Origin of the sequence: Cronobacter sp. EKM101R, assembly GCF_963888145.1 — a bacterium.
In the GTDB taxonomy this organism is placed as follows: domain Bacteria; phylum Pseudomonadota; class Gammaproteobacteria; order Enterobacterales; family Enterobacteriaceae; genus Cronobacter; species Cronobacter turicensis.
In genome coordinates this window covers 57,137-113,441 of the sequence record NZ_CAWPHW010000033.1, presented here as the reverse complement: position 1 = coordinate 113,441, position 56,305 = coordinate 57,137, and the positions used below count along the sequence as shown (strand labels likewise).

The following is a 56,305-nucleotide window of genomic DNA, read 5'->3' as shown; positions in this document are numbered from 1 at the left end:
TATTTGCGGCTGGTGGGCATGGCGGCGACGCTCGCCGACGCCGAGCGGCAGATCCGCGACAAACGCCCGCATCTGGTGTTGCTGGATAATTATCTGCCGGACGGCAAAGGCATTACGCTGACGGAGAGCCTGACGCTTAAAAACAGCGCCTGTTCGGTGATTTTCATTACCGCCGCGAGCGACATGGACACCTGTAGCCAGGCGATCCGCAACGGCGCGTTCGATTATCTGTTAAAGCCGGTGTCGTGGAAGCGCCTGAACCACTCCCTGGAGCGCTTTGTGCAGTTTCGCGAGCAGCAGCGGGTGTGGAAGATTGTGGATCAGCAGAATGTGGATTCGCTGTATCAGTTGCAGGCGCGCAGCTTCCGGCCAGACTCCGGCGCAAAGGGGATTGAGGAGAGTACGCTGACGCTGGTGCAGCGGCTGTTTGTAGACAGCCGCGAGCAGATTTTTTCAGTTGATGACGTGGTGAGCGCGACGGGCCTAAGCAAAACCACCACGCGACGGTATCTTGAGCATTGCGTGGAGAGCGGATTTCTGACGGTGGAGATGTTGTACGGGAAGATTGGGCACCCGCGGCGGCTGTACCGCCGGGCCGATGGAGAAGCGTGATTTTTGGTTTTTTATGACGGGGCGGGTTTTATGGCGGGGCGGTTTTATGGCGGGTGCGCTGCGCTTACCCGCCCTACGCAAAACGATGCCCTGATTGTAGGGCGGGTAAGCAACGCGCACCCGCCATCTCTTAACGCGCCCCGTCCGATAACGTCTTACGCCCGCAACATATACCCGTACAACCGCTTAATGCCGTCCGGGTCGGTCTGGCTGTAAACGCCCTGCAACTCCGGCGAAAAACCTGGTAACAGATTCACGCCCTCTTCCAGCGCCAGGAAATAACGCAACGCCGCCCCGCCCCACACCTCACCAGGCACCACGCACAACACGCCCGGCGGATACGGCAGCGCGCCTTCCGCCGCCACGCGCCCTTCGGCCTCGTTCAGACGCACCAGCTCCACGTTGCCGCGAATGTATTCGATATTCGCCTGTTGCGGGTTCATCACCACCTGCGGCAGCTCCGCTTTACGGAACATCGCGCGCTGCAACGCCTTGACGTCAAAACTCACGTACAGGTTATGCATCTCCTGACAGAGCTGGCGCAGCGTGTAGCCTTTATAGCGCACCGGGTATTTCTGGCAAATCGTCGGCAACACGTCGGCAAGCGGCGTGTCGTCTTCAATATGCTGCTCGAAGCGCGCCAGCATCGCGACCAGATGCGCCATCTTCTGCGCGCTCTCGGCGGGTGTGAGCAAAAACAGGATCGAGTTAAGATCCGCTTTCTCCGGCACGATGCCGTTTTCTCGCAGGTAATTGGCGAGGATCGCCGCCGGGACGCCGAAATCGCTGTACTCGCCAGTTTCGGCATCAATACCGGGCGTGGTGAGTAGCAGCTTGCACGGGTCCACGAAATATTGCTCGCGTGCGTAACCGGCGAAACCGTGCCACGCCGCGCCCGGCTCAAAGCTGAAAAAGCGTCGTTCGCGGGCAATCGCGTCTGTCGGATGATCCTGCCATGGCCGCCCTGCCACCGTATCCGGGATAAACGGTTTGATCATCCGGCAGTTGGCGATAATCGCCTTACGCGCCTCGATCCCAAGCGCCACGCACTCGGCCCACAGCCGCTTGCCGCTCTCCCCTTCGTGGATTTTGGCGTTCACATCCAGCGCCGCGAACAGCGGATAAAACGGGCTTGTCGAGGCGTGCAGCATAAAGGCGTTATTGAGCCGCTTGTGCGGGCAAAAACGCGCCTGACCGCGGATATGGTTATCTTTTTTGTGGATCTGCGACGTCTGCGAGAACCCGGCCTGCTGTTTATGTACGGACTGCGTGACGAAAATCCCCGGATCGTTTTCATTGAGATCCAGCAGCAGCGGCGAGCAGTCGGCCATCATCGGGATAAACTGCTCGTAGCCGACCCACGCGGAATCAAACAGGATGTAATCGCAGAGGTGGCCGATTTTATCCACCACCTGGCGGGCGTTATAGACGGTGCCGTCGTAAGTGCCGAGCTGGATCACCGCCAGACGGAACGGACGCGCCTCCTGCGCGCGCGACGGCGCCACTTCGGCAATCAGCTCGCGCAAATACGCCTCGTCGAAACAGCGCTCGTCGATCCCGCCGATAAACCCGAACGGGTTACGCGCCGCTTCGAGATAGACCGGCGTGGCGCCGGCCTGGATCAGCGCCCCGTGATGGTTCGATTTATGGTTGTTACGATCGAACAGCACCAGATCGCCCTGCGTCAGCAGCGCGTTGGTCACGACTTTATTGGCCGCCGACGTGCCGTTCAGCACGAAATAGGTTTTATCGGCGTGAAACACTTTCGCGGCAAATTTTTGCGCGTGTTTGGCAGAGCCTTCGTGGATCAGCAAATCGCCCAGTTTAACGTCGGCGTTGCACATATCGGCGCGAAACACGTTTTCACCGAAGAAATCATAAAACTGCCTGCCCGCCGGGTGCTTTTTAAAGAACTCGCCGTGCTGGTGGCCAGGGCACGCGAAGGTGCTGTTCTGCATCTCCACATACTGCGTCAGCGTGTCGAAAAACGGCGGCAGCAGATTTTCTTCATACGCGAGCGCGGCGGTTTCAAGCGCCAGAAACTCCTGCGACGTTCCTGTGAGCGTGCCGCTGACCGGCGCGTCGCAGCTTTCGCCGTTCTGAAGATAAACAAAAACCGGCAGATTAAACCCGGTGCGCTTAAGCAGCGCGAGAATGCCGCTGCGTGTATCGGCCACGGAGAGCACCACGGCGGCCACGTCGGTAAAGTCGGTGCCATCGAGCCCCACCACATCGCGGGAAGTCGAAAGCAGAGGAGCCACGGCGTGGCTGGCGGCAATTTTTAACGATTTCATAAGCACAAAAACCCTGAGTGTCGGTGTAAGCGCCTTCGGGCACGGCAACGGGACGGTATCCCGGCGAAACGATGATGGTCTGACTGGTTACCAGCTCCGACCGCGAGACATCAGTAAAAGCAGAGCGCGCCTGGTTTTACTGTTGTCCGGCAGTGAGCGTACGGTGGCCTCACCGCATGGTGGGCATGGGAAAGTATGGCGGACAGACATGACGGGCGCGCGGCATTGTGCAATGTCGCGAAGAAATGACGGCTGAAAGCAAACGCGCGATCATAGCGGCATACCCTGTCTGATGGAGAAAAGTCGCGCAATCATGTCACCTTACGCCGCACGGGGCAAGGCAGCGCAGAGAGAATATCGCTTTTTTAAGCATGATTTTGATTCGCTCTTTTTTTATCATTTTGATTATTATGAGATTAAATAAACCGTTAAAATAAGTAAGCATAAGACACGCATAAAAATGCCTTTATCAGGCGCGCTTTTCTCCACCTGATATCGGGCTTATGCTGAACCCCATCGCGACACAGACTTAAGCAGGAGCACAATGTGGTAACCGGACCTTTTATCAATGCGGCGGCAGTGCTGCTGGGCGGATTGCTCGGCGCGGCGTTAAGCCAGCGGCTTCCCGAGCGGCTGCGCAGTTCTATGCCCTCGATTTTCGGGCTGGCGTCGCTCGGTATTGGCATTCTGCTGGTGGTGAAGTGTGTGAACCTGCCGGTGATGGTGCTCTCGATGCTGCTTGGCGCGCTGATTGGCGAGCTTTGCTACATCGAAAAAGGGATAGTGAATCTGGTGCATGGCCTGAACGGCGTAGCGCGCCGGTTACGGCCCGGTAAAAACGCGCGGCCCGCGCAGGATAATTTCGTACAGAGTTTTGTGGCGATCATCGTGCTGTTTTGCGCGAGCGGAACCGGCATTTTTGGGGCGATGCGTGAAGGCATGACCGGCGATAACAGCCTGCTTATCGCCAAAGCGTTTCTCGATTTTTTCACCGCCACGATTTTCGCCACGACGCTTGGCGCCGCCGTCGCGGCGATCTCCCTTCCGATGCTGCTCATCCAGCTAACGCTCGCCGCTGGCGCGGTATTTATCCTGCCGCTGACGACGCCCGCGATGATGGGCGATTTCACCGCGACGGGCGGCCTGTTGCTGCTGGCGACGGGCCTGCGCATCTGCGGCATCAAGATGTTTGCGGTGGTCAATCTGTTACCCGCGCTGTTGATTTCTATGCCCCTTTCCGCGCTCTGGACGCGTTTCTTCGCGTAACGCTGTGAAATGGCTATTTCGCAAACAAAGTGGCGCAGGAATGGGCGGATGGCGCAGAATTCGTGGAATTTCGTTGACGTCGAAAGGTGAATCGGGTTTAATGCGCCCCGTTGCCCGGATAGCTCAGTCGGTAGAGCAGGGGATTGAAAATCCCCGTGTCCTTGGTTCGATTCCGAGTCCGGGCACCACTCATTTAAAGAAACCAGCCTACGGGCTGGTTTTTTGCTTTTGTGCTCATACTTCTGGCCGTCATGCTGAAGCACTTCTGTAAACCGGAATACCTCCCCCCCACCCGCGTTATCTCTCTTACTCACCGGCAAACCGGCGCGCTCAACAATAAACCTGGCCATAACGCGGCCCAGTCGGAGCCATGATCCATTCCCGGCACCACCTTAACCTGTGCGCAGCGCTCGCCCACGGCGTTTTGAAAACGCCTGGCGACGGCGGGCGGCACCGTGCTGTCATCCGCGCCGCTGAAGTGTATTTGCGGCAGGTTTGCAAGCTTCACAGCCACGTCTGCCGCGCTTTGCGCATCCGGCATCGCGGAAACGCGGTGCAGCGCATTGACGTAAGCGACATCAAGGTTGCCGGCCACCGTGCGCAGCGAAACCACGTCCGTGCGCCGCGCCGCAAGCAGCGCGGCAATGTTTCCGCCCCCGGAATAGCCCACCAGCTCAATGCGGGCCTGCGGGTAGCGCTGAACAACCTGACTTACTGCTTTATTCATGGCCTCAACGACGTTTGATGAGAAGCGTTTATCCGTCCAGAGATGAACGTTACAGGCGGACGGTAGCGGCGGCCCGATAAACTGGCACGGTCGCGCCAGGTACAAAATGTTACCGGACGGGTCGGCTGCCGCCAGCTTCAGGCCAAGGGGATTATGCGGCGTCGGGTCGTCGGAGGGGCGCGTGCGGCTCACCCAGGCGAAGCCATCCCCCTCGATGTAGACCCGCAGGCGCGTGACGGGCGGCGTAATACGCTGCCAGGTAAGAAGAGGTATTCCGTTCGCGGATATCTCCTCACGAATGAAACCACGTTTTTTTGCGAACTCGCTCGCACTTTCACGATAATCCCGGCTGGCGCATCCCGCGAACAATAAAGTCATACCAATCAATAATACACGCGTAAAAGACAGGTTTTTTTTCGCCATTTTTCTTATCCGCCAGAATTATATTTAACCGAAACTCTAAAGTTCCTTATTGGGCGCGCCGAAAATAGTTAAGCCTCGCTTATCGTTTTCTTTGCCAGCAAATGTGTATAGCGCAACGGAATGTAAGCAGACAAATCGGAACGTAACACATAACGGCTCTTGACCTTAACCTTAAGCGCGACATCGCACGGTACATCATGAAGAAATCACGGTTTAGCCAGCAAGGAACCTTGCTGGTAGCGTTAACCTCTGCCCAGGGACTGCTGGCGCCTTATGCTTTTGCGGTGTCGAGCGACTATATCATTTCCGACCAGCAATCTGATGTTCAGCTCTCCGCCTCCTACGACCTGGTTCAGGTAACAAATACCGGCTCTGCGTTGAGTAATACAGGCGCGGCGCTCAGCATCGGTCAAGGCGTTGCGGTCGGTTTACTCGATAACGACGGCTCTATTTCCGCTGAAGGCAACAGCCTGAATGCCAGCACCTATTCTTACGGCCTGAAAAACGAAGGCACGATCGATACTATCGATAACTCGGGCAGCATTAAAATGACCGCCGCCAGCAATAATTATTACTCCGGCAGCGCCATTAACCTGACTGAAACAAGCCAGGTCGGCACGCTGATTAACAGCGGTACGATTGAAGGCCCTGACTCCTACTATAATTATGGCGGCAACTATAGTCAGGGCGGCATTACTAACAGCGGTACGCTCGGCATCCTGAAAAATGTCACATCAGGCGTCATTACGGGCAGAACGGGCGTGAATAACAGTGGCAAAATCGATCTGCTGGAAAACGCAGGCATTATTAACTCCACTACCACCACCAATACCAACGGGTATAATTATAGCAGCGGCACAGTTTATAACGCGGGCACTATTAATACGCTGCATAACACCGGCACTATCGGTAACGCTAACACTAACAACAGTTATTATAATTCAGGTATTTTCAATACCAACACAGGTGTTATTAAATCGTTAATCAACGACGGGCATATCACCAGTAGCTATATTGGCGTGTATAACATGGGCCATATTGATACGCTGACTAATAACGCCGATATCACTGGCAATATCGTAGGTCTTTATAGCGTCAACAATACCAACAACTCGACGACCCCCAGCACCATTATTAATAATGGCACTATCAGCGGCAGTTATGGCTTTTATACCACGAATTATAATACTCAAACAGCAGCGACTACGTTGATTAACAACGGCACGATTACCGGCAGCAGTCAGGGTATTTATATCGCAGGCAATAACGGCGCCAGCACGGTCATTACCAATAACGGGACGATTACCGGCAAAGGCAATGCTATTTATAGCCAGGGAAATACAACCTCCGCGCTGAGTATCACCAACAGCGGCGTTATTGAAGGCAATATCATCGCCAACGGCGGCGCAGCGCTGGAATTTATCGGCGGCACGGATAAGCAGGGCGTTCTCACGGGCACACGTACCGTCAGCGATGACGAGACAGTTTCCAGCACTGACAGCATCGGCGTGATTACCAGCAACGGCGACGTTATCTTCCGCTCCGGCTCAATGCTGCTGAATGACAACATTAATATTGCCAGTCTCTCGATGCAAAGCCTCTCAAGCGATGACAGCAATACCGGCACCGTCGGCACCGTCCTTAACGATGCCGCTCAGCTCCAGGTTAACGCCCCGATCGCTATTACCGGCAATTACCACCAGAACGCTGGCGCGGCGCTTATCCTCGGCGTGAGCGACACGGCGTCAGCCGGCGGCGATATCGCGCAGGATACCGGTTATGGCCGCCTGAATGTCACGGGTTCCGCCACCGTCGATCAAGGCTCCACCGTATCGCTTGCCCGCTCCGGCAACACCTATAAGTTTGCGCCCGGCCAGCGCTATGTGGTGATTAACGCCAACACCAACGGTACGAACTATAACGCTGACAAACTGGCATATAAGGCAGTGGGTTATGACGGTCTGGTCACAGGCTCAACCTATGTTGACGAGTCGAACAGCGCGCTGGTCGTTCAGCTTGAAAAAGCGCCGACGCCGCCTGTTGTCACGCCGCCGGTCGTTGAGAAACCGCCGGTTGATGGCACCCCGCCTGTCGTCGGAAAACCGCCAGTGGTCACGCCGCCGGTTGGCAAGCCGCCGGTCGTGGTCACTCCGCCTGCGCCGCCAGCGGCCAAACCAGGCCCGACGACCCCGAACGCGACGTCGTCGCTGAGCGGTCTGGCCCATTACTCCGGCATCGCGCCGCAACTGCTTGAGCTTTACAACGCCTCGCTGGCGATTGAAGGCACGAAAGAAGCCAACCGCGTGGGCGAGCGTCTGTCCACCAGCCAGAATATCAGCGTCAGCACGGCGAGCGGCGTGGCGACGTCCACCGCGATGGGTGTCGTCGGCAACCATCTGGACACTATCCGCACGCCGCAGACGGCGGGCCTGAGCGGCGTCTCCACCGGTGACGGCTACAGCGACTGGATCGTCTGGGCTCAACCGTACGGCGGTTATGCCCGTCAGGACAGCACCAGCGAAGTGAGCGGGTACAGCGCGAAATTCGGCGGCCTGCTGTTTGGCGCGGATCGTACCGTCGCCGAAGACTGGCGCGTAGGTGCGGCGCTGAACTACAGCAATACTTCCGTACACGGTAAAGACAACCTGAGCGGCAACAACTCGACGGCGAATAACTATGGCGTGATTGGCTATGCCGGCTACTCAGGCGACCCGTGGTTTATGAACCTCTCTGCCGCGCTGACTCGTCAGAACTACGACACGGTTCGTCGCGCCGACTTCACCGGCTTCTCCGGCACGGCAAACGGCAAGTTCAACGGTCAGTCCGTGACGCTGCAAAGCGAATTCGGCTACCCGTTCACGCTGCCGGCTGAGGTTGTCCTCACCCCGATGGCGGGCCTGACTTACGGTTATCAGCACGTGGATGGCTATAAAGAGAGCGGCGGCAACGGCATGGCGCTGGACGTAGGTTCGTCGCACACGCAGTCGGTCACCAGCGACCTTGGCGCGCGCATCGAGAAAGGCATCGACACCGGCTTTGGCCGCCTGACGCCGTTCGCGCAAGTCTCCTGGATCCACGAGTATGACCACCGCCGCACGAGCAACACCGCGACCTACGCCGCAGACACCATTGGCGAGACGCAGTTCACCACCAAAGGCGCTGCGCCGGTGAAGGATATGGCGGGTCTGTCGGTCGGCAGCACGTTGTTTAACGCTAACGACCTGAGCGTTGACGCCCGCTACGATCTCCAGGCAGGCGAGCGTTACCAGGCGCACACCTTCAGCCTGCGCCTGAACAAATCGTTCTGAGTGCTAACGCTGTAAAACCCACGGGGCCGGTAAGCGGCCCCGTTTTTTATTGCAGGCTTGCCCCGGCGTTTCTGTCGCCTTTGCCCTGCTCTCCCCTTTCTTGCCGAACGCGGCGGGTCGGTTTAATCATGAACCCGCGCGGGAGTGCGTCTACCCTTAATAAAAACGTTCACCGTTGCACGAGGCCAGAGACGCGCTTCCAGCGTTGTTTTTACGCCGTTCAACGAAACCGTATATTGACTTAAGTGAAGGATCGCTGATGCCTCTCTCCCGCCCGCTGTATCTCTCTGTCGGCACATTGCTGTTGGCGCTGCTGCTTATTCTCACGGCGCTCACCACCGAACGCAGGCTGACCTGGCTCATGGAAGTGATGCCGGTGTTTATCGTGGTGCCGGTGCTGTGGGCGACCGCAAAACGCTATCCGCTGACGCCGCTGCTCTATGCGTTGATTTTCACCGGCTGCGTGTCGCTTATCGTCGGCGGCATGTATTCCTACGCGCGCGTGCCCGTGGGGTTCATGGTGCAGGAGTGGTTCGGGATGGCGCGCAACCCGTATGACAGGTTCGGCCATGTGTTGCAGGGGCTGGTGATATCGCTCTCGGCGCGGGAAGTGCTGGCGCGCGGCGGCTACCGGCTCGGCGCGAAAATGCTCGCGTTTCTGGTCTGTTGCGTGACGCTTGCCATTAGCGCCTTTTACGAGCTGATTGAGTGGTGGGTGGCGCTGGCGCTCGGCAAAGACGCCGATGATTTTCTGGGTACGCAGGGCGACGAATGGGACACCCAGGCGGATATGCTCTGCGCGCTCCTCGGCGCATTTATCTCAGTCTTTGCGCTGGCACGCGGCCATACACGCCAGCTTAAACGGGTAGCGCGCAGACCATAAAGCCGCCCGCAGGCGGCCTGAGGCGTTTAGCGCTTGCGCGTTTCCGGCAGGAAGAGATCGCCGCGCAGTACGCCGCTGCCCAGCACATCCTGCGTCTTCTCGTTCAGCCAGCCCACAATGCGCGCGGCCATGACATCCATCGAATATTCGATAGCCGGAATGGTCGGCACGCCGGGCATTTGCAGCGTGCCCGCGAGGCTAAAGACCATAATGTCGTCCGGTACGGATTTATTGAAGGCCTGGAGCTGCGGGATCACCCGCTGCGCCTCCTGGTCATCCGCCACCAGCAGCGCGTTGAAATTGAGCGTGGTGGCGTTATTCAGCAGTTCCTGTAACGCCACGGAGGAAGACGTCGCATCCATAAACACCAGGTTGCGGTTAAACGGCAGGAAGTTACGCTCCAGCGCCAGTTTATAGCCGAGCAGCACCTGGTCGGCGAAGCCATTGCCCTGCGGATAAATCAGGGCTATCTGGCGACGATTTTGCCGGATCAAATAGTTACAGGCGGTTTCCACGGCGAAGGCGTGATCGTAATGCAGACTGGGGGCGTTTTCGCTCTCCATGCAGTCCACAAGGATCACATTTTCCTGCGTGATATTTAACGGAAACCGCGCGCCGATAATCAGCACATCGTCGCACAGGCCGCTGGTGAGTTCGTCCAGCGCGTTCATGACTTCATGCTTGCTATTGGCGAAGCGCAGCAACAGGTGTTTCTGATGCTGGCTGAGCTGTTTTTCCAGCGCGTACAGGTAGCCCGTCGTCTGGTTGATATTCTCCTGCGCGCAGATAACGCCGATGCAGCCGGTGCTCTGGCTTAACAGCGACTGCGCGATAACGTTTGGCCGGTAATTGAGCTCATCCACTGCTTTCAGCACGGCCTGACGGCTGGCTTCCTTGACGCCGCGCGATCCGCTCAACACCCGTGACACCGTGGCTTTCGACACCCCGGCCAGACGCGATACATCGTTGATTGTTGACATCTTTTTCCCCTGACAGAAACCTGGCTTTCTGCGTCAAACTTTCATCAAAAATTGTTCAGATGATAACCGGTTGAAGTATATCCGTTTCCCGAAATCATGGAAACCGATTTTCCGTTTCGTGTCCGTGCTACGCATTTCGCCTGAAAAGCTGTGATGCAAATCCAATTAATTCGCCCGACAGGACGGAGATCATGACGGGTTTCACACTTCTCTTTTTTATAAATGGAAATCGGTTTCCATATCCTATCCAATCATCTCCGCAATAAGTTTTTACATTTAAGGATGAGGCCATGTACAAGATTATGCTGTGTTGCTCTGCGGGGATGTCCACCAGTCTGCTGGTGAGAAAGATGGTTGACGCGGCAGGAGAGCGGGACCTTCCCGTACAGATTGAAGCCTGGGGCGTTGCCGAATTTGATACGCAGTTTCCAAAGTATCAGGTGGTGCTGCTCGGGCCGCAGGTGAAGTATATGTTACCGACGCTGTCGCAAAAGGCTGCCGCTCACGGCATTCCTGTTCAGGCCATCGACATGATGGATTACGGAATGCAGCGTGGCGACAAAGTGCTGGATTACGCGCTCTCGCTTATTGAAGCCGCGCATTAGAAACAGGATCTCGCCCATGAGTTCTTTATATCAGTCGATGGTTGCCGTCATTGAACAGACGATTACGCCGCTCGCCGGGAAACTCGGCCAGCAGAAATATGTTATCGCCATTCGCGACGGCTTCACCGCGGCGCTGCCGTTTATGATTATCGGCTCGTTTATGCTGGTGTTTATCTTCCCGCCGTTCTCTGCCGATACCACGGTCGGCTTTGCCCGCGCCTGGCTCGATTTTTCGCAGACGTATCGGGAACAGCTAATGCTGCCGTTTAATCTCAGCATGGGCGTAATGACCTTTTTTATCTCTGTCGGCGTCGGCGCGAGCCTGGGGCGTCAGTTCCAGCTCGATCCGGTGATGGCGGGCCTGCTGGCCTTTATGGCGTTTCTGCTGGTGGCGGCGCCTTATGCCGACGGCAAAATCTCCACGCAGTATCTCTCCGGCCAGGGCATTTTCACCGCGCTGATTACGGCGATTTATTCCACCCGCGTCTATGCGTGGCTCAAGCAGCATAAGGTGACCATTCGTCTGCCGAAAGAGGTGCCGACCGGCGTGGCGCGCTCGTTTGAAATTCTCATTCCGGTGATGGCGGTGATGGGAACGCTGCATCCGCTGAATCTGTTTATCGAAGCGCAAACCGGCATGATCATGCCGCAGGCGATCATGCATCTGCTCGAGCCGCTGGTCTCCGCATCCGACTCCCTGCCCGCGGTGCTGCTCTCTGTGCTGCTGTGCCAGATCTTCTGGTTTGCGGGCATTCACGGCTCGCTTATCGTCACCGGCATTATGAACCCGTTCTGGATGGCGAACCTGTCGGCCAACCAGGCGGCGCTGGCCGCAGGTGCTGCGCTGCCGCACACCTATCTGCAAGGGTTCTGGGATCACTACCTGCTGATCGGCGGCGTCGGCTGTACCCTGCCGCTGGCGTTTTTACTGCTGAAAAGCCGTGCGACGCACCTGCGCACCATCGGCAAAATGGGTATCGTGCCGAGCTTCTTTAATATCAACGAACCGATTCTCTTCGGCGCGCCCATTATTATGAACCCGATCCTGTTTATCCCGTTCGTCTGCGTGCCGCTGGTGAACGCCGTTCTCGCCTGGACCGCCACCCGTCTGGGGCTGATTGAGCAGGTCGTGTCGCTCACTCCCTGGACGACCCCGGCACCCATCGGCGCGTCCTGGGCCGCTAACTGGGCGCTGGCGCCGGTGGTGATGTGCCTTATCTGTATGGTGATGTCGGCGCTGATTTACCTGCCGTTCCTGCGCGCTTATGAACGCTCGCTGATGAAAACCGAAGAACTGAAAGCGCGTAACGCCGCCCCTCAGGCGCAAACCGTGACCGGATAATCACGACCGCGCCAGGGAAGGCGCACAAGAAATAACGGTGCCGGAAGCCGGAAAAAATAAGCACTCAACGCGTGGCGGTATTTCGCCCTGCGGGGACGGTGACGTCCTGTCATTCCCTTTCATTAATGAATGAGTAATACAACATGATTGCACTGGAAGAAGCGGTAATGGAAATCATCGTCAATGCGGGACAGTCGCGCAGCCTCTGCTTTGAGGCGCTGCACGCCGCGCGGGCGGGTAATTTCAGCGAGGCGCAACATCTGCTGCGCGAAGCCGACGGCTACGCCCGGCAGGCGCACAAGATGCAGACGAAGCTTATTGAGCAGGACGCGGGCGAAGGCCGCCAGCCGATGAGCTTAATTATGGTGCACGCGCAGGATCATTTAATGAATTCCCTGCTGGCGCGCGAATTCTCTGAAGAGCTGATGCATTTATATCAGCGTCAGTAAATAAAACATTTTATTCGCGGCAGAAGCCATTCTGCGGGCGATAAATAAACCGCTGTACCCGAAACGACGTAAATACGCTTTCCCGATGATAGCGCATTAATTCTGGCTCGCCAGAAGGGAAAGCTGTTGTCTTAATAATAGTGACGATAAAGAGATAATTATGACTACGTTAAAAAAACTTCCATTAGCCATGGCGGTTATCGCCGCGCTTTGCCCGGTATCTGTGCTCGCTCAGGAATATACTCAGGAACAGATTGACGCCATGGTGGCGAAGGCCGTGGATAAGGCGCTGGCCGAGCGCCAGGCGAAAATCGACGCCGCCATGAATAAGAAGGCCGATGTGGTCACCGAGCCGCAAAGCCCCGCCCAGACGCCGGATCTGGCTATCCCGTTCGGCGTGAAGTTTACCGGTTACGCCCGCTATGGCGCGCATTACCAGAGCGGCGACCAGAAATATGTGGCGGTCGACGGCTCCTATAACGGCGCCTCCGCGATTGGCCGTCTCGGCAACGAAGGCAACGGCGGCGAATTCCAGCTCTCGAAAGCCTTTAAAGGCGGCAACGGCGCCATCTGGGATGTCAACGTGATGTTTGACCACTGGGGCGACGAGGTGAACCTGAAAAAAGCCTACGCAGGCGTCACTAACCTGCTGGAATCCAACCCGAACGCCTATTTCTGGGCTGGTCGCGATTTCCACCAGCGTCCGCAACAGGGCATTAACGACTACTTCTGGATGAACCATGACGGCCAGGGCGCCGGGGTGAAAAACTTCGATCTGGGCGGCGTGCAGTTTGATGTCGCGGTCGTGGCCGCCGTGGAATCCTGTAGCCCGGAAGTGATGGAAGACGAGGCGAACCCGTCGCGCATCTCCTGTACCGGCGGCTCCGGCACCGGCGACAAAGGCAACTACGCGGCGACGTCTAAAATTCACGGTATGAAAGTCGGCCCGCTCGATCTGGAGCTGTACGCCAACTACGGCTTCGACTCAAAAGCCGTGGATCGCGACGAGCGCCTGAAAGCCTGGCAGGGCGGCGTGGTGCTGAGCCACACCAACGACAGCGGCGTGAATAAGCTTATCGCCCGCTACTCCGATAATTCAGACAACAGCGTTTATAACAAAACCGACGATCTGACCACGGTGTATGCGAGCTTTGAAGGGCTGCATAAATTCACGCAACAGGCGCAGGTGGAATATCTGCTGGCGTTCCACGATTACGATAATGACCGCGATGACCGCGATAACCGCCGCAACTACAACGCCATCGTGCGCCCGATGTATTTCTGGAACGACGTTCACTCCACCTGGCTGGAAGCGGGCTGGCAGCGCGTCGATTATCAGGAAGGCGGCGATAACGACGGCTGGAAAGTGACGCTCTCGCAGAATATGTCTATCGCCATGGGCCCGGAATTCCGCCCGATGCTGCGCTTCTACGTGACCGGCGGCGAGGTGGATAACAAACGCACCGCGCGCGTCAACAATACCGACGACACCACGCTGGATTCGCTGAATATCGGCGCGATGTGGGAAGCCTGGTGGTAATCAGCGCTCCCCTGCGCCGTTTGCCAGAACAGCTTGCATAAAAAACCCGCCGCCGGACGCACCGGGGCGGGTGTTATCTCTTACCGGCGCGTTACGCCGGGCTTGCCGTCTGCGGCGTGCCCTCCTCCGGCTTTTCCTCTTCCGGCGCGTCGGGCTGGATAATCACACGGCTTGGCAGCGCCAGCCGCACGCCCAGCTCCTGAAGCCCTTCCATGATGCGCAGGTTGATCTCCTGCTGCAGATCCATGTACTGGTTGTAATCCGCCGTATTAATGATGTGCACCACTTCATAGGTCAGGCGATCCTGATCGAAAGTGGCAAAGTGGGCGCGGTCGAAGCGGGTATCGCCACTCTTCTCAATAATTGACTTCACCATCGGGCCAATCTGGCGCAGCTTTTCGGGCGGCGTGGAGAGCGAGACGCCAAACGTAAACACGATGCGGCGCGTCTGCATACGCTTATAGTTGTGGATCGTCTGCTGAAGCAGGATGGCGTTCGCGCAGACGATCTGCTCGCCGCTTAAGCTGCGGATGCGCGTGGTTTTCAGCCCAATATGTTCAATGGTGCCGGAAACATCGTTAAAGACGATGAAATCGCCAATTTCAAACGGCTTATCGAAACCAATTGAAAGCGAGGCGAAGACGTCGCTCAGCACCGTCTGTACCGCCAGCGCGATGGCGATACCGCCGACCCCGAGGCTCGCCACCAGCGCGGTGATATTGACTCCGGCATTGGCGAGGATCGACAGCAGCATCACGGCCCAGATCAGCGCGCGGATCATCAGCCCCAGAATAATCGTCGTCACCGGGTTGCGATGCGCGCCGGGGCGCATCAGCGAGTGGCGCAGCCATGACTGTACCGCCTGATCGAACCAGAGCGCGATTTGCAACGCCAGCACCAGGAACCAGGCGTGGGAAATCGTACTGTGCATCCGGTCAGGCAGGCTGACAAACTGCAAACTGAAGAGAAACGCGGCAATCAGAATCAGAATGCGCCGCGTCTTTCTCAGCACGTCGAGAAAGACTTTATACGCGGTGCTGTTGTTGTGCTCCTCCGCCCAGCGCGCGATGCGCTTGTGCAGAATATCGATGATTTTACTCACGACCCAGTAAGTGACGGCGGTTACCGCCAGCACCAGCAAGACATTTCCCCAGAACGTTAATGATGTCATCAGGCGCAAAAAATTGGTGTGCAGAATGTACTCCATCCTTCCTCCTTGTCGGCTGCCCTAAAGTGAAACCTGAGTATAGACCATCGCTAAGCGCCCCTTTTTCATTGGGTTATCACGGTAGTAGCCATAAAAAAAGCCCCTTCATCAGAAGGGGCTTAATCACGCAATTAAAGCGAAAGGTTCACGGGCCGGTCGGGTTAATACCCTTTACCGCGGGAGATTTTATCCAGATACCCCATGACGAACGCCGACAGGACAAACGTAAGGTGGATAATCACATACCACATCAGTTTATTATCCGGTACGTTCTTCGCATCCATAAAAACGCGCAGCAGGTGAATGGAAGAGATAGCGACAATCGACGCCGCCACTTTATTCTTCAGCGAACTGGCGTCCATTTTGCCAAGCCAGCTCAGCTTTTCCTTACCTTCATGAATATCGAGCTGAGAGACAAAGTTTTCATAACCGGAAAACATCACCATCACCAGCAGCCCGCCTACCAGCGTCATATCGACCAGCGACAGTAACAGCAGGATCAGATCCGACTCGGCGACAGACAGAATGTTCGGCAGAACGTGGATTATTTCCTGGAAGAATTTGACGGTCAGCGCCAGTAAAGCGAGAGAAAGCCCGAAGTAAACCGGGGCCAGCAGCCAGCGCGAGGCGTACATTGCGTTTTCGATAAAGCGTTCCATAGCGTCCTGAAAAATAGCCAGAATGGCTTTCAGTATAACGCACAGAGGCGATGGTCTGACAACAGCGGCGCCAGAGCTACGGCGTTCAGACCAGCGTGATATCCACCTGCGGGCGCTCATACTCCGGCCAGACGATGGCCACCAGTTGCGGATACGCCTCCTGGCTGAATTCATGGAAGCAGTGGCGCAGGTTGAGCACTTCGATATCGGAGAAGGTGACTAACTCACCGTTCAGACAGCGTTTTTTTAAATTATCGTAATATTTATAAACCGCTGAATTAAGATTACTGCAACGGCGCTGCGCCTCAAATAAACCCGGTGTGGCGTTGAGCTCTTCAAATGTCATTTTTTTAATGGTGGCGTTAGTAAAATCGATATATTCGTGATTAACGCGCCAGTACCACAACGGAGTAATTGCGTTAAGTAACGCGGAGAAATGGTCTTCACCCTCTTCTTTGTTACGCGGCGGGATGGGATCTGCGCCAGAACCGTTGTCTGGTTTATTGGCACCATTTTCTTTCATAAAAAAAAGCACGCCGCTTAAAAGCAGCAGCAAGGTAATGACAGAATAAAAAATACTGTTCATGCGCAGGCTCCGTTTTTTTTGATTTTAATTTTACGGCATGTTATTGTCAACGAAAACCATCCGGCGTATTTCTTTATCCTTCTGATATAAAAGGAAATAACATCAATGTTGCCCGACAATCTTGTGCCGGCGCGTTATCGTATTCCCACACCCGACAACCACTCCTCTGGCGAACAAAATAGCGAAAATTTAACTCAGGGAAAGCCAAAGCTCGAAGAATATGAAACGGACATATTGAGCGGCAAATCTCTGGCGGGCCAGAGCGGCAACGTACTGCTGGAAGAACGCGACCGTCATATTAAAGCACGCCTGCTCAGTGTGGTTAAAATTGAGGCGTACACTAAAGTCCTGAATAAACTGGTCGAAGATAATGCTATTAGCGCTGAAGAATTGGCTGAGCTGATCGCCACCAAAACCGCGCAGATAAATGAAGCGGGTAATAAAATTTGGCTTAATCTCATTACCCAGGAAAAAGACGCCCCCGTTTTTTATAAGTTCGAGGATTAACTGGCGTGACGGAAATAACCTCCAGCCACCAATATTTCACTTTAGATAAGCAAGAAGAACAGAAATTTATCTTAAGTCAGAATTTGCAGGCGCTGATTAATGAAAAAAATGAAGCCATAGCCGGGTATACCCGGGCCGTGCTAATGATCCCGGCGGCCCTGGTACAACTGAAATGGCAGAATCGCCGCGAAATCTATCCGTTTCTGGTAAAAGAAGAGGTTTATGGCGCCGTACTGGAAGAGATAATGAATCGCCATCCGCAACTGCGCGCGCAAATGATGGCGGCGATAGAAGAGCATTATCAGCAGATTAAAGCGCAGGAAGCCGAAACGCTGATGCTAAGCCGCAAGCTCGCCGAGGGTAGCTACCAGACCTCCTCCGTTACGCCGCTTCCTGAAACGCCCGCCGCCTCACCCGACAAGTAGCGCGCCCGCTTTCTGCCCGCCGTTTTCCTCCTGCGTTATCACCTCCGTCACCTGTTCCAGCGTTCCGATTTGCACCTCTCCGGTACGATTGCGTTTGCTACGGTCTATCAGCAGCAGCGATTGCGCCGCCCGGCGCAGCAACAGCGTTTTATATTCCGCATTCCACGAGCGCGCGTCCCAGATGCCGCCTGCTTCATCAATGCCCTGACACGAAAACAGAAACAGATCGATATCGATATGCTTAAGCAGCGCAGGCAGCGACGGGTTTTCATAACAGGCCGCCTGCCGATGCAGAATGCCGCCGGTGCTGATAAGCGTTATCTGCTCTCGCCTGGCGACCTCCTGCCCTACCCGCACGCTGTTGGTGAAAATCGTGAGCGGCACGTCCGGCAACTGACGCGCCAGATACCAGCACGTTGTGCTGGCGTCGAGCGCCACCACCATACCGGCGTCGAGCCAGTTCAGCGCGTTGCGCGCGATATCCATCTTATGCGCATGGTGGCTCTTGAGGCGCGCCTGAAACGGATCGTCATGGCTTTGCACATCGCGACGCAGCACCCGCGCGCGTCCGTGGCTGCGCAGAATCTTCCCGGCGCGCTGAAGTTCGCTCAGATCGCGCCGGATGGTCTCGTGGCTCACGGCAAGGCGACTTGCCAGCGCCTGGGTCGTCAGCGCCTCATGCGCCCATAAGAGCCTGATAATCTTCTGCTGACGCTCATGTTTCATCCTGCTGCTCCGTCGATAACGCGTCTGGGTTGCCTGCTGTTCATTATTGCAGCAGGCTCGCGAAAAGGAGAACCGGCCCGCGCCGGAAATACAGAAAATCCTGATAATTTCCGCCAGCGCAGCATGAGGCACTACCCTTAAAGGACGCTTTGATAACGAGGAGGAACTTATGGCGAACGACCAGAACAAGATCCAGGACCCGACGACCCAGTATTTCACCGGGGAATATCCAAAGCAGAAACAGCCTGCGCCGGGGATTCAGGCCAAAATGGAGCAGGTGCCGGACTGCGGCGAGAAAAGCTACAAGGGCAGCGGGCGTCTTCAGGATCGTAAGGCACTGGTGACAGGGGGCGATTCCGGTATCGGTCGCGCTGCCGCCATTGCTTACGCGCGAGAAGGCGCGGACGTGGTGCTGAACTACCTCCCGGACGAGCAGCAGGACGCCGAAGAGGTCAAGGCGCTGATTGAAGAGGCAGGCCGCAAAGCGGTGCTGATCCCAGGCGATCTGACCGATGAGAAATTTGCCCGCGATCTGGTGCATCGCGCCATTAAAGAACTGGGCGGGCTGGATATCCTGGCGCTGGTGGCCGGTAAACAGACGGCGGTGGAAGATATCGCGAATCTGACCAGCGAGCAGTTCCAGAAAACCTATGCGACCAACGTGTTCGCGCTGTTCTGGATAACCCAGGAAGCGCTGCCGCACCTGAAACCGGGCGCGAGCATTATTACGACGTCGTCTATTCAGGCGTATCAGCCAAGCCCGCACCTGCTGGATTATGCGTCCACCAAGGCGGCTATTCTTAACTACAGCCGCGGCCTTGCCAAACAGGTCGCGGAAAAAGGCATTCGCGTGAACATCGTGGCGCCTGGCCCAATCTGGACACCGCTGCAGATTTGCGGCGGCCAGCCGCAGGAGAAAATCCCGCAGTTCGGCCAGCAGACGCCGCTTAAGCGCGCAGGCCAGCCGGCTGAACTGGCGCCGATTTATGTGTATCTGGCAAGCCAGGAATCAAGCTACGTCACCGCTGAGGTTCACGGCGTGACCGGCGGCGAACACCTGAGCTAATCCCGCATTTGGGACAATAAAAAAGCGCGGCCTGTGCCGCGCTTTTTCTTTGCCTGAAGCCTGAGAGCGTAAGCGTTACTTCGCCTTCGTCACTTCCTGGCCGACCAGCCCGATTTTCAGATAGCCCGCCTGATGCAGCGTATCCATCACGTTCATCATGGTTTCGTAGTCGACGGTTTTATCCGCACGGAAGAAAATCGTGGTGTCTTTCTTGCCGCCGGTCTGGGCGTCGAGCGCGCTAATCATGGAATCCCGCGTCACCGGATCGTTGCCGATAAACATCGTTTTATCCGCCTTCACCGACAGATAAACCGGTTTCTCCGGGCGCGGCTGCGGCTCGCTGGACGCCGCCGGCAGGTTCACCTTCACATCGACCGTCGCGAGCGGCGCGGCCACCATAAAGATAATCAGCAGCACCAGCATCACGTCGATAAACGGCGTGACGTTAATTTCGTGCATTTCGCCGTTATCATCGAGATTTTCGTTAAAACGCATCGCCATAGGATTAACCTAAACGCAGTTTTTGAGCAGTACGCACCGGCTGCGCGTGTGCGCTCGCCTCAAGATCCAGATCGCGGCTTTGCAGCAGCAGCACCTGGGCGGCCACGTCGCCGAGCGTCGCTTTATAGCCGCCGATGGTGCGCGCGAAGATGTTATAGATAACAACCGCCGGGATAGCGGCGATAAGACCGATGGCGGTCGCGAGCAGCGCTTCGGCGATACCCGGTGCCACGACCGCGAGGTTGGTGGTCTGCGACTGGGCGATGCCGATAAAGCTGTTCATGATGCCCCACACGGTGCCGAACAGCCCGACGAACGGCGAAATTGCGCCGATGGTCGCGAGATAACCGTTGCCGCGCCCCATATGACGCCCCGCCGCCGCGACGCGACGCTCAAGACGAAAACCGGTGCGCTCTTTGATGCCTTCGTTATCTTCACAGCCCGCCGACAGTTCACGCTCATTCTGCGCTTCTTCAATAAGACGCGCGCTCAGGCTTTTCGGGCCGAAACGCTCGGCCATTTCACGGGCGTCATCCAGCGTGCGGGCGCCAGCCAGCTCCTGCTGCTCGCGCTTAAGACGGCGTTTGTGGCCTGACAGCTCAACGCTTTTGCTAAAGAAAATCGCCCAGGTTACGACGGAGGCCAGAATCAGGCCAATCATGACGATTTTCACCACGATGTCGGCATGTTGATACATGCCCCAGACGGAAAGATCCGTCTGCATCAAATTATTTCCCACTGTGCATCTCCAGGACGAAAGTCACAAAACTGCTCACAATGATATCAAAATGACATCGAATTGATAGTAGTTCTCATTAGTATTTGCATAGTGCGCCAGCGCCACTTTTTTTTCTTTGCGCTCAGACAGGAAAGCCGTTCAGATGATGTTTTTTCATCTTTAATGCCAGAACGAAATCAGCGCGAGGCGGCGGCGATTTTCCGTGGTAACGTAGGTTTAGACATCCAGACGTTCAGACAGGGGAAATCCATGACCGACAAACACATTGAGACGGCGCTGATCCAGGCCGGACGCGCAAAACGTTACACGCAAGGCTCGGTGAACAGCGTGATTCAGCGTGCGTCATCGCTGGTGTTTGACAGCGTCGAGGCGAAGAAGCAGGCCACAGCCGGGCGCGCGCAGGGCGAACTGTTTTACGGCAGGCGCGGCACGCTGACCCACTTTTCGCTTCAGGAGGCGATGTGCGAACTGGAAGGCGGCGCAGGCTGCGCGCTGTTCCCCTGCGGCGCGGCGGCGGTCGCCAATACGATTCTGGCGTTTGTCGAACAAGGCGATCACGTGCTGGTGACCAACAGCGCGTACGAGCCGACCCAGGATTTCTGCACCAAAATTCTGACGAAATTCGGCGTCACGACCACATGGTTCGATCCGCTGGCGGGCGAGGGCATCGCGCAGCACCTTCAGCCCAACACCAAAGTGGTGTTTCTGGAATCGCCTGGCTCTATTACGATGGAAGTGCATGACGTGCCAGCGATTGTCGCGGCGGTGCGCCGCGTCGCGCCAGACGCCATTATTATGATGGACAACACCTGGGCGGCGGGCATTCTTTTTAAGGCGCTCGATTTCGGCGTCGATATCTCCATTCAGGCGGGCACCAAATATCTGGTCGGGCATTCGGACGCGATGATAGGCACCGCCGTGGCTAACGCCCGCTGCTGGGAAACGCTTCGCGAGAACGCTTATTTAATGGGCCAGATGGCGGACGCCGATACGGCGTATGTCACCAGCCGCGGCCTGCGCACGCTGGCGGTGCGCCTGCGCCAGCATCATGAAAGCGGTCTGCGCGTGGCGCAATGGCTGGCGGCACATCCGCAGGTGGCGCGCGTCAATCATCCGGCGCTGCCGGGCAGTAAAGGCCATGAATGCTGGAAGCGCGATTTCAGCGGGGCCAGCGGCCTCTTCTCTTTTATTCTCGATAAACGGCTGAGCGACGCAGAGCTGGCGCGTTATCTCGATAATTTCAGGCATTTCAGCATGGCCTATTCCTGGGGCGGCTATGAATCGCTGATCCTCGCCAACCAGCCGGAGGAGCTCGCGGCGATCCGTCCGGCGGGCGGCGTCGACTTCACCGGCACGCTGGTGCGCCTGCACATTGGGCTCGAAAATGTGGAAGATTTAATCGCCGATCTGGACGAAGCCTTCCGTCGCATCGCCTGAAGTGAAAAAAAAGCGCCTTATCCCAGGAAAAGAGAGGGTTTGTTGAAGCTGTAGTGCAGATGCGGCGGTACATTTAAGGGTACAATAGGGGCAATTCCGCTGTTCCACAGGATCTCCCATGGCTGTTATCCAGGATATTATCGCTGCGCTCTGGCATCACGATTTTGCCGCGCTGGCGGACCCGCATGTCGTTGGCGTTGTCTGGTGCGTGATGTTTGCCACGCTGTTTTTAGAAAACGGTCTGCTGCCGGCGTCGTTTCTGCCGGGCGACAGCCTGTTGTTATTGGCGGGCGCGATGATAGCCCAGGGCGTCATGGATTTTGTGCCGACGCTTGTGATCCTCACCTCCGCGGCGAGCCTCGGCTGCTGGCTGAGCTACGTACAAGGGAGATGGCTCGGCAATACCCGCATCGTGCGCGGCTGGCTTGCGCAATTACCGGCGAAATATCATCACCGCGCCACCTGCATGTTCGATCGTCACGGCCTGCTGGCGCTGCTGAGCGGCCGTTTCCTGGCGTTTGTGCGCACGCTGCTGCCCACCATGGCGGGCATCTCCGGGCTTTCTAACCGCCGCTTCCAGATCTTCAACTGGCTAAGCGCCGTGATTTGGGTCGGCGTGGTCACCGGCTTTGGCTATGCGCTCAGCATGATCCCGCTCGTGAAACGCCATGAAGATCAGGTGATGACATTCCTGATGATCCTGCCCATCGCGCTGCTGGTGATTGGCCTGCTCGGCGCGCTGCTGGTCGTATTAAAGAAAAAAGCGCACTAAGACTTCCCGGGCGGAGCGCAGGCTCCGCTCACGACAGCGCGCGCAGGCGCGCGGCATCCTCTCCCGGCGTCACCCCAAAATAGCGTTTAAATTCACGACTGAACTGCGACGCGCTCTCATACCCCACCTGCATCGCCGCCGCGCTGGCCTTCATGCCGTTATGCGCCATCAGCAGCCGTGCTTTCTGCAACCGCCAGGTTTTCAGGTATTGCAGCGGCGAGGTGCTGGTTACCGCTTTGAAGTTATGGTGAAACGCCGACACGCTCATGTTGGCTTCCGCCGCCAGTTGCTCCACCGTCAGGCTTTCGGCGTAGCGCGTTTCAATGCGTTTTAGCGCGCGGCTTATCAGGCTGAAATGCGTCTGGCGGCTTACCAGCGCCATCAGCGCCCCGCCGCCCGGTCCTTTCAGTACGTGATAGAGGATTTCGCGCACCAGTTGTTTCCCCAGAATGCGCGCATCCAGCGGCGTTTCCAGCACCTCCAGCAACCGCTCGACGGCGCAGAGGATCTCATCGGTCAGCACGCCGGAATTAATCCCGCAGGAACAGGGCGCTGGCCGAAAGTGGTCATCCTCGCCAATCTCCATCACCAGCGCCTGAAGCTGGAGCAGATCGATATTAATGCGGATGCCCGCGAGCGGCTCCTGAGGCGTGGCGAAGGTCTCGCACTCAAACGGCAGCGGCACCGTGAGCAGCAGATATTCACGCGGATCGTAACGGAAAACCTTATCGTTGAGATAACCCGTTTTATAGCCGGAAAAGAGAAATATGATGCCAGGCTGATAAATCACCGGCGTGCGCGCGCCGGGCGTAGTGCCGTACAGCAGGCGCACCTCCGGCGGCAAAAAACTCAGCGTTTTTTCTTTCTCTTTTAGTCGTTTAATCTCATCGGTGATATTCCGACACACTGCATCGCGGTTCATGAACAGCGGCTCCCGGTCGCCCTTTAATCCGGCGTTCAGTGTGCGCAAAAAAGATGGTTTTCTCCAGAGGCAAAGAGAAATGGGCAAGAGAAAGGCAGGAATGAGCATTGAGGCTGCGCGCTCCCGCGCCGAGAATAGTCGTCAACCTTCCACGCCGTTGCGTGACGTTTCTTTCCTGAGGAGTTTTCGATGAACAACTTTAACCTCCATAACCCGACCCATATCGCCTTTGGTAAAGGCGCCATCAGCGAGCTGCGTGCCCTTATTCCGGCCGACAGCCGCGTGCTGGTGACTTACGGCGGCGGCAGCGTCAAAAAAACCGGCGTGCTGGATCAAGTGCATAGCGCGCTGAACGGCCTCGACGTGCTGGAGTTCGGCGGCATTGAGCCTAATCCGTCTTACGAGACGCTAATGAACGCCGTTGACCTGGTGCGTAAAGAAAAAGTGACGTTTTTACTGGCCGTCGGCGGCGGTTCGGTACTCGACGGCACCAAATTTATCGCGGCCGCCGCGCACTATCCGTCATCGCGCGATCCGTGGCATATCCTCGAAACCCGAGGCAGTGAAATCGCCAGCGCCATCCCGATGGGCTCCGTCCTGACGCTGCCTGCGACCGGCTCAGAATCCAACAAAGGCGCGGTCGTTTCGCGTCGCGCCACCGGCGACAAACAGGCGTTCCACTCGCCGTATGTTCAGCCGCGTTTCGCCATTCTCGACCCGGTTTACACCTACACCCTGCCGCCGCGTCAGGTGGCGAACGGCGTGGTGGACGCCTTTGTTCACACCGTGGAGCAGTACGTCACGTATCCGGTGAACGCCAAAATCCAGGACCGCTTCGCGGAGGGCATCCTGTTGACGCTTATCGAAGAGGGTCCGAAGGCGCTGAACGAGCCGGAAAACTACGACGTGCGCGCCAACCTGATGTGGGCCGCCACCCAGGCGCTGAACGGCCTTATCGGCGCGGGCGTACCGCAGGACTGGGCGACGCATATGCTCGGCCATGAACTGACCGCGATGCACGGCCTGGATCACGCCCAGACGCTGGCGGTCGTGCTGCCAGCGCTCTGGAACGAGAAGCGCAATGAGAAGCGCGCCAAGCTGCTGCAATACGCAGAGCGCGTCTGGAATATTACTGAGGGCAGCGAAGACGAACGCATCGATGCCGCGATTGCCGCCACTCGCCGCTTCTTCGAAACCATGGGCGCCCCGACCCGCCTGAGCGATTACGGTCTGGATGGCAGCTCCATCCCGGCGCTGCTGGCGAAGCTTGAAGAGCACGGCCTCACCGCGCTTGGCGAGCACCAGGATATTACGCTCGACGTGAGCCGCCGCATTTACGAGGCCGCCCGCTAAGCTTTTTGCCTGCGAACTTTCGTTTTTGGCTATTTCGACCAGACTTAACTCACTGACTTGCGCCGGGGCAGCTTGCCCCGGTGTGTTAGCTCAAAAGGAGGAAATATGGCAAATCCAGGCGTAATTAAGCTGCATGACGGCAACCTGATGCCCCAGCTCGGCCTCGGCGTATGGCAGGCGACCAACGATGATGTCGTCACCGCTATCCATAAGGCGCTGGAAGTGGGCTACCGCTCCATCGATACCGCAGCGGCCTATAAGAATGAACAAGGCGTGGGCGACGCGCTGAAAAGCGCGGGCATTGCGCGCGATGAGTTATTCATTACCACCAAACTCTGGAATGATGACCAGAAGCGTCCGCGCGAAGCGCTGGAAGAGAGCCTCGAAAAGCTGCAACTCGACTATGTGGATCTCTATCTGATGCACTGGCCGGTACCGGCTATCGACCGCTATGTCGATGCCTGGAAAGGCATGATTGAGCTTCAGCAGGAAGGGCTTATCAAGAGCATCGGCGTCTGTAACTTTAACGTTGAGCACCTGCAACGCATCATCGATGAAACGGGCGTGACGCCGGTTATCAACCAGATTGAGCTGCACCCGCTGCTGCAACAGCGCCAGCTGCACGCCTGGAACGCCACGCACAAGATCCAGACAGAATCCTGGAGCCCGCTGGCGCAGGGCGGCGAAGGCGTGTTTGACCAGAAAATCATTCGCGAGCTGGCGGATAAATATGGCAAGACCCCGGCGCAAATCGTGATTCGCTGGCATCTCGACTGCGGTCTGGTCGTTATCCCGAAATCCGTCACCCCGGCGCGTATCGCGGAAAACTTTAACGTCTGGGATTTCCGTCTGGATAAAGACGAGCTGAGCGAAATCGCGAAACTCGACCAGGGCAAACGCCTCGGCCCGGATCCGGAACAGTTCGGCGGTTAATCGCGACGGTTGGCGGCAAACAGAAAAAACAGCATACTACGCAAGCCTGTTTACGGACGTTTGAGGACCAGTTCCGATGAAGCACCGCTTAGCGTTAGTTATGCTGTTTTTCTCCGCCAGCACGCTGGCGCAGGGGGACGCACAGACCCCCACGCAATTTCTGAAATCGCTCTACCAGAGTTACGCCAAAGGCAACGAACCGGTGGATTTTGCCAGCACCGGCGAGCAGCAGATCCTCTCCGAACGCCTGCTAAAACTGGTAGAAGAAGATACTCGTCTTTCCGGCGGTGAAGTCGGCTTTCTCGATTACGATCCCATCTGCTATTGCCAGGACTGGGACGATCTGGCCGTTGATAAGATTAACGTGACCAACAGCGACGCCACGCACGCCAAAGCCACGATCACCTTCCGTCCGTTCCGCAGTTCGCCGGATGCCACCACGCAGAGCTTCGCGCTGATTAACGAGAAGGGCCGCTGGCGCATCGACGACATCATGAACGGCAACGGCAGCCTCTATAAGTCGTTGCAGGAGAGCGGCCAGCAGTTACGCGCCGATAGCACAAACAACGATACCGTCTCTCCCTGAATCCGTTGCAATAAAAAACGGCTTGCCACTGGCAAGCCGTTTTTTTGTCTATGGCCGCGTTACTTCGCCGGGCCGCCCGCCAGTTTATCCAGCATCATCACGCTGGACGTTTCGATGTATTTTGGCAGCTCGGAGAAGAGATGAATGATGTGCGCCGATTGCAGATGTTTTTGCAGCAGTTCGCGGCTTTCCCACTCTTCGGTCCAGACGAAACGGCGCGGGTTTTCCGTGTCGCGGTTGAGCTGATACACGATACAGCCCTCTTCGGCGTGCGTTTTTTCGATGACGCCGCGAAACAACTGCTCAAGCGTCTCTTCCTTGCCAGGTTTACTGACGAAAATGGCCACTACCGGAACGGTCATGTTGTACTCCTGCGATCATATTTACTAAGAGAAGCGGCGCGGCTTCTGCCCGTCGCGTTTATTTCGCCTGGGCGCTTAACAGCGCTACCTGAGTCTGCGTCGATACACGCTCGATATACGCGCTCACCTGCGGGCCGAACGCGGCGCCTTTTACGATAGTGAGCGAGCGCAGCAGCGGGAAGAGAATAAAATCGGTGGTATCGATGGCGCGCCGTCCGGCCACCAGCGGCTCAAGCGCATTAAGCTGCGCGTTGACCTGCGCCAGCAAGGCAGGCGTCTGCGCGCGCAGCGCGGCTAAATCGCCAAACGCCTTCTCTTCACGCGCGGTATAGGCGCGGCGGGCCTCAGTGGTCGCCAGCTCGGCGAAATCGCCCTCGGTAAAGCGTGGGATCGCCAGATTAAACAGCGGGGTCGAAACCGACTCGCACCACTGTTTAATCGCCTCATCAACCGGCGCGTCGGTCAGGCGCGGCGGCGCAAGCCCATCCACGTAACGCACAATATCCATGCTCTCTGGCATATACGTCCCGTCGTCCTTTTCGAGGATGGGCACCACCTTGCGCCCGACCATGCGGGTCGGGGTCTCGGCGTCGCCTTCCATAATGACCGAGATCTCAACCGGCAGCTTTTTCAGGCCGACAATCATCAGGGCGCGAACGCAGAACGGGCAGTGCTCGTAGATATGCAGCTTCATGCAACTCTCCATCGGGGGGCGCGGCGACCGTGACTTATCGCTCGCAAAAAAGACTACTGATGAGTAACCTTACTCGATAGTAACATAACGTCTTTGCGTGACAAGCGCGACGAAAACGCCCGACGCGATACCGTTGCCGCCTGGCTTGCAGTAAGCTAGCGCCGTTCACGTGACCCAGGGAGAGAGGATTTGCAGACTGACGCTGACCACCCGGAAAGCCAGAAACCGAAACGGGGCGCCGCCACCCGCCGTCGGCTGTTGAAACACGCCTGCGCCGAATTCGCGCGGCTTGGCTATCACAGTACCAAAGTCAGCAATATCGTGAAGGCGAGCGGCCTGAGCCAGCCCACCTTTTATCTCTATTTCGCCAGCAAAGAAGCCGCCTATGAAGAGCTGGTCAGCGAATTTCGCCTGCGCCTGGAGCGGCTGACCGAAACGCTGCTAATTCGCGATCGCGTCGAGGGCGAAGCGCTGGTGAAAAGCGTGCAGCAGAGCTTTCTCAAGCTGCTCCATTTCCTGGCCGAAGACCCGGCGCTGACCGAAATCGGCTTCTTTCAGCCGCCCGGCTGCGCCCAGACCAAAGCCACGCTGGTTAACGCCATCGCCAGTAATATCGCCAAAGAGCAGACCCTCGGCCTGTTTCGCAATGACATCGACGCGCTGCATATGGCACGCTGCTGTGTGGGCATGATAGACCAGATGGCGCGCGTTCCGGCGCATGAATCCGACCCGCAGGCGCTGGCGCTGGGCTGCGCGCAGCTCTTATGTGAAGGCATCTGGGTGCGCAGCCAGCATCACGACGTCTGAGCCTTTCCCGCCTTCTGCGCCCGGATGACCCGCGTTGGGCGCACAATTGCGCAGTACAATGATTGATAAGCCAAAAGTCATCGGCGAAGATACGCGCTACCGCTTCGCTTCGCGATGCCAGCCACGGTTTTTAACCGTTTGCGTGCGCCGAAGCTTTCCTGAACCAGATTATGCCCATTGCGCCAGAAACCAGCGGCATTACCTTATCGCAATAGCGCTTTTCAAGACCGGCAGCCAGAGGAATGGACGATGCAACACCGTCTCACCATTAAAGACATCGCGCGTTTAAGCGGCGTGGGGAAATCCACCGTGTCGCGTGTGCTCAATAACGAGAGCGGCGTCAGCGAACGCACCCGCGAAAAGGTCGAGGCGGTGATGCGCCAGCATGGCTTCTCCCCTTCCCGCTCGGCGCGCGCCATGCGCGGGCAGAGCGATAAAGTGGTGGCGATTATCGTCACCCGTCTGGATTCGCTGTCGGAAAACCTGGCGGTGCAGACCATACTGCCCGCGCTGTATGAACAGGGTTACGATCCCATCATGCTGGAAAGCCGTTTCTCGCCGGCGCTGGTGCAGGAGCATTTAGGCGTGCTGAGCCGCCGCCATATCGACGGCGTGATTTTATTCGGCTTTAGCGGCATCAGCGAGGTGCTGACGACCGCCTGGCAGGAATCGCTGGTGCTGCTGGCGCGCGACGCGCCGGGCTTTGCGTCGGTCTGTTACGAGGATGACGGCGCGATACGGCTGTTGATGCAGCGCCTGTACGACCAGGGTCACCGCCATATCAGCTTCCTCGGCGTACCGCACAGCGATATTACGACCGGCAAGCGGCGCCACGAGTCGTATCTTAATTTCTGTCACGCGCACGGGCTGACGCCCTGCGATACGCTGCCGGGGCTGGCGATGAAACAGGGTTATGAACACGCCGCCGATGTGCTGAATGAAGAAACCACCGCGCTGGTCTGCGCCACCGATACGCTGGCCATCGGCGCCAGTAAATATCTCCAGCAGCGCGGCGGCGCGCCGGTACAGCTTGCGAGCGTCGGCAATACGCCGCTGCTGAAGTTCCTGCACCCTGAAGCGATCGCGGTCGATCCCGGCTATGGCGAAGCCGGGCGCGCGGCGGCGAAACAGCTTATTGATCAGATAACCGGCCGCGCCGATCCGCGCCAGATAGTGATCCCCGCCCGTCTCGACTAAGCTTCTCTCATGGCATGTTTATTGTGATCGCGCTCTGTTTTCGGGAACGTTCCCGTTCACGCCATGCCGGTTAAAAGTTACTCTGCGCCACAGGCCATCCGCGCCTCGTACCTACCTCTGTGACAGGGCTTCAACATGAGCAAAGTAAACCAACAGGATATCGATAAGCTGATAACCCTCGTGGGTGGCCGCGAGAATATCGCGACCGTCAGCCACTGTATTACCCGTCTGCGCTTTGTGCTGAATCAGCCATCCAAGGCCGATCCGAAAGCGATAGAAGAGCTGCCGATGGTCAAAGGCTGTTTTACCAACGCCGGACAGTTTCAGGTGGTGATTGGCACCAATGTCGGCGATTACTACCAGGCGCTGATCGCCACCAGCGGCCATAGCGCCGCCAGTAAAGATCAGGCCAAACTGGCCGCGCGCCAGAACATGAAATGGCACGAGCGCCTGATCTCCCACTTCGCTGAAATTTTCTTCCCGCTGCTGCCCGCGCTCATTAGCGGCGGTCTGGTGCTCGGCTTTCGCAACGTGATTGGCGATGTGCCGATGCACGACGGCAAAACGCTGGCGCAGATGTTTCCGGCGCTCAAAACCATCTACGACTTTTTATGGCTTATCGGCGAGGCTATCTTCTTCTATCTGCCGGTCGGGATCTGCTGGTCGGCGGTGCGCAAAATGGGCGGCACGCCGATCCTCGGGATCGTACTTGGCGTGACGCTGGTTTCGCCGCAGCTGATGAACGCCTACCTGCTCGGCCAGCAAACGCCGGAAGTGTGGGATTTCGGGCTCTTTACCATCGCCAAAGTCGGCTATCAGGCGCAGGTGATCCCGGCGCTGCTGGCGGGCCTGGCGCTCGGCATGATTGAAATTCGCTTAAAACGCCTGGTGCCGGATTACCTCTATCTGGTGGTGGTGCCGGTCTGTTCGCTGCTGCTCGCAGTGTTCCTGGCGCACGCGTTTATCGGCCCGTTCGGCCGTCTCATCGGCGACGGCGTGGCGTTCGGCGTGCGTCATCTGATGACCGGCAGCTTCGCCCCCATCGGCGCCGCGCTGTTTGGCTTCCTCTACGCGCCGCTGGTCATCACCGGCGTCCATCAGACCACGCTCGCCGTAGATATGCAGATGATCCAGAGCATGGGCGGCACGCCGGTATGGCCGCTGATCGCATTGTCTAATATCGCCCAGGGCTCGGCAGTGGTGGGCATCATCATGACCAGCCGCAAACATAACGAGCGCGAAATCTCCGTGCCAGCGGCTATCTCCGCGTATCTCGGCGTCACCGAACCCGCCATGTACGGCATCAACATGAAATACCGCTTCCCGATGCTGTGCGGCATGGTGGGCTCCAGCATCGCCGGGCTGCTGTGCGGGCTGAGCGGCGTGGTGGCGAACGGCATCGGCGTCGGCGGTCTGCCTGCCATTCTCTCCATCCAGCCTGACTACTGGCAGGTCTACGGCATGGCGATGCTGGTGGCTATCATTATTCCTTTCATCCTGACGGTCTTTGTCTATAAGCGAAAATCCCGCCAGGGAACGCTCTTAGTCGTCTAACTTTTATGGTGGTGCGGGGAGCGTTTCGGCGCTCCCCTTTAGCAACAGCGGGAACGCGTTATGAATAACACTCTGCCGTGGTGGCAAAACGGGGTGATTTACCAGATTTACCCGAAGAGTTTCCAGGATACGTCCGGCAACGGCACAGGCGATCTGGCGGGCGTCACCCAACGTCTCGATTATCTGCAAAAACTTGGCGTGGACGCCATCTGGCTGACGCCCTTCTATCTCTCTCCGCAGGTCGATAACGGTTATGACGTGGCGAACTACACCGCCATCGATCCGGGCTACGGCACGCTGGAGGAGTTCGATACGCTGGTGGCCGACGCCCATGCCCGCGGCATCCGGGTGATTCTCGACATGGTGTTTAACCACACCTCGACACAGCACGCCTGGTTTCATGACGCGCTGAACCGCGAGAGCGCGCACCGCGAATTTTACATCTGGCGCGACGGCACGCCGGAAGAAGCGCCCAACAACTGGCGCTCCAAATTTGGCGGCAGCGCCTGGCGCTGGCACGCCGAGAGCGGCCAGTACTATCTGCATCTCTTTGCCCCTGAACAGGCGGATCTCAACTGGGAAAACCCGCAGGTGCGCGACGAGGTGAAAAAGGTCTGTGAATTCTGGTCCGATCGCGGCGTGGACGGCCTGCGTCTCGATGTGATCAATCTGATTTCGAAAGATCAGGATTTCCCGTCGGACGATCGCGGCGATGGACGGCGTTTTTACACCGACGGACCGCGTATCCATGATTATTTGCAGGAACTGAGCCGCGACGTGTTTCAGCCGCGCGGGCTGATGACGGTGGGCGAAATGTCCTCCACGACGCTTGAGAACTGCCAGCGCTACGCCGCGCTGGAGGGCCACGAGCTCTCGATGACGTTTAACTTTCATCACCTGAAAGTCGATTATCCCGACGGGCAGAAGTGGACGCTCGCCGCGCCCGATTTCGTGGCGCTGAAAGCGATTTTCAACCACTGGCAACAGGGGATGCATGGTGTGGCCTGGAACGCGCTGTTCTGGTGTAACCACGATCAGCCGCGCATCGTCTCGCGCTTCGGTGACGAGGGCGCGCTGCGCGTGCCGGCGGCGAAAATGCTCGCGATGGTGCTGCATGGCATGCAGGGCACGCCCTATATCTACCAGGGCGAAGAGCTGGGCATGACCAACCCGCATTTCACGCGCATCATCGATTACCGGGACGTGGAGAGTCACAATATGTTTGCCGAGCGGCGCGCGCAGGGGCAAAGCCCGGAGACGCTGCTTGCGATCCTTGCCAGCAAATCGCGCGATAACAGCCGCACGCCGATGCAGTGGGACGACAGCGACAACGGCGGCTTTACCACCGGCACGCCGTGGATCGGGCTTTGCGATAACTATCGCGAGATCAACGCCGCGCGCGCGCTCGACGATCCGGATTCCGTTTTTTACGCCTATCAACATCTCATCAGGCTGCGTAAAGCGCACCCGATCTTCACCTGGGGCGACTATCACGATCTGCTGGCGGAACATCCTTACCTGTGGTGCTATCGCCGTAAATGGCAGGGCCAGCAGCTGGTGGTCATGGCGAATCTGTCGCGCGAAGCGCACTGGTGTACGCCGGGCGACTTCGGCGGCGCGTGGCAGGTGTTGATGAGCAACTACCCTGACGCCGCGCCCCGCCCCGGTGAAATCAACCTGCGCCCGTTCGAAGCCGTGATATGGCTGCAGGAGGAAGCGTAGCCCGAAAGGTTAACGCACCAGCGCGTTAACCCGGCTCAGCCACTGCGCGACGCCCGCGTCAAGGTCGGCGTCGCTCAGCACGTGCGTGCCCTGAATCAGCGCTGGCGGCTGCCAGATCATGCCGGTCATGTTGGCCATCGCGTGGAACGGCAGCCAGAATTCTTCTATCGGGTAGCGGTTATAGCCCTCCGGCGAATAGGCCTCTGCGTTGCCGCCGGTCGACACCATCAGCATAAACGGTTTGCCGTGCAGGCGGTCGCCGCCGGTGCCGTAGGCAAAACCGTGCTCCAGTACCTGATCCTGCCACTCTTTTAAAATCGCGGGCGAGCTGTACCACCAGAACGGAAACAGCATCACCACCGCATCGTGCGCCAGCAGCAACGCCTGTTCGCGCTGCACGTCTATTTTAAAATCGGGGTATTCGCGCATCAGCTCATGCACGGTGACCTGCGGCAGCGTCTTCAGCGCATCGATGGCAGCACGATTGACGCGCGATTCATCCGGGTAACGGTGCCCGGCCAGCACCAGAACTTTTTTCATTTTTACTCTCCTCAACGATGGGGTTGAGGTAATGTTGGCATGACGCAGGGTTAACCTGTAGTACAGCTCCAGGCATATCTGTTTCAACCAAAGGTATCAACCATGACGCTTACTCCTGACGTGCATCGCCTCTTGCCTGCGTTTCTGGCCGCCGCGCAGAGCCAGAGCTTTTCCGCCGCCGCCCGCCTGCTGGGCGTGACGCCTGCCGCCATCAGCAAAAGCGTCCGCCAGCTGGAGGCGCGCCTGGGCCGCGTGCTGTTTCAGCGCAACACCCATTTTGTGGTGCTGACGGAAGAAGGCGCGGCGCTGCGCGATCGGGTGGCGCCGCTGTGGCATGCGCTCTCGCAGGCGCTGGAAAAGCCCGCCGACGAGCCGCAGGGGCTGGTGCGCGTGAGCGTTATTCCCGGTTTTGGGCGTTACCGGCTGATGCCGGAGCTGCCCGCCTTCCAGCAGCGTTACCCGCAAGTGCGGCTGGATCTGGCGATGGACCCGCGCCGCGTTAACCTGATTGGCGAGCGGATGGATGTCGCCATTGGCCAGCGAACGGTGCAGGACAGCCGGATAGTGACGCGCGAAATTCGCCCGATGCGCATGATGCTTGCCGCCTCGCCCGCTTATCTGGCGCGGTTCGGCACGCCGCAACAGCCACTGGATCTGCTGCATCATCGCTGTCTGGTGCACCGTAATCCCGGCAACGGCAAACTGCAAAGCTGGCTTGCTGACGAACTGGCGATGGAAGAACAGCACGCCTTTCTTATCAGCACCGTTCCCGACGTCCTGGTCGATGCCGCACTGGCGGATATGGGCATTGTCTCGCTCGCCGACTGGTATCTGGCGCCGCCCATCGCTGCGGGCCGTCTGGTGCCCGTGATGGAGACGCACTGGCCCGCGCCGCAGCCGCTGTGGGTGAAGTATCCGCACCATCGTCTGGCCCCGCGCGTGCGGGCATTCGTCGATTTTTTAATCGAAAAATTCACTGTGTAAATATTTCGTCCTCCAACGCAGACCGTAAGCGCGCTCGCCGCTTTGCTTTGTCCTGCATCAATAAAAACGCAAACTTGTTTGATGCAAATCACTATATATAGACATTAAAATCCCCGGCGGCCCAATATCTTGTATTTTCAGGCTAAACTTTCAGCAATCTTGCGTGGGTGAAAAACCCGCGCTGCTGTGGATAAAACGGGCCAGTTCCGGCGTTACCGGGGGTTTATTCAGTCAAAATCCCTCTGGCCGCGCGACGGAATTTCTGTGGATAACCTGTGCTTAATATGGAGTGATCATGACACCGCATGTAGTGAAACGAGACGGGTGTAAAGTACCTTTCAATTCAGCGCGCATTCACGAAGCGATTCTTCGTGCGGCGCAGGCAGCGGGAGTCGATGACGCAGACTATTGCGCCACCGTCGCGGAAATCGTCAGCAGCCAGATGCAGGGTCGTCGTGAAGTGGATATTCACGAGATCCAGACGGCGGTAGAAAACCAGCTGATGGCGGGCAATTACAAGCAACTGGCGCGCGCCTATATTGAGTACCGCCACGACCGCGATATCGCCCGTGAAAAACAGGGCCGCCTGAATAAAGAGATCCGCGGGCTGGTTGAACAGACCAACTCGGCGCTCCTGAACGAAAACGCCAATAAAGACAGTAAAGTCATCCCGACCCAGCGCGACCTGCTGGCGGGCATCGTCGCCAAACACTATGCGCGTCAGTACCTGCTGCCGCGCGACGTCGTGCTTGCCCACGAACGCGGCGAAATTCACTATCACGATCTCGACTACTCGCCCTTCTTCCCGATGTTCAACTGCATGCTGATCGACTTAAAAGGCATGCTGACGCAGGGATTTAAAATGGGCAACGCCGAGATAGAACCGCCGAAATCGATCTCTACCGCTACCGCCGTGACGGCGCAGATCATCGCCCAGGTGGCGAGCCACATCTACGGCGGCACCACCATCAACCGCATCGACGAAGTGCTGGCCCCGTTTGTGACCGCAAGCTTCGAGAAACACCGCCGCACCGCGGTGGAGTGGGAAATCCCGGATGTGGAGGGCTACGCCCGCGCCCGTACCGAGAAAGAGTGCTACGACGCGTTCCAGTCGCTGGAATATGAAGTGAACACGCTGCACACGGCCAACGGCCAGACGCCGTTCGTCACCTTTGGCTTTGGGCTCGGCACCCGCTGGGAATCGCGCCTGATCCAGAGCTCGATTCTGCGCAACCGCATCGCGGGCCTCGGCAAAAACCATAAAACGGCGGTATTCCCGAAACTGGTGTTCGCGATTCGCGACGGCCTGAACCATAAACCGGGCGATCCGAACTACGACATCAAGCAGCTGGCGCTGGAGTGCGCGAGCAAACGCATGTACCCGGATATCCTTAACTACGATCAGGTCGTGAAAGTGACCGGTTCGTTCAAAACGCCGATGGGCTGCCGCAGTTTTCTTGGCGTGTATGAAGAGAATGGCGAGCAGATCCACGACGGGCGCAATAACCTCGGCGTGATTAGCCTTAACCTGCCGCGCATCGCGCTGGAGGCGAAAGGCGATGAAACCGCGTTCTGGGCGCTGCTTGATGAACGCCTGAAGCTCGCCCGCAAAGCGCTGATGACGCGTATCGCCCGTCTTGAAGGCGTGAAAGCGCGCGTGGCGCCGATCCTTTATATGGAAGGCGCGTGCGGCGTGCGCCTTAAACCGGATGACGATATCGCGGAGATTTTCAAAAACGGTCGCGCGTCGATTTCGCTCGGGTATATCGGCATTCATGAAACCATTAACGCGCTGTCCGGCAACCAGCATGTCTATGACAGCGAGGCGCTGCGCGCTAAAGGCATTGCGATTGTCGAGCGTCTGCGTGAGGCGGTGGATCAGTGGAAAGACGAAACCGGCTACGGCTTTAGCCTCTACAGCACGCCGAGCGAGAACCTGTGCGATCGTTTCTGCCGCCTCGATACCGCCGAGTTTGGCGTGGTCCCTGGCGTGACCGACAAAGGGTATTACACCAACAGCTTCCACCTGGACGTAGAGAAGAAGGTGAACCCGTACGACAAAATTGATTTCGAAGCGCCCTACCCGCCGCTCGCGAGTGGCGGCTTCATCTGTTACGGCGAATACCCGAACCTTCAGCATAACCTGAAGGCGCTGGAGGACGTGTGGGATTACAGCTATCACCACGTGCCCTATTACGGGACCAATACGCCGATTGATGAGTGTTACGAGTGCGGATTCACTGGCGAATTCGAGTGCACCAGCAAAGGCTTTACCTGCCCGAAATGCGGCAATCACGACGCGTCGCGCGTCTCCGTCACCCGCCGCGTTTGCGGTTATCTCGGCAGCCCCGACGCTCGCCCGTTTAACGCTGGTAAGCAGGAAGAAGTGAAGCGCCGCGTGAAGCATCTCGGCAACGGGCAGTTGGGTTAACGCTGTTTTGCCATGGCGGGTAAGCGAAGCCGCACCCACCGTTCGGCAAACCGTTGTAGGGTGGGTAAGCGCAGCGCACCCGCCGTTCGGCAAACCTTTGTAGGGTGGGTAAGCGAAGCCGCATCCACCATCCGGCAAACCGTTGTAGGGTGGGTCAGCGCAGCACACCCATCGTTCGGCAAACCGTTGTAGGGCGGGTAAGCGAAGCGCACCCGCCGTTCGCCCGCCTGCGACGAGGAAACCATGAATTACCATCAATATTACCCCGTTGACGTCGTCAACGGCCCCGGCACTCGCTGCACATTGTTTGTGGCGGGCTGCGTTCACGAATGCCCCGGCTGCTATAACAAAAGCACCTGGCGGCTGAACTCCGGCGCGCCGTTCACTGCCGACATGGAAAACCGCATCATCAGCGACCTCAACGACACCCGCGTCAAACGCCAGGGGCTGTCGCTGTCGGGCGGCGATCCGCTGCACCCGCAAAACGTACCGGCGATCCTACGCCTGGTTCAGCGCGTGCGGGCCGAGTGCCCCGGTAAAGATATCTGGGTCTGGACGGGCTATAAAATCGATGAACTGAGCGCTGCCCAGCGCGAGGTGGTGGATCTCATCAACGTGCTGGTGGACGGCAAGTTTGTGCAGGATCTGAAAGACCCTGCGCTTATCTGGCGCGGCAGCAGCAACCAGGTGATCCACCGGCTGCGCTAAACGTGCGTTTACTCCATGCGGTGTCCGGCTCCCCGGTATACGGCCAGATTTTCGCGTTTGCCGATCGCGATAACAAGCACACAGACAGCGTCATCGTGCACCTGATATACCAGCCGGTAACCGCTCGTTCTTAATTAAATTTTGTAGCAGTCCGGCAGGCCGCTTAACCGGGCGGACTCCACTCTGGGGGCCGTCAGCACGTGCGCCAGTTTCTTTTTGAATTGCGCTTTAACGGTCTCCCCCAGTTTGTGCCACTCTTTCAGCGCACGTGGGTCGAAGACCAGTTTATAGATCGTCCAGATCAACCCTGACGCCCGGTTGCGGATCCGCCAGCCGCTCCCGAACGGTACGCAGCAATGCCTCTTCGCTGTCGCTGACGGTTAATGTTTTAACCGGCATACGGCCATTTTGCGCCACATACTGAAACAGCAAACGCACCGCCTCGGTAGGCGTGATACCCAGTTTTTCCAGCACCGCATAAGCCTCGCTTTTAAGCTTGTCATCAAGCCTTACGTTAATTGTGGCCATTATGCCTCCGCCGTTTTTCAAAATGTAATGCAATATAGCATTACATATGAATTACATCGAATTCTGGAAGACAGCTTCTAAAATCGGCTCAGGCAGGTCATCGCCACCGCCTGAAAAGTGGCGAAATCGCGACACGTTTGCAGCTGTTGCGCCGCGCGCTCGCGCAAAAACGTGACGAACAAATCGTAAATCGTCATCGCCTCTTCATATTCGCGTTTGCTGATGGCGAGCAGGAAAATCACATGCGCGGTCTCCTCGCCCCACGCGATCCCTTGCGGCGCGAGCACGGTATAGACCACCGTTTTGCGCGCCATTAGCCCCAGCGAGTGCGGCAACGCGATGCCGTCGCCAAGCAGAGTGCTGACAATCGCCTCGCGCTCGACTACCGACGGCAGGAAATCCGCGCCCACGTACCCGTCCCGCTCCAGCTCATCGCACAGTTCTTTGAAAAGCTGCTGCTGGGTCATGGGCCCGTCCACCACGCGAAAATGCCGGGCGTCGAAATATTTCTCCAGCATCCAGGGCCGGGTTCTGTCTACCAGTACCAGCTTGCCGATTTGCTCCAGCTGGAAATCGGTCGGAAACGGCGACATCACCACTACCGGCTTATCTTTTTCCGCCACCCGCGCGGTGGAAATCACAAAATCCTCGGCGATGGCGGCGCGCTGCTCGTAGTCGCGCAGCGTGGCGATTTCACTCACTTCCAGCTGCGGATATTTGCGCAGCAGCATCGACTGGATCATGCGCACCGTAGAGTTGCCGGTATCGCACACCAGCAGCACCCGCGGGTTGCGCTGGTAGCCGACGTTATAGTGGCGCTCAAGCCCGACGCCGATGTGCAGCACCAGAAACCCCACTTCGTTTTCGCTGATGGTGTAAGGCGTATATTTGCCCCAGCCGGACACGGCCGCCAGCGTCATATCCCAGGCCATCGGGTAATGCTGTTTAATATTGCCGAGCAGCGGATTGGGAATGTTTATTTGATAGCGCACGCGGGTGATCATGGTGCGGATGTGGGTCAGCAGGTCGGCGCGCAGCTGATCGTCAGTCAGCAGATTGTAGTTATAGTGCGTATTGATATAGCGCAGGATGTAGCCCGCCAGCGCTTCGGCGTCATCGGCGCTGATGGCGCTCGGCTCCAGCTCCTGCACCTGGCGCGCGGCGATATGCACCCGCAGCCAGTTCTCTTCCGCGTCCGACAGCGGTTTCCCGCACAGCGTTTGCAACAGCGCGGTAATGCCGCGCGCCGCTTCGCGCACGTTATCATCGACCTCGTCCGCCACAAAGTCAGGCAGCGGAAAGCCCTCGCTGATACGCCGCACCGCCACAGCGCAATAGAGGCGGATAAACTGTTCACCCTCGTCGGTAAAGCGCAGGCGCGCGTGGGCGAAAATCGTCGGCAGGCCCTCGGCGAGCCGCTCCTGCACGCCTGCGTTCAGCGCCTCTTCGGTAATTAACGGACTGGCACTGTCCTGCTGGGCAAGCTGCCAGAGCAGGTCCGTCAGGCAGGCGCGCAGCGCCATTTCGCTGCCGAACAGCTTCATGCCGTGGCGCGGGCGGGTTTCAAGCGTGAGGTTATAGCGGGTAAAGAGTTCGCGCACTTCCGCCATGTCGTTTTGCAGCGTGGCGCGGCTCACAAACCACTCCTCCGCCAGATCTTCAAGCTTCAGGGAAAATGCGGAGGTCAGAAAACGCACCGCCAGATAATGCACGCGCTCCGGCGCGGTTCGTGGAATACGCAGCGCCTTCGGGCGGCTCGCCTGGAGCGCCTGGTAGCGCCCCGCATCCTCAACCGTCAGCTGATAGCCGCTGCCGCGGTTAAGCACCAGCTGCACGCCGTGCTGACGCAGCAATGCATTGAGCGCGCTGATATCCGCCCGCACGGTGCGCGTCGTGACGTTTAACCGGCGCGCCAGCTCATCCTGCGGCAGCGTTTCGTTTTGCAGCAGATCAAACAGCCGGGACAGACGTTGACTCGGGAATCGCACACCGGTTTCCTCTCGTTAAACGGGCGCGCCATCGCGCCCGCGGACGGCTTCAGGCCAGGGGATATATTTATCACGGTGATAAATATATTCTCCAGCCTTAACGTAAAACGGCCTTACCCTACCAGAGTGCGCGTCATCGCCAGCAGGCGGCGCACATCCTGTGGGCGCGTGTCGCCGCTGGCTTTGTCGATAATCGAGCTGTAAATATGCGGGATGACTTTACTCACGCCCGCCTCCAGCGCGATGCGCAGGATCGCTTCGAAGTTATCGAGATCGATGCCGCCGGTCGGCTCCAGCCAGAAATCATGCCGCGCGCAGGCGTCCGCCACGGCCTGATACTCCTCGCGGCAGGCAAGGCCGCCCATCGGGAAATATTTCACCGAGCTGCCGCCCATATCCTTCAGCAGGGCAATCGCCGTTTCTACCGGCACGACGCCATCGGGCGCGCGGCTGCTCAGCGGGCCGGTGGAGATTTTCACAAGGCCTGGCGTGCCCGTCGGCGACACCAGCCCGTTCACCACGGTCTCGCGCTGTCCGAGCAGCGCACGGCTTGTACCCACGCCGGTAAAGACCTGGTTCACATGCTGCGGCTGTAACTCACGCGCGATGGCGCTGACCATCGCTGACTGGTTCGGGTCGCCCGCGCCAAGCCCCACCGACAGCGCGTTATCGATGCGTTTCGCGTAGTCCCGCATATCCTCGACGGCGCTCGCCACGTCCGGGTAGTTTTTCGAGAGCACACCCACCAGCACATGCCCTTCGGCGGCTTCATAAATCGCGCTGGCGTTTTCTTTCGAGCCCGCCAGCACGTTCAGGCACACACGGTCGCGGTAAAAATTCGGGGTGAGTTTCATGCGTCTGCCTCCTGATTCAGGGCATCCCGGATGCGCCAGAACACAATGTCCAGCTGCGCGGCGCTGACGCTGCGCACATCCGCTTCAATAATGCCCTCGTTGGCTTTGTAGCCGCGAAAATAGATGGCGTATTCGCCCTGCTTCAGCGCGCTGACCAGCTCGCCGGTGTGGATGCCGGTAACGGCTTCGTCAAATTTGATTTCGCAGCGGGCGATATCGCGCCCCGCGCTGTCCCACACTACGCGGGCGGTCACGCCGTTGAGCATGTTGAGCTGGTCGATAAACGGCGTCATTTTCGCCACCATCTGCGCGCCGCTCTCTTTCGGCGCGCTGAGATAATGCTCGATAGCGCAGGTCAGGCCGAGAATACCCTCTTTGCCGACTTTCATCGCGCGTCCGATGCCGTTCGCCTGACGTTTTACCCACTCAACGTACTGCGTTTTGCCGATCACCAGGCCGCTCGACGGTCCTTCAATCGCCTTCGCGCCGCTGTAAATCACCAGATCGGCGCCCGCGCGGTAGTAGCCTTGCAAATCCTCTTCGGCGGCGGCGTCGACAATCAACGGCAGCTGATGCTCGCGCGCCACCGCGGCAGCCTGCGCGACGTTCAACATGCTTTTCTGCACGCAATGGTGAGATTTTACATAAAGGATCGCCGCCGTTCGCGGCGTGATCGCGGCGGCCAGCTGCTGCGCGGAACACTCGTTGGCGTAGCCTGCCTCAACCAGCTTTCCGCCGCCGAGCGCCACCATCGTGCCGACCGGCGCGCCGTAATTCACGTTATGGCCTTTCGGCAGCACAATCTCATTTTGCTCGATAGCGGTGGTATGCAGGTTCTCAAGCAGCCAGTCGCTCTCTTTGACCAGCACCGCCGCCACCGACTGCGCGAGCCCGGCCGAAGCGCAGGAAACAATGGTCGCGGCCTCCACCTCCAGCAGTCTGGCGATGTACGCGCCGGTTTTATTCACCAGGTCTTTCATCTCGAAATAGTGATTGAGCCCCTCCGTCACGGCCTCAGTCACCGCCTGGCGCGGCGTGGAGACGCCTAAAATCGTCATACGCCCGGAGGCGTTAATCACCTGTTTCAACTCATATTTTTCATACACTGAAGGCATCTTCCGCGCTCCCTTGTTCGGTCATGTGCCAGGCGCCCGCCCGCACGGCGGCGAGCGGCACCAGTAAATAATCGCCGTGCAACGTCTGCTCGTCGGCATCGGTAAAAAGCGCTGGCTGGCGGCGCAGGTCGAAGACCGTCAGATCGGCGTCGGCCCCTGGCGTCAGTCGCCCTTTATGGGCCAGACGCAGCGCCTGCGCGGCATGGAGCGTTACGCAGTCAATCACCTGCGGCAGCGACAGCCCGATGGCGAGAAATTTCGACATCACGTGCGCGAGACTTCTCACCGGGCCGTTGATGCGGTTGCGGCAGTAGATATCAGAGCTGATGGTGTGCGGCAGAATGCCAAGCGCGATGGCCTGGCGCGCCACGTCAAAGCTAAAACTGGCGCTGCCGTGGCCGACATCCAGGCGCACGCCGCGCCCGAGCGCGTCGCTGATACTGGCGCGCAGCCCGCCCTGCGGCGTCAGGATACGGTTCGGCTTGCCGTTAAAGCAGTGGGTAATGATATCGCCCTGGGATAACCGCGCGGCGATCTCATCCAGCGGCGGCGGGCCGTTGCCGATATGCACCATCAGCGGCAGATGGCCGTTCTCCTGCTGAATGGCTTTGGCGCGCTCAAGCGGCGCGATGCCGTTATCGCCCACCACGCTGCTGCTCATCCGCGCTTTCAGGCCGACGATAAAATCGGGGTGACGAGCGATGGCGTCGCGCGCCGCCGCGGCGTCGATATTCGCCATATCCGCCAGCTCGTTCTGGGCAATCAGGCCCACCTTCGAAACATTAAGCAGCGCCAGCACCTCGGTCGTCACGCCGCGCGTCAGCGCGTAAAAGTCGTCGATGTCATTCGCGCCGGTGCTGCCCGCGTCCACCACGGTGGTGACGCCGGTCGTGATGCCGACCGCGTCCGGCTCGTCGTGATAAATTGGCGATTTCGGGTAGCAGTGGACGTGCAAATCTATCCAGCCGGGGCTGACGTAATGCTCGCCATTGAGGTCGCGCGTGGCGCGCGCCTCGCCGGTCACGCGGCCCAGCGCAGCGATTTTGCCGTCTTTGATGGCGATATCCGCCAGCGTATCGTCCACCAGTCGCGCCTGGCGCAGGATCAGGTCAAACATAGGCTCTCCTCAGAGGGCGGGCGCCGGAGCGCCCGCGCGGTTAACCGATCGCCACAGGGAACAGCGAGCCCAGGATCATCGCGCCGAGGATAGCCCCGCCGGTGATAGGCTTCTGCCAGAGATAAAACAGCAGCGCGCCCACCAGCGAGCCCACGCCAATCGGGATCGAGGCGGTCATGGCGCTCAGGATGATAAGCGGCCCGAGGAAGCGCCCGGAGGCGTTGCCTGCGCCCATCATCACATCCGCCCCGTAGGTGGAATCGCTCTGATTGATGGTGAATTTGCGCGCCAGGATGATGACATAGCCGATGGCGAGGCCAATCAGCAGGCCGGTGACCAGCGAGGCGGCGAAGTTCGCCACCGGGAAGACGAAGCCCGCGCCCAAAAGCAGCGCCGGAACGCCCAGCCCTACGCCGGTCTGGATGGCGCCGCCGATATCCAGAATCCCCACCAGCGAACCTTCGATAATGCGCGCAAAGAGGAAACTCGCGCCGAACGCCGCCACCGCGCCATACACGCCGGTGTCGATGCCCGCTTTGAGCATCGCCACAAACGCCACTTCGTTAAACGCGCCGATGCCGTAGAGGTAGTACATATGCGTCCCGGCGAATACGCCGGAGGAGAGCAGGCCGACGAAGATCGGGAATGACCAGTCGGCGTACCAGAAACCTTTGTTCTCTTCCATCATGCGCTCCTTATTTGCCGCTCAATGAGTTGTGAATCAGACTCAGCCAGTCCGGCACGGTCAGACGGAAAGATTCGATCATTTTCATGTCGAAGCCGCGGAAGAAGGCGCTCAGCACGAACAGCAGCACAATGGCGGTCATCATGACTTTGGTGACGCGGTTCCAGCCGCTCTCTTCAACGCCCTTGCCGATAAGAATGCCAAGCACCAGGCCCGGCACGGCGTTGCCCATAATCAGCTGCGCGGCGCCGCCGAACACGGTGGCCCAGAAGCCCGATTTTTTCCCGGCGTCGATGGCGGCCAGCCAGAAAATCACCGGCATGACGGTGTTCACCAGCAGATTAGCGGCGGGCACCAGCACTTTAACGGCGGTGACCTGAAGCGCTTCCGGCACGGCAGACGCCGTGGTGTTGAGGAACGCCACCACCGCCATACCAATCAGGCCGCAGGCGACCGCCATTTTTTTCGGATTGTGCAGGGTGTCGGCGAGATTGCGGTTTTTCACCATCAGCGCCGCCGCGCCCCAATTGGGAATAATGCGGTGATCGACATCCTGGGTGAACGCGCCCGCCGCAACGGACGACGCCCAGGCATTGAAGAAGAACCCTAACCCAAAGGAGAAATGCGAGGCCGGATCGCCTTCGCAGGAGTTCAGCTCTCCTAACGTACGAAAGGCGCCCATCCCTTGCGTGGTGGGCGCATGGAACATGCGTGCGGCCCCGGCACCCACGCCGACGCCGACAAGGCCGCCGATGATGAGCGATTTTATTAAAATTATCAGGAACATTGGTCTGCCCTTTTAGTAACGATCAGCTGTGTTGCGTGACGAAATCCACCTTGTCGAGATTGATGGCGGTCACGTTGACGGTGACGTCCAGCTCCACGCTGAAGGCCCGTCGCTCCCGGCGCAAAAAGAAAAACAGAAACGCTTCTTTGCGCACCGTTTCCCGCGCATGAACAACCTGCACATCCTGTGGCTCAATACGCAGTAAGATGTGCGGCGAGGCTTTCATCACCGCCGCCTGTACCTGATTCAGGGCATCGGCGAACGCGCGTGCGCGGGCGTCGCCTTTGCCTTTCACTCTCACCGTGGTGGTGAACTGTTCTTTCATGTGTCAGGCGCCGTATTTCTTTTTCCAGGCTTCCACCAGCCGCTCGCCCAGCTCTTCTTTATCCATAAAGCCGAATCCCAGCACGTTGCAGCCCTCGTTGATGGCGGTAACGCCCTCTTCCACCGAGCGCATCCCATATTTGGCCTTGTAGCCATATTTGGTTTGGGCGGTGATAGCGCCCGCGCCGCCGCTGCCGCAAAAGGAGATGCCGAACGTCGCGCCTTCGGTTTTCATGACGTCGCCAAGCTTCATGTCTGCCGCGACACCCGGCACCACGACCGCGCGTGCCCCCGCTTTCTCCGCGCCCGCCGCCACTTTCTGGCCCTTGCCCAGACGATCGCCAATCACTACCGTAATCTGTTCCATGGTTCGCTCCTGAAGGTTAAAGATTCTCTTTCGCTACCTCGAAGTGCACCGACAACAGCCAGGCCTCTTCATCGGGCAGGTTGCCGAACTGCGCCACAATTTCACGCGCCAGCGCCATCGAGCTTTCGGAGATCTCCTCAAACAGGCTCTCCTCAACCTCCGGCAGCGGCTCGCCTGTCACCGAGCGGTGCGCCATCGCCCGCACGTGTGAACTGAGCATTTGCCGCTGCACGGCGTTGGGCGTTATCTGGTGGCGCGCAAGGAGCGCGTAAACGGCCTCCAGCATCCGCCCGGCAAGCGTCGCGGCATCGTCCGCGTGTTGACATCCGGCGTTGTTCATTACCGCTCCGTTATTCACTCTGCATACCTGATTAGTTGCGCTGGGGTAACACTAACGGCGGGTGTTAAAGGTTTGTAGCGAGTTGTTTTCCACTTCGAAGTGGAAAGGAGAGAGGCGGCAGTGATCTGTTCCACATAAAAGCTGTGAATGGATATAAACCACTATATAAATGTGATGAATGTCACTGGCAGCCGTGCCGGGCGGGGAGAAAAGAAAATAACGGGCTTGCGACGCCGCGCGCAAAAGATAACGGCGAATAAGCGGGGCTTATGACAGGGTGTAAAGCGAACGTGCGGCGGCGAACCGCCGCACAGAAAAGGGCTTAGCGATACTTCTTGTGGTAGGTATTGCGGGTGGTTTTGAATTCTTCGGCGCTCGCCTGGGCCTCTTTGATTTTGCCTTCGTCAACGAGTTTGAGCGCGCCGTCAATCTGGCTTACCAGCGTATCGAGACCGTGGCGGAAATCTTTCATTTCCGGGCTGTCAGCCGGTTTATCTTCCAGCTTCGGCGGAGTTTCTTTTTTGGCGTCCAGCGCCGCCTCGCGCATTTTCGTCAGCGCGGTTTTCATTTCGGCCGCATCGCTGGTCTTCTGCACGACTTTCAGGTTTTCATTCAGGGTGTCCATGTTGTCTTCCAGATCCGCCCACGCCGCGGCGCTGGTGAACAACAGAGAGGAGACCGCTAACATCGCTAACGCTTGCTTACGCATTGACTCACCTTTTTATTGTTATGACGAAAAAAAGGCGCCGCAGCGGGCGCCCTTGCCTTACTTACTCACCGGCGATTTTCATCTCCGGCAGCAGTACTGAACCACACTGAATATTGCTACGTGTTTCAATATCGTCACCAATGGTAACCATATTGCGCCACATCTCTTTCAGGTTGCCGGCAATGGTGATTTCGCTCACCGGATACTGGATTTCGCCGTTTTCCACCCAGAAGCCCGCCGCGCCGCGCGAGTAATCGCCGGTGATGCCGCTGACGCCCTGGCCCATCAGTTCGGTGACGACCAGGCCGGTGCCCATCTCTTTCAGCAGTTGCTCAAAGCTCAGGCCGCGGCCTTTGATGCGCCAGTTGTGAATGCCGCCCGCGTGACCGGTGCTTTTCAGCCCCAGCTTGCGCGCGGAGTAGTTGGTAAGCAGCCACTGCTGCAGCACGCCGTCTTTGATAATGTCACGGCGCGAAGTCGCTACACCTTCGCTGTCGAACGGCGTGGAAGCGAGGCCTTTCAGAAGATGCGGATGCTCTTCAATCGTCAGCCACTCCGGCAGGATCTGCTTGCCGAGTGAATCGAGCAGGAAGGTGGATTTACGGTAAACCGCGCCGCCGCTGATGGCGCCCACCAGATGACCAAACAGCCCGGTCGCCACTTCACGGCCAAAAATCACCGGCGCTTTCATGGTTGGCAGTTTGCGCGGCGAGAGGCGCGACAGCGTGCGACGGGCGCACTCTTCGCCCACCCACTCCGGCGATTCCAGATCGCCCAGCGCGCGGCCAATCGTATAGGCGTAATCGCGCTCCATGTCGCCGTTTTCTTCGGCGATAACGCAGCTGGAGAGCGAATGGCGCGTCGAGCTGTAGCTCTGCAACATACCGTGGCTGTTGCCGAACACTTTGATGCCGTAGTGGCTGTTAAAACTGCCGCCTTCGGTATTGGTGATGCGTTTATCCGCCTTTAAGGCCGCCTGTTCGGCGCGCGCGGCATAGTCGATAGCTTGTTCCGGTTCGATCTCGGCCGGGTGGAAGAGATCGAGATCCGGGGCGTCAAAGGCCAGCAGATCTTTTTCCGCCACGCCCGCGCACGGGTCCGGCGAGGTGTAACGGGCGATATCCAGCGCCGCCTGTACGGTGCGGGCGATAGCGTCCGGGCTTAAATCGGTCGAGGAGGCGCTGCCTTTGCGATTCTGGTGATAAACCGTGATGCCAAGCGCCCCGTCGCTGTTGAACTCGACGTTCTCCACCTCACCGTAGCGGGTGCTGACGCTGATGCCGGTCGTTTTGCTGACCGCCACTTCCGCGCCGTCCGACTTGCCGGACGCCAGCTCCAGCGCCTGAGAAACCGCCTGTTCCAGCGCTTTGCGCTGCGCTTCAACTTGTGTGATTACTTTCATCGCGAGTGCCATAATGTAAGGTGAAACTGAAAAGCCACATTTTGTGAGTCTAACAGAGAACCATTTCGCAGTGCGCGCCTTAACTGGTAGTATTAGCCTCTTTTTTTGAGGAGCCTGAGATGACAAAGCAGCCCGATGACTGGCTCGATGAAGTGCCCGATAACGAAAACGACGACGATGATGATGAGATTATCTGGGTCAGCAAAAGTGAAATTAAACGCGACGCCGAAGAGCTGAAGCGCCTTGGTGCCGAACTGGTCGATCTTGGTAAGAACGCGCTGGAGAAAATCCCGCTGGATGACGATCTGCGCGCGGCGATTGAACTGGCGCAGCGCATTAAGAAAGAAGGCCGCCGCCGCCAGATGCAGCTTATCGGCAAAATGTTGCGTCAGCGTGACGATGAGCCGATCCGCCAGGCGCTGGATAAGCTGAAGAACCGCCATAACCAGCAGGTGGCGCTGTTCCATAAGCTGGAACAACTGCGCGATCGTTTGATTGAAGAAGGCGACGACGCAGTACCGGACGTGCTGAACCTGTGGCCGCAGGCGGATCGCCAGCAGCTGCGCTCGCTCATCCGTAACGCCAAAAAAGAGAAAGAAGGCAATAAACCGCCGAAATCCTCACGCCTGATTTTCCAGTATCTGCGTGAACTGGCGGAAAGCCAGCAGTAACTCCCCCGGCTCAGGCGCTGCCTGAGCTGTTTTCCCTCTTTCTATTCCTTTTAGTGATGGTATATCGCCGCTGTTCAGGCGTGGCTTAACGTCGCGTATTATTCCTTTCTTTTCAGCTGAATCGTTAAAGCTAAAACGTCCATTACTCACACTTTTAGTTGCTGTGTTCCATACATTTTCATTCTTAATGGCTGCTTAGTCACAGTTGCCAGCGTAAAAACAGGCTTTTTTTAGACAGTTGAAAACGATCACGTTTTCTTTACCTGCGATACGCCAGGCTGCACGGGCAAAACAAAAATCGATTCAGCTAAAAGGAAGAAAAGATGAACAAAACCGTATGGCTTACCCCGCTTGCCCTGCTGATTTGCGCTCAGGCGAGCGCGCAAACCTGGGTGCTGACCGATGCTGAACAGGGCGTCGAGAAAGGAAACTGGCAAATCAGCAGCCAGAAGCTGAAGCTTTCCGGCGCGCCGTTCAGCATTGAGCAGAAAGTGCTTCATGGCGGCAAGCAGGAAGGCAGTAAAATCATCACCATCACCAGCAAAGACGGCCTGACCATTACGTTAAGCCCGACGCGCGGTATGAACCTGCTGCGCGCCGACGGCTTTGGCGTGCGCATGGGCTGGGATTCGCCGGTGAAAGAGGTGGTTAACCCGGCCTATATCAATCTGGAAAGCCGCAACGGGCTGGGCTGGCTGGAAGGCTTCAACGAGATGATGGTGCGCTGCGGTTATGAATGGACCGGCCACCCGACCACTGCGGACGGCCAGCTTTACACGCTGCACGGCAAAGCGGGCAACACCCCAGCCTCGCGCGTGGAAGTGGAAGTGAGCGACAGCGCGCCGTATGAAATCAAAGTGCGCGGCCTCCTGAAAGAAAGCACGTTCAAGAAAGCGGATTTGCAGACCCTGACCGAGTTGCGCTACGTGCCGGGCAGCAACAGTTTCAGCATTAACGATGTGCTGACCAACCACGCGGATTACCCGCACGACTACCAGATTATCTACCACAGCAACTTCGGCCAGCCGATTCTGGAAGAAGGCGCGCGCTTTATCGCGCCGCTGGAAAAAGTGAGCCCCTTTAACGATTACGCCAAAGGCGGCCTGAAAGCGTGGAACACCTACAGCGGGCCGACCAAAGACTTCGACGAGATGGTCTTCAACCTGACGCCGCTCGGCGATGCGAAACAGGAGACGGTCGCCGCGGTGGTTAACAAGGCGGGCGACAAAGGGGCGGCGATCAGCTTTAACCTGCGACAATTGCCGGTGCTGACGATGTGGAAAAACACTGACACCCTGAAACAGGGCTATGTGACCGGCATCGAGCCAGGCACCAGCTACGCCTACCCGGTCACCATCGAGCGCGAACAAAAACGCGTGAAACAGCTCGCGCCAGGCGAAAGCACGCGCTTTGACCTGACCTACACACTGCTGCATAACGCGCAGCAGGTCTCTGACGTCGAAAAACGCATCGCCGATATCCAGGGCGATAAACAGACCGCGCAGGAAGAGACGCCCATCGCCAAAGAGTGAGCCGGGCCTTAAAAAAAGCCTCCGCATGCGGAGGCTTTTTATCAGCGGGAGCGGCTCAGAGCGCCTGCGCTTTTTCGGCTTTTTTCGCCAGCGCATCCAGCAATTTCTGATGAATGCCGCCGAACCCGCCGTTGCTCATCACCAGGATGTGATCGCCCGGCTGCGCGGTTTTGACAATCATCTCCACCAGCGTGTCGATGTCGGCGCTCCAGTGGGCTGGCTGAATGCAGGCATCCGCCACCTCCGCGACCTGCCACGGAATATGATGCGGCTGGAAGAGGAACACTTCGTCGGCGCGCCCGAGCGACGGCGCCAGATCGTCTTTGCAGACGCCCATTTTCATGGTGTTGGAGCGCGGCTCAAGCACGGCGATGATGCGCGCCGTACCGCCCACTTTGCCGCGCAGCGCGGCAAGCGTGGCGAGGATAGCGGTCGGGTGATGCGCGAAATCGTCATACACCGTGACGCCGTTGGCTTCGCCGCGCAGCTCAAGACGGCGACGCGCGTTCACGAACGAGCCGAGCGCCTGGGCGGCATCGGCAGGCGTGACGCCCACATGACGCGCCGCGGCGATGGCCGCCAGGCCGTTCTGCATATTGTGTTCGCCCACCAGCTGCCACTCCACCTGGCCCACACATTCGCCGTCCAGCCAGACTTCCCATTTCGAGGCGTCGTTAGTGAGTTTTTTCGCCTGCCAGCGGCCCTGCTCGCCGAGCTGTTCCTGCTCGCTCCAGCAGCCCATCGCCAGCACCTGTTTGAGGTTGATGTCGTTTTCGGGCCAGATGATTTTCCCCTGCCCCGGTACGATGCGTACCAGGTGGTGGAACTGTTTCTGGATAGCTTTCAGATCGTCAAAGATATCCGCATGATCGAATTCGAGGTTGTTCAGCACCAGCGTGCGCGGCGCGTAGTGAACAAACTTGGAGCGTTTATCAAAGAACGCGCAGTCATATTCGTCGGCTTCAATCACAAAGAACGGGCTGCCCCCAAGGCGCGCGGAGACGTCGAAGTTGCCCGGCACGCCGCCGATGACAAAGCCCGGCTTGTAGCCGCAGGCTTCGAGGATCCAGGTGGCCATGCCGGCCGTGGTGGTTTTGCCATGGGTGCCCGCCACCGCCACGACCCAGCGGTCGCGCAGCACGAAATCGTGCAGCCATTGCGGGCCGGACATATAAGGAATGCCCTGCTCCAGCACCGCTTCGACGCACGGATTGCCGCGGGTCATGGCGTTGCCGATCACCACCAGATCCGGACGCGGCTCAAGCTGCGAGGCGTCATAGCCCTGAATTAAGTCAATCCCTTGCTTTTCCAGCAGGGTACTCATCGGCGGGTAGACATTCGCGTCCGATCCCGTCACTTCATGACCCAGCGAGCGCGCCAGCATCGCCACGCCGCCCATAAATGTGCCGCAAATTCCCAGTATATGAATACGCATAGGTACAGTCCTTATTAAAACTGAGGCACATTCTACCTGTTTGAAGCGGGGCGAATAAACGCATTTCAGGATAATCCGCATTTTGCTGGCGCGATTCACCTGTGCGCTACAATTTGAATGTTTGTTAAGATTGTTGCGATCGCTTTACTCAACTTCAGGATGCAGGGAAAGTGTTATGAAAACGTTAGGTGAATTTATTGTCGAAAAGCAGCACGAATTTTCTCACGCCACCGGGGAACTGACGGCGCTGCTGTCGGCAATAAAGCTTGGCGCTAAGATCATCCACCGCGATATCAATAAGGCCGGTCTGGTCGATATCCTGGGTGCCAGCGGCGTCGAAAACGTACAGGGCGAGACGCAGCAAAAACTCGATCTGTTCGCCAATGAAAAGCTCAAAGCCGCGCTTAAGGCACGCGATATCGTGGCGGGCATCGCCTCCGAAGAAGAAGACGAGATTGTCGTTTTCGAAGGCTGCGAACACGCGAAGTATGTCGTCCTGATGGATCCGCTGGATGGCTCTTCTAACATTGATGTCAACGTCTCTGTCGGCACCATTTTCTCTATCTATCGCCGCGTGACGCCAGTCGGGACGCCGGTCACGATGGAAGATTTCCTGCAACCGGGCAGCCAGCAGGTCGCCGCGGGTTATGTGGTTTACGGCTCCTCCACCATGCTGGTGTATACCACCGGCTGCGGCGTGCACGCCTTTACCTACGATCCGTCGCTCGGCGTATTCTGCCTGTGCCAGGAGCGTATGCGCTTCCCGGCCAGCGGCAATACGTACTCCATTAACGAAGGGAATTACATTAAATTCCCGATGGGCGTGAAGAAGTACATTAAGTATTGTCAGGAAGAAGATAAAGCGACCCAGCGCCCGTATACCTCGCGGTATATTGGTTCGCTGGTGGCGGATTTCCACCGTAACCTGCTGAAAGGCGGGATTTATCTCTACCCGAGCACCGCGAGCCACCCGGAAGGCAAGCTGCGCCTGCTGTATGAGTGCAACCCGATGGCGTTCCTGGCCGAGCAGGCGGGCGGCAAGGCGAGCGACGGCAAGCAGCGTATCCTGGATATTAAACCGGACAGTCTGCACCAGCGCCGTCCGTTCTTCGTCGGCACCGAGCAGATGGTGAATGACGTCGAGCAGTTTATCCGCGAATTCCCGGACGCGTAAACGCGCGTTGGGTGGTACAGATAAAAAAGGCAGCCACGGCTGCCTTTTTTGTTGGGGATAAAGAAATACGGCGGGTGCGCTGACGCTGACCCGCCCTACGGTTATCTCACATCTTATTTGTAGGGTGGGTAAGCGCAGCGCACCCACCAGACACCCGTAAACCCTTAACCTGCCGCCTGCAACCGGAACGACGCCATCGCTTCCACCAGCTGTTGCGCCTGCTCTTCCAGCGAGCGGGTCGCGGCGGAGGATTGCTGCACCAGCGCCGCGTTCTGCTGGGCGGTTTCGTCCATCTGGCTCACGGCGATATTCACCTGCTCAATGCCGCGGCTCTGCTCCAGCGACGCATCGGCGATTTCACGCACCAGCTTTGTCATTCGCAACACCTCTTCGGCGATCTCATCCATCGTCTCCCCGGCCTGCAGGGCCAGCTCGCTGCCCTCGCCCACCTGGCTTTGCGAATTACTGATAAGCGTGCGGATCTCTTTCGCCGCTTCGGCGCTGCGGCTCGCCAGCGTGCGGACCTCACCGGCAACGACCGCGAACCCGCGCCCCTGCTCGCCTGCGCGCGCCGCTTCCACCGCCGCGTTCAGCGCGAGGATATTGGTCTGGAACGCAATGGCGTCAATCACGCTCAGGATGTCGCCAATCCGGTCAGAACTGCCGGAAATATCGCGCATCTTCTCAATCACATAACAGACCATCTCGCTGCCGCGATCAGCGGTATCGGAGACCGCTTTCGCCAGCTGATGCGCCATCCCGGCGTTATCGGCGTTCTGTTTCACCGTCGCGGTGATCTGCTCCATACTCGCCGCGGTCTGTTCAAGCGACGTGGCGGTCGATTCGGTACGCTGCGCCAGATCGACGTTACCCGCCGCCAGCTCGCGGCTCCCGGTATCGATCTGCGCGCTGGCGTCACGCACGCGCATCACCGATTGCGCCAGCGACAGACGCATCGCCTCGATAGCGCTTACCAGACGCCCCAGCTCGTTATTGCTGGTCGCAGTCAACGAACGGGTCAGATCGCCTGCCGCCACATGTTCAAGCTGCTCCACCGACTGCGCCAACGGTCTGAGCAACAAGTGCCGCAACGCCAACCAGACCAGCGTCATCACCGCCGCGGTCAACAACGCTACCAGACCAATCAGCGCCAGCATCACCTGTTTTTGCGTCAGCACGCCGTCCACTTCCTGGCGTCCGCGCGCCTCGCCCCAGCGCTGAAACGCCTGCACGTCAGTGTCAAACGCGCGGGTCAGCGGGATAAGCCCGTTGCCGAGCAGATCGTAGTAGTCATCCGGGCTCTGCTTATTGAGCGCGGCCATCATCGGCGCGAGCCCCTGCCCGTTCAGCGCGTTAAAGCTCTGGTTAAGTTTGCCGAGCAGCAGCGCGCCCTGTTCGTCATCGACCTCACTGGTGAGCACCGTTTTCAGCAACTGCTGACCGCGCACCAGCTCGCCCGCGATCGTTTTCACGGACGCCGTCGCGTCGTCCACCATGCCGATTTCCATCTGGCGCACCGCCTGGCCTGCCTCGTTGCGCGCGCGCAAAAGCAGCGTATACCCTTCGTTCAGACGCATCATTTTTTCGCCCTGTAGCGCGTTAATGCGCTGTAAGGACGCAGAACTTTGTGTGAGTGAATAGATGCCCATGGCGCTCACGAGCAGAAGCAAAAAGGCCATAACCGCCAACAGCGCCAGCAGGCCGGTACGGATAGAGAGATTTCTCAACATGGTGGGGTCCCGGTAATCGCGATAGCTTAATCCATTGAAGAAAAAACTATCGGCAATTACCGGAGAAAGTTTATACAGATCAGTCAGATCAATATCTTATTACTGAAAACTTAGTGCGGCGTCACACGGGTGACGTCGGCGCTCTGGCGGTTTTCCCACAGCACCGTCAGCCCGCGCTGCAGCGCGATAAAAATAAACAGCAGCAGCCCGATGGCGATTTTGGTCCACCAGGAGCTTAACGTGCCATCAAAATTAATATAAGTCTGGATAAGCCCCTGGATAGCCACGCCAAACAGCGTGCCGAGCACCGTTCCCACCCCGCCGGAGAGCAGCGTGCCGCCGATGACCACCGAGGCAATAGCGTCCAGCTCGACACCCACGCCCGCCAGCGCGTAGCCCGCCGAGGTGTAAACCGAAAAGACAATGCCCGCGAGCGTGGCAAGCCCGGTAGAGAGCATATAAATGCGCACGGTCACGCTGCGGGTGGAGATGCCCATCAGGTTCGCGGACGTGGCGCTGCCGCCGATGGCGTAAACCTGGTTGCCAAACCGGGTGCGGTGCGCGAGGAAAATCCCAATCACCACCACGCCCAGCATCAGCAGGCCCATTGCGCTCAGCCGCCCGCCGCCAGGGATTTTCCATGCGAGGCTTGAGAGCGTGTCGTAAATCGGGTGGTCAATCGGGATCGACTCCTCAGACACCAGATAGCTGACGCCGCGCAGAAAGAACATCCCGGCGAGCGTAATAATAAACGCCGGGATTTTGAGCGCATCGATAAGCCAGCCCATTAACGCGCCGAACGCGCAGCCCATCAGCAGGATCAGCGGGAACGCCACCAGCGGCGACATGCCCCAGAAGCCGATCGCTTTGGCGAGGAACACGCCGGTAAAGGCGATCACCGAGCCGACGGAGAGATCGATGCCGCCGGAGAGGATCACAAACGTCATGCCGACGGCGATAATGCCGAGAAACGCGTTATCGGTCAGGATATTGCAAATCACGCGCGTGGAGGCGAAACCGGGGAATTGCGTCAGGCAGTAGAGGTAGCCGAGCACAAATACCGCGAGCGTGATGGTGAGCGGCAGGTTACGTTTTATCATGGCGGCGCACTCCTTTAATCAGACCAATAAATCGCGGCGACTGAACAATCAGCACGCACAGCACTACAACCGCTTTCACAACCTGGTTCAGCTCCGGCGGAAAGCCCGACAGCAGAATCCCGGTATTCATCCCCTGAATAATCAGCGCGCCGACGACCGACAGCGCCAGGTTAAAGCGCCCGCCCATCAGCGACGCGCCGCCAATCACCACCGCCAGAATCGCGTCGAGCTCAAGCCACAGCCCGGCGTTGTTGGCGTCCGCGCCGCGGATATCCGCCGCGACGATGATCCCGGCAATCGCCGCGCACAGGCCGCTCAGCATATAAGTAAGCATGACGATGAGCCGGGTGCTGACGCCCGCGTTTTTCGCCGCGCGAATGTTGATGCCGACGGCTTCAATAAACATGCCGAGCGCGGTTTTGCGGGTAAAGAGCCAGAACGCCAGCAGCGTCAGAATCGCGATAATGACCGGCGTCGGGAAGAAAAACAGCGAGCCGCTGCCAAGCCAGGCGAGCGACGGTGAGTTGAACGTCACAATCTGCCCGGACGTAATGAGCTGCGCCACACCGCGCCCGGCGACCATCAGAATCAGCGTCGCCA

55 protein-coding genes, 1 tRNA gene and 1 pseudogene (2 of these 57 cut by a window edge) are annotated in these 56,305 nt (G+C 58.2%); 27 read left to right on the top strand and 30 right to left on the bottom strand.

The window, feature by feature from the left end:
• Positions 1-612: the 3' portion of a response regulator gene (locus tag AACV31_RS15670; RefSeq protein ID WP_041923930.1), read on the top strand. Its footprint begins 87 nt before the window's first position; only the last 612 of its 699 coding nucleotides appear in the window; its start codon lies off the left edge, out of view; it ends in the stop codon at positions 610-612.
• Between the two features lie 155 nt (positions 613-767).
• Here AACV31_RS15670 and AACV31_RS15665 read toward each other — a convergent pair whose 3' ends face one another.
• Positions 768-2,906 carry an ornithine decarboxylase gene (locus tag AACV31_RS15665; protein WP_165155504.1) on the bottom strand — a complete coding sequence of 713 codons (2,139 nt, stop codon included), beginning with the start codon at positions 2,904-2,906 and terminating at the stop codon, positions 768-770.
• A gap of 546 nt (positions 2,907-3,452) precedes the next feature.
• Between AACV31_RS15665 and AACV31_RS15660 the strand changes: the two genes are divergently transcribed.
• Complete coding sequence (locus tag AACV31_RS15660; protein ID WP_007764163.1) at positions 3,453-4,172, top strand: DUF554 domain-containing protein; 720 nt, start codon at positions 3,453-3,455, stop codon at positions 4,170-4,172.
• A gap of 112 nt (positions 4,173-4,284) precedes the next feature.
• Positions 4,285-4,360, top strand: a tRNA-Phe gene (locus tag AACV31_RS15655).
• 122 nt (positions 4,361-4,482) lie between these two features.
• On the opposite strand, the gene AACV31_RS15650 is transcribed toward AACV31_RS15655, so the two are convergent.
• Positions 4,483-5,322, bottom strand: coding sequence for an alpha/beta fold hydrolase (locus AACV31_RS15650; protein ID WP_165155506.1), 840 nt, complete (start codon positions 5,320-5,322; stop codon positions 4,483-4,485).
• Positions 5,323-5,519: 197 nt separating this feature from the next.
• Between AACV31_RS15650 and AACV31_RS15645 the strand changes: the two genes are divergently transcribed.
• Together AACV31_RS15645 and AACV31_RS15640 are read left to right on the top strand one after the other, a co-directional pair.
• A complete protein-coding gene (locus AACV31_RS15645; RefSeq protein WP_165155508.1) occupies positions 5,520-8,630 on the top strand; it encodes an autotransporter family protein in 3,111 nt (1,036 codons plus the stop codon).
• 259 nt (positions 8,631-8,889) lie between these two features.
• Positions 8,890-9,513 (top strand): DUF2238 domain-containing protein, encoded by a 624-nt coding sequence (locus tag AACV31_RS15640; protein ID WP_075198072.1) that lies wholly within the window; start codon positions 8,890-8,892, stop codon positions 9,511-9,513.
• A gap of 26 nt (positions 9,514-9,539) precedes the next feature.
• Here the strand turns inward: AACV31_RS15640 and AACV31_RS15635 are convergent, their stop codons facing one another.
• Positions 9,540-10,493 (bottom strand): LacI family DNA-binding transcriptional regulator, encoded by a 954-nt coding sequence (locus AACV31_RS15635; RefSeq protein ID WP_165155510.1) that lies wholly within the window; start codon positions 10,491-10,493, stop codon positions 9,540-9,542.
• Positions 10,494-10,783: 290 nt separating this feature from the next.
• Here AACV31_RS15635 and AACV31_RS15630 point away from each other — a divergent pair, with 290 nt between their 5' ends.
• The 4 genes from AACV31_RS15630 to AACV31_RS15615 all read left to right on the top strand — a co-directional run bounded on the left by AACV31_RS15630 (position 10,784) and on the right by AACV31_RS15615 (position 14,429).
• A complete protein-coding gene (locus AACV31_RS15630; RefSeq protein WP_004384873.1) occupies positions 10,784-11,098 on the top strand; it encodes a PTS sugar transporter subunit IIB in 315 nt (104 codons plus the stop codon).
• A gap of 16 nt (positions 11,099-11,114) precedes the next feature.
• A complete protein-coding gene (locus AACV31_RS15625; RefSeq protein ID WP_161589486.1) occupies positions 11,115-12,440 on the top strand; it encodes a PTS sugar transporter subunit IIC in 1,326 nt (441 codons plus the stop codon).
• Positions 12,441-12,583: 143 nt separating this feature from the next.
• On the top strand, positions 12,584-12,889 hold the full coding sequence (locus tag AACV31_RS15620; RefSeq protein WP_165155512.1) for a PTS lactose/cellobiose transporter subunit IIA: 306 nt from the start codon (positions 12,584-12,586) through the stop codon (positions 12,887-12,889).
• 160 nt (positions 12,890-13,049) lie between these two features.
• Positions 13,050-14,429, top strand: a complete 1,380-nt coding sequence (locus AACV31_RS15615; RefSeq protein WP_105537678.1) for a carbohydrate porin — start codon at positions 13,050-13,052, stop codon at positions 14,427-14,429.
• Between the two features lie 91 nt (positions 14,430-14,520).
• Here the strand turns inward: AACV31_RS15615 and AACV31_RS15610 are convergent, their stop codons facing one another.
• The 3 genes from AACV31_RS15610 to AACV31_RS15600 form a co-directional block, all read right to left on the bottom strand.
• Positions 14,521-15,636, bottom strand: coding sequence for a mechanosensitive ion channel family protein (locus tag AACV31_RS15610; RefSeq protein ID WP_075198075.1), 1,116 nt, complete (start codon positions 15,634-15,636; stop codon positions 14,521-14,523).
• Positions 15,637-15,797: 161 nt separating this feature from the next.
• Positions 15,798-16,295 (bottom strand): TIGR00645 family protein, encoded by a 498-nt coding sequence (locus AACV31_RS15605; protein ID WP_007764205.1) that lies wholly within the window; start codon positions 16,293-16,295, stop codon positions 15,798-15,800.
• Positions 16,296-16,380: 85 nt separating this feature from the next.
• The gene (locus tag AACV31_RS15600; protein WP_007764208.1) at positions 16,381-16,881 is read right to left on the bottom strand and encodes an ESA_00282 family adhesion-associated protein; all 501 of its coding nucleotides are present in this window, start codon (positions 16,879-16,881) and stop codon (positions 16,381-16,383) included.
• A 105-nt stretch (positions 16,882-16,986) separates the two neighbouring features.
• Between AACV31_RS15600 and AACV31_RS15595 the strand changes: the two genes are divergently transcribed.
• Together AACV31_RS15595 and AACV31_RS15590 are read left to right on the top strand one after the other, a co-directional pair.
• A complete protein-coding gene (locus AACV31_RS15595; RefSeq protein ID WP_007764212.1) occupies positions 16,987-17,388 on the top strand; it encodes a hypothetical protein in 402 nt (133 codons plus the stop codon).
• Between the two features lie 5 nt (positions 17,389-17,393).
• Positions 17,394-17,813, top strand: coding sequence for a hypothetical protein (locus AACV31_RS15590; RefSeq protein WP_007764214.1), 420 nt, complete (start codon positions 17,394-17,396; stop codon positions 17,811-17,813).
• On the opposite strand, the gene fucR is transcribed toward AACV31_RS15590, so the two are convergent.
• Positions 17,799-18,539, bottom strand: coding sequence for an L-fucose operon activator (gene fucR / locus AACV31_RS15585; protein WP_032806796.1), 741 nt, complete (start codon positions 18,537-18,539; stop codon positions 17,799-17,801). The genes AACV31_RS15590 and fucR overlap by 15 nt on opposite strands.
• 169 nt (positions 18,540-18,708) lie before the next feature.
• On the opposite strand from fucR, the gene AACV31_RS15580 reads away from it, so the two are divergent.
• Positions 18,709-19,605, top strand: coding sequence for an SDR family oxidoreductase (locus tag AACV31_RS15580; RefSeq protein WP_165155514.1), 897 nt, complete (start codon positions 18,709-18,711; stop codon positions 19,603-19,605).
• Positions 19,606-19,680: 75 nt separating this feature from the next.
• Here AACV31_RS15580 and exbD read toward each other — a convergent pair whose 3' ends face one another.
• Both exbD and exbB read right to left on the bottom strand, forming a co-directional pair.
• Positions 19,681-20,106: a TonB system transport protein ExbD gene (gene exbD / locus AACV31_RS15575; RefSeq protein ID WP_004386053.1), complete on the bottom strand. Its 426-nt coding sequence runs from the start codon at positions 20,104-20,106 to the stop codon at positions 19,681-19,683.
• A 4-nt stretch (positions 20,107-20,110) separates the two neighbouring features.
• Positions 20,111-20,845 (bottom strand): tol-pal system-associated acyl-CoA thioesterase, encoded by a 735-nt coding sequence (gene exbB / locus AACV31_RS15570; RefSeq protein WP_041923937.1) that lies wholly within the window; start codon positions 20,843-20,845, stop codon positions 20,111-20,113.
• A 249-nt stretch (positions 20,846-21,094) separates the two neighbouring features.
• Between exbB and metC the strand changes: the two genes are divergently transcribed.
• Complete coding sequence (metC, locus tag AACV31_RS15565) at positions 21,095-22,282, top strand: cystathionine beta-lyase (protein ID WP_165155516.1); 1,188 nt, start codon at positions 21,095-21,097, stop codon at positions 22,280-22,282.
• A gap of 118 nt (positions 22,283-22,400) precedes the next feature.
• Positions 22,401-23,054, top strand: coding sequence for a DedA family general envelope maintenance protein YghB (gene yghB, locus AACV31_RS15560; RefSeq protein ID WP_015742525.1), 654 nt, complete (start codon positions 22,401-22,403; stop codon positions 23,052-23,054).
• A 28-nt stretch (positions 23,055-23,082) separates the two neighbouring features.
• Here yghB and AACV31_RS15555 read toward each other — a convergent pair whose 3' ends face one another.
• On the bottom strand, positions 23,083-23,976 hold the full coding sequence (locus AACV31_RS15555; RefSeq protein WP_165155518.1) for an AraC family transcriptional regulator: 894 nt from the start codon (positions 23,974-23,976) through the stop codon (positions 23,083-23,085).
• 189 nt (positions 23,977-24,165) lie between these two features.
• On the opposite strand from AACV31_RS15555, the gene yqhD reads away from it, so the two are divergent.
• From yqhD to AACV31_RS15540, 3 genes are all read left to right on the top strand, one after another.
• The gene (gene yqhD, locus AACV31_RS15550) at positions 24,166-25,329 is read left to right on the top strand and encodes an alcohol dehydrogenase (RefSeq protein WP_007764223.1); all 1,164 of its coding nucleotides are present in this window, start codon (positions 24,166-24,168) and stop codon (positions 25,327-25,329) included.
• Positions 25,330-25,434: 105 nt separating this feature from the next.
• Positions 25,435-26,262: a 2,5-didehydrogluconate reductase DkgA gene (dkgA, locus tag AACV31_RS15545; protein ID WP_007764224.1), complete on the top strand. Its 828-nt coding sequence runs from the start codon at positions 25,435-25,437 to the stop codon at positions 26,260-26,262.
• A gap of 76 nt (positions 26,263-26,338) precedes the next feature.
• Positions 26,339-26,848 (top strand): DUF3828 domain-containing protein, encoded by a 510-nt coding sequence (locus tag AACV31_RS15540; RefSeq protein ID WP_015742529.1) that lies wholly within the window; start codon positions 26,339-26,341, stop codon positions 26,846-26,848.
• A gap of 59 nt (positions 26,849-26,907) precedes the next feature.
• Here AACV31_RS15540 and AACV31_RS15535 read toward each other — a convergent pair whose 3' ends face one another.
• Both AACV31_RS15535 and grxB read right to left on the bottom strand, forming a co-directional pair.
• Positions 26,908-27,210, bottom strand: coding sequence for a putative quinol monooxygenase (locus AACV31_RS15535; RefSeq protein WP_004386042.1), 303 nt, complete (start codon positions 27,208-27,210; stop codon positions 26,908-26,910).
• Positions 27,211-27,268: 58 nt separating this feature from the next.
• Positions 27,269-27,904: a glutaredoxin 2 gene (gene grxB, locus AACV31_RS15530; RefSeq protein WP_165155520.1), complete on the bottom strand. Its 636-nt coding sequence runs from the start codon at positions 27,902-27,904 to the stop codon at positions 27,269-27,271.
• A gap of 189 nt (positions 27,905-28,093) precedes the next feature.
• Here grxB and AACV31_RS15525 point away from each other — a divergent pair, with 189 nt between their 5' ends.
• From AACV31_RS15525 to treC, 4 genes are all read left to right on the top strand, one after another.
• Entirely contained in the window at positions 28,094-28,711 is a 618-nt protein-coding gene (locus tag AACV31_RS15525) for a TetR/AcrR family transcriptional regulator (RefSeq protein ID WP_165155522.1), read from the top strand.
• A gap of 249 nt (positions 28,712-28,960) precedes the next feature.
• Complete coding sequence (gene treR / locus AACV31_RS15520; protein WP_007764229.1) at positions 28,961-29,908, top strand: trehalose operon repressor TreR; 948 nt, start codon at positions 28,961-28,963, stop codon at positions 29,906-29,908.
• Between the two features lie 135 nt (positions 29,909-30,043).
• On the top strand, positions 30,044-31,462 hold the full coding sequence (gene treB, locus AACV31_RS15515) for a PTS trehalose transporter subunit IIBC (RefSeq protein ID WP_007764230.1): 1,419 nt from the start codon (positions 30,044-30,046) through the stop codon (positions 31,460-31,462).
• Positions 31,463-31,522: 60 nt separating this feature from the next.
• Complete coding sequence (gene treC, locus AACV31_RS15510) at positions 31,523-33,184, top strand: alpha,alpha-phosphotrehalase (protein ID WP_165155524.1); 1,662 nt, start codon at positions 31,523-31,525, stop codon at positions 33,182-33,184.
• Between the two features lie 9 nt (positions 33,185-33,193).
• On the opposite strand, the gene AACV31_RS15505 is transcribed toward treC, so the two are convergent.
• Positions 33,194-33,724, bottom strand: a complete 531-nt coding sequence (locus AACV31_RS15505) for an NAD(P)H-dependent oxidoreductase (protein WP_165155526.1) — start codon at positions 33,722-33,724, stop codon at positions 33,194-33,196.
• Between the two features lie 102 nt (positions 33,725-33,826).
• On the opposite strand from AACV31_RS15505, the gene AACV31_RS15500 reads away from it, so the two are divergent.
• The 3 genes from AACV31_RS15500 to nrdG all read left to right on the top strand — a co-directional run bounded on the left by AACV31_RS15500 (position 33,827) and on the right by nrdG (position 37,847).
• The gene (locus AACV31_RS15500; RefSeq protein WP_165155528.1) at positions 33,827-34,708 is read left to right on the top strand and encodes a LysR family transcriptional regulator; all 882 of its coding nucleotides are present in this window, start codon (positions 33,827-33,829) and stop codon (positions 34,706-34,708) included.
• Between the two features lie 295 nt (positions 34,709-35,003).
• Complete coding sequence (gene nrdD, locus AACV31_RS15495) at positions 35,004-37,139, top strand: anaerobic ribonucleoside-triphosphate reductase (protein WP_075198085.1); 2,136 nt, start codon at positions 35,004-35,006, stop codon at positions 37,137-37,139.
• Between the two features lie 243 nt (positions 37,140-37,382).
• Positions 37,383-37,847, top strand: a complete 465-nt coding sequence (gene nrdG, locus AACV31_RS15490; RefSeq protein ID WP_161589495.1) for an anaerobic ribonucleoside-triphosphate reductase-activating protein — start codon at positions 37,383-37,385, stop codon at positions 37,845-37,847.
• A gap of 8 nt (positions 37,848-37,855) precedes the next feature.
• Here the strand turns inward: nrdG and AACV31_RS15485 are convergent.
• The 13 genes and pseudogenes from AACV31_RS15485 to pmbA form a co-directional block, all read right to left on the bottom strand.
• Positions 37,856-38,140 (bottom strand): annotated as a pseudogene (locus tag AACV31_RS15485) (type II toxin-antitoxin system RelE family toxin).
• Positions 38,133-38,375, bottom strand: coding sequence for a type II toxin-antitoxin system RelB/DinJ family antitoxin (locus tag AACV31_RS15480; RefSeq protein WP_105537688.1), 243 nt, complete (start codon positions 38,373-38,375; stop codon positions 38,133-38,135). Before AACV31_RS15480 ends, AACV31_RS15485 begins: the two are co-directional and overlap by 8 nt.
• A gap of 77 nt (positions 38,376-38,452) precedes the next feature.
• Positions 38,453-40,363: a BglG family transcription antiterminator gene (locus tag AACV31_RS15475; RefSeq protein WP_165155530.1), complete on the bottom strand. Its 1,911-nt coding sequence runs from the start codon at positions 40,361-40,363 to the stop codon at positions 38,453-38,455.
• Positions 40,364-40,476: 113 nt separating this feature from the next.
• Positions 40,477-41,217 carry a 2-dehydro-3-deoxy-phosphogluconate aldolase gene (dagF, locus tag AACV31_RS15470; protein WP_165155532.1) on the bottom strand — a complete coding sequence of 247 codons (741 nt, stop codon included), beginning with the start codon at positions 41,215-41,217 and terminating at the stop codon, positions 40,477-40,479.
• Positions 41,214-42,332 carry a DgaE family pyridoxal phosphate-dependent ammonia lyase gene (locus AACV31_RS15465; RefSeq protein WP_105596769.1) on the bottom strand — a complete coding sequence of 373 codons (1,119 nt, stop codon included), beginning with the start codon at positions 42,330-42,332 and terminating at the stop codon, positions 41,214-41,216. The genes dagF and AACV31_RS15465 overlap by 4 nt, the downstream gene beginning before the upstream one ends.
• Complete coding sequence (locus AACV31_RS15460) at positions 42,316-43,449, bottom strand: amidohydrolase/deacetylase family metallohydrolase (protein ID WP_165155534.1); 1,134 nt, start codon at positions 43,447-43,449, stop codon at positions 42,316-42,318. The genes AACV31_RS15465 and AACV31_RS15460 overlap by 17 nt, the downstream gene beginning before the upstream one ends.
• Positions 43,450-43,489: 40 nt before the next feature.
• Positions 43,490-44,134, bottom strand: coding sequence for a DUF4310 family protein (locus tag AACV31_RS15455; protein ID WP_004385265.1), 645 nt, complete (start codon positions 44,132-44,134; stop codon positions 43,490-43,492).
• A gap of 10 nt (positions 44,135-44,144) precedes the next feature.
• Positions 44,145-44,921: a DUF4311 domain-containing protein gene (locus tag AACV31_RS15450; protein WP_004385264.1), complete on the bottom strand. Its 777-nt coding sequence runs from the start codon at positions 44,919-44,921 to the stop codon at positions 44,145-44,147.
• Between the two features lie 22 nt (positions 44,922-44,943).
• The gene (locus AACV31_RS15445; protein WP_007764242.1) at positions 44,944-45,246 is read right to left on the bottom strand and encodes a DUF4312 family protein; all 303 of its coding nucleotides are present in this window, start codon (positions 45,244-45,246) and stop codon (positions 44,944-44,946) included.
• A gap of 3 nt (positions 45,247-45,249) precedes the next feature.
• On the bottom strand, positions 45,250-45,612 hold the full coding sequence (locus tag AACV31_RS15440) for an SFCGS family glycine-rich protein (RefSeq protein WP_007764243.1): 363 nt from the start codon (positions 45,610-45,612) through the stop codon (positions 45,250-45,252).
• A gap of 16 nt (positions 45,613-45,628) precedes the next feature.
• On the bottom strand, positions 45,629-45,970 hold the full coding sequence (locus AACV31_RS15435; protein ID WP_234004985.1) for a glycine dehydrogenase: 342 nt from the start codon (positions 45,968-45,970) through the stop codon (positions 45,629-45,631).
• Between the two features lie 304 nt (positions 45,971-46,274).
• Positions 46,275-46,661: a cytochrome b562 gene (gene cybC, locus AACV31_RS15430; protein ID WP_004385260.1), complete on the bottom strand. Its 387-nt coding sequence runs from the start codon at positions 46,659-46,661 to the stop codon at positions 46,275-46,277.
• A 61-nt stretch (positions 46,662-46,722) separates the two neighbouring features.
• Positions 46,723-48,075 (bottom strand): metalloprotease PmbA, encoded by a 1,353-nt coding sequence (gene pmbA / locus AACV31_RS15425; RefSeq protein WP_032806808.1) that lies wholly within the window; start codon positions 48,073-48,075, stop codon positions 46,723-46,725.
• A 107-nt stretch (positions 48,076-48,182) separates the two neighbouring features.
• On the opposite strand from pmbA, the gene yjgA reads away from it, so the two are divergent.
• Together yjgA and AACV31_RS15415 are read left to right on the top strand one after the other, a co-directional pair.
• The gene (gene yjgA, locus AACV31_RS15420; protein WP_007764250.1) at positions 48,183-48,734 is read left to right on the top strand and encodes a ribosome biogenesis factor YjgA; all 552 of its coding nucleotides are present in this window, start codon (positions 48,183-48,185) and stop codon (positions 48,732-48,734) included.
• 323 nt (positions 48,735-49,057) lie between these two features.
• On the top strand, positions 49,058-50,266 hold the full coding sequence (locus AACV31_RS15415; RefSeq protein ID WP_161589502.1) for an aldose 1-epimerase family protein: 1,209 nt from the start codon (positions 49,058-49,060) through the stop codon (positions 50,264-50,266).
• 55 nt (positions 50,267-50,321) lie between these two features.
• Here AACV31_RS15415 and mpl read toward each other — a convergent pair whose 3' ends face one another.
• Positions 50,322-51,701 (bottom strand): UDP-N-acetylmuramate:L-alanyl-gamma-D-glutamyl-meso-diaminopimelate ligase, encoded by a 1,380-nt coding sequence (gene mpl, locus AACV31_RS15410; protein ID WP_165155536.1) that lies wholly within the window; start codon positions 51,699-51,701, stop codon positions 50,322-50,324.
• A gap of 175 nt (positions 51,702-51,876) precedes the next feature.
• Here mpl and fbp point away from each other — a divergent pair, with 175 nt between their 5' ends.
• A complete protein-coding gene (fbp, locus tag AACV31_RS15405) occupies positions 51,877-52,875 on the top strand; it encodes a class 1 fructose-bisphosphatase (protein WP_165155538.1) in 999 nt (332 codons plus the stop codon).
• A gap of 164 nt (positions 52,876-53,039) precedes the next feature.
• Here fbp and AACV31_RS15400 read toward each other — a convergent pair whose 3' ends face one another.
• The 3 genes from AACV31_RS15400 to ytfT all read right to left on the bottom strand — a co-directional run.
• Positions 53,040-54,605, bottom strand: coding sequence for a methyl-accepting chemotaxis protein (locus tag AACV31_RS15400; RefSeq protein WP_105581150.1), 1,566 nt, complete (start codon positions 54,603-54,605; stop codon positions 53,040-53,042).
• A gap of 110 nt (positions 54,606-54,715) precedes the next feature.
• Complete coding sequence (gene yjfF, locus AACV31_RS15395; protein WP_105581151.1) at positions 54,716-55,705, bottom strand: galactofuranose ABC transporter, permease protein YjfF; 990 nt, start codon at positions 55,703-55,705, stop codon at positions 54,716-54,718.
• On the bottom strand, positions 55,692-56,305 hold the 3' portion of the coding sequence (ytfT, locus tag AACV31_RS15390; protein WP_105581152.1) for a galactofuranose ABC transporter, ATP-binding protein YtfT. 412 nt of this gene lie beyond the right edge of the window; 614 of the gene's 1,026 nt are visible here — the last part of the coding sequence; its start codon lies beyond the right edge, outside the window; its stop codon occupies positions 55,692-55,694. Before ytfT ends, yjfF begins: the two co-directional genes overlap by 14 nt.

Bases quoted from the DNA above. Each gene is read 5' to 3' on its own strand.
- AACV31_RS15665 (WP_165155504.1), bottom strand. From the start codon at position 2,906: ATGAAATCGTTAAAAATTGCCGCCAGCCACGCCGTGGCTCCTCTGCTT.
- AACV31_RS15650 (WP_165155506.1), bottom strand. From the start codon at position 5,322: ATGGCGAAAAAAAACCTGTCTTTTACGCGTGTATTATTGATTGGTATG.
- AACV31_RS15645 (WP_165155508.1), top strand. From the start codon at position 5,520: ATGAAGAAATCACGGTTTAGCCAGCAAGGAACCTTGCTGGTAGCGTTA.
- AACV31_RS15640 (WP_075198072.1), top strand. From the start codon at position 8,890: ATGCCTCTCTCCCGCCCGCTGTATCTCTCTGTCGGCACATTGCTGTTG.
- AACV31_RS15635 (WP_165155510.1), bottom strand. From the start codon at position 10,493: ATGTCAACAATCAACGATGTATCGCGTCTGGCCGGGGTGTCGAAAGCC.
- AACV31_RS15630 (WP_004384873.1), top strand. From the start codon at position 10,784: ATGTACAAGATTATGCTGTGTTGCTCTGCGGGGATGTCCACCAGTCTG.
- AACV31_RS15625 (WP_161589486.1), top strand. From the start codon at position 11,115: ATGAGTTCTTTATATCAGTCGATGGTTGCCGTCATTGAACAGACGATT.
- AACV31_RS15620 (WP_165155512.1), top strand. From the start codon at position 12,584: ATGATTGCACTGGAAGAAGCGGTAATGGAAATCATCGTCAATGCGGGA.
- AACV31_RS15615 (WP_105537678.1), top strand. From the start codon at position 13,050: ATGACTACGTTAAAAAAACTTCCATTAGCCATGGCGGTTATCGCCGCG.
- AACV31_RS15610 (WP_075198075.1), bottom strand. From the start codon at position 15,636: ATGGAGTACATTCTGCACACCAATTTTTTGCGCCTGATGACATCATTA.
- AACV31_RS15605 (WP_007764205.1), bottom strand. From the start codon at position 16,295: ATGGAACGCTTTATCGAAAACGCAATGTACGCCTCGCGCTGGCTGCTG.
- AACV31_RS15600 (WP_007764208.1), bottom strand. From the start codon at position 16,881: ATGAACAGTATTTTTTATTCTGTCATTACCTTGCTGCTGCTTTTAAGC.
- AACV31_RS15595 (WP_007764212.1), top strand. From the start codon at position 16,987: ATGTTGCCCGACAATCTTGTGCCGGCGCGTTATCGTATTCCCACACCC.
- fucR (WP_032806796.1), bottom strand. From the start codon at position 18,539: ATGAAACATGAGCGTCAGCAGAAGATTATCAGGCTCTTATGGGCGCAT.
- AACV31_RS15580 (WP_165155514.1), top strand. From the start codon at position 18,709: ATGGCGAACGACCAGAACAAGATCCAGGACCCGACGACCCAGTATTTC.
- exbD (WP_004386053.1), bottom strand. From the start codon at position 20,106: ATGGCGATGCGTTTTAACGAAAATCTCGATGATAACGGCGAAATGCAC.
- metC (WP_165155516.1), top strand. From the start codon at position 21,095: ATGACCGACAAACACATTGAGACGGCGCTGATCCAGGCCGGACGCGCA.
- yghB (WP_015742525.1), top strand. From the start codon at position 22,401: ATGGCTGTTATCCAGGATATTATCGCTGCGCTCTGGCATCACGATTTT.
- AACV31_RS15555 (WP_165155518.1), bottom strand. From the start codon at position 23,976: ATGAACCGCGATGCAGTGTGTCGGAATATCACCGATGAGATTAAACGA.
- yqhD (WP_007764223.1), top strand. From the start codon at position 24,166: ATGAACAACTTTAACCTCCATAACCCGACCCATATCGCCTTTGGTAAA.
- dkgA (WP_007764224.1), top strand. From the start codon at position 25,435: ATGGCAAATCCAGGCGTAATTAAGCTGCATGACGGCAACCTGATGCCC.
- AACV31_RS15540 (WP_015742529.1), top strand. From the start codon at position 26,339: ATGAAGCACCGCTTAGCGTTAGTTATGCTGTTTTTCTCCGCCAGCACG.
- AACV31_RS15535 (WP_004386042.1), bottom strand. From the start codon at position 27,210: ATGACCGTTCCGGTAGTGGCCATTTTCGTCAGTAAACCTGGCAAGGAA.
- grxB (WP_165155520.1), bottom strand. From the start codon at position 27,904: ATGAAGCTGCATATCTACGAGCACTGCCCGTTCTGCGTTCGCGCCCTG.
- treR (WP_007764229.1), top strand. From the start codon at position 28,961: ATGCAACACCGTCTCACCATTAAAGACATCGCGCGTTTAAGCGGCGTG.
- treB (WP_007764230.1), top strand. From the start codon at position 30,044: ATGAGCAAAGTAAACCAACAGGATATCGATAAGCTGATAACCCTCGTG.
- treC (WP_165155524.1), top strand. From the start codon at position 31,523: ATGAATAACACTCTGCCGTGGTGGCAAAACGGGGTGATTTACCAGATT.
- AACV31_RS15505 (WP_165155526.1), bottom strand. From the start codon at position 33,724: ATGAAAAAAGTTCTGGTGCTGGCCGGGCACCGTTACCCGGATGAATCG.
- AACV31_RS15500 (WP_165155528.1), top strand. From the start codon at position 33,827: ATGACGCTTACTCCTGACGTGCATCGCCTCTTGCCTGCGTTTCTGGCC.
- nrdD (WP_075198085.1), top strand. From the start codon at position 35,004: ATGACACCGCATGTAGTGAAACGAGACGGGTGTAAAGTACCTTTCAAT.
- nrdG (WP_161589495.1), top strand. From the start codon at position 37,383: ATGAATTACCATCAATATTACCCCGTTGACGTCGTCAACGGCCCCGGC.
- AACV31_RS15480 (WP_105537688.1), bottom strand. From the start codon at position 38,375: ATGGCCACAATTAACGTAAGGCTTGATGACAAGCTTAAAAGCGAGGCT.
- dagF (WP_165155532.1), bottom strand. From the start codon at position 41,217: ATGAAACTCACCCCGAATTTTTACCGCGACCGTGTGTGCCTGAACGTG.
- AACV31_RS15465 (WP_105596769.1), bottom strand. From the start codon at position 42,332: ATGCCTTCAGTGTATGAAAAATATGAGTTGAAACAGGTGATTAACGCC.
- AACV31_RS15460 (WP_165155534.1), bottom strand. From the start codon at position 43,449: ATGTTTGACCTGATCCTGCGCCAGGCGCGACTGGTGGACGATACGCTG.
- AACV31_RS15455 (WP_004385265.1), bottom strand. From the start codon at position 44,134: ATGGAAGAGAACAAAGGTTTCTGGTACGCCGACTGGTCATTCCCGATC.
- AACV31_RS15450 (WP_004385264.1), bottom strand. From the start codon at position 44,921: ATGTTCCTGATAATTTTAATAAAATCGCTCATCATCGGCGGCCTTGTC.
- AACV31_RS15445 (WP_007764242.1), bottom strand. From the start codon at position 45,246: ATGAAAGAACAGTTCACCACCACGGTGAGAGTGAAAGGCAAAGGCGAC.
- AACV31_RS15440 (WP_007764243.1), bottom strand. From the start codon at position 45,612: ATGGAACAGATTACGGTAGTGATTGGCGATCGTCTGGGCAAGGGCCAG.
- cybC (WP_004385260.1), bottom strand. From the start codon at position 46,661: ATGCGTAAGCAAGCGTTAGCGATGTTAGCGGTCTCCTCTCTGTTGTTC.
- pmbA (WP_032806808.1), bottom strand. From the start codon at position 48,075: ATGGCACTCGCGATGAAAGTAATCACACAAGTTGAAGCGCAGCGCAAA.
- yjgA (WP_007764250.1), top strand. From the start codon at position 48,183: ATGACAAAGCAGCCCGATGACTGGCTCGATGAAGTGCCCGATAACGAA.
- AACV31_RS15415 (WP_161589502.1), top strand. From the start codon at position 49,058: ATGAACAAAACCGTATGGCTTACCCCGCTTGCCCTGCTGATTTGCGCT.
- mpl (WP_165155536.1), bottom strand. From the start codon at position 51,701: ATGCGTATTCATATACTGGGAATTTGCGGCACATTTATGGGCGGCGTG.
- fbp (WP_165155538.1), top strand. From the start codon at position 51,877: ATGAAAACGTTAGGTGAATTTATTGTCGAAAAGCAGCACGAATTTTCT.
- AACV31_RS15400 (WP_105581150.1), bottom strand. From the start codon at position 54,605: ATGTTGAGAAATCTCTCTATCCGTACCGGCCTGCTGGCGCTGTTGGCG.
- yjfF (WP_105581151.1), bottom strand. From the start codon at position 55,705: ATGATAAAACGTAACCTGCCGCTCACCATCACGCTCGCGGTATTTGTG.